The sequence below is a fragment of the Thermus albus genome (assembly GCF_022760855.1).
Lineage (GTDB): Bacteria > Deinococcota > Deinococci > Deinococcales > Thermaceae > Thermus > Thermus albus.
This window is the reverse complement of sequence record NZ_JAKTNR010000005.1, coordinates 1-54099: the sequence shown is the minus strand read 5'-3', so window position 1 is coordinate 54099 and position 54099 is coordinate 1. Positions and strand designations below refer to the sequence as shown.

56 protein-coding genes, 1 tRNA gene and 3 riboswitches (1 of these 60 only partly in view) are annotated in these 54099 nt (G+C 64.3%); of the genes, 29 read left to right on the top strand and 28 right to left on the bottom strand.

Annotated elements, in window-relative coordinates:
- Positions 1-301, top strand: the final stretch of a protein-coding gene (locus L0D18_RS06900; protein ID WP_243028145.1) for a DUF499 domain-containing protein. The gene continues 2930 nt to the left of window position 1, outside the view; only the last 301 of its 3231 coding nucleotides appear in the window; its start codon lies off the left edge, out of view; its stop codon occupies positions 299-301.
- A 70-nt stretch (positions 302-371) separates the two neighbouring features.
- Here the strand turns inward: L0D18_RS06900 and L0D18_RS06895 are convergent.
- The 3 genes from L0D18_RS06895 to L0D18_RS06885 form a co-directional block, all read right to left on the bottom strand.
- A tRNA-Met gene (locus L0D18_RS06895) sits at positions 372-448 on the bottom strand.
- Between the two features lie 47 nt (positions 449-495).
- Positions 496-945 (bottom strand): YbjN domain-containing protein, encoded by a 450-nt coding sequence (locus tag L0D18_RS06890; RefSeq protein WP_243028144.1) that lies wholly within the window; start codon positions 943-945, stop codon positions 496-498.
- Positions 946-999: 54 nt separating this feature from the next.
- Entirely contained in the window at positions 1000-2112 is a 1113-nt protein-coding gene (locus L0D18_RS06885; RefSeq protein ID WP_243028143.1) for an NAD(P)/FAD-dependent oxidoreductase, read from the bottom strand.
- Between the two features lie 61 nt (positions 2113-2173).
- Here L0D18_RS06885 and icd point away from each other — a divergent pair, with 61 nt between their 5' ends.
- Positions 2174-3451, top strand: a complete 1278-nt coding sequence (gene icd / locus L0D18_RS06880; RefSeq protein WP_243028223.1) for an NADP-dependent isocitrate dehydrogenase — start codon at positions 2174-2176, stop codon at positions 3449-3451.
- A gap of 3 nt (positions 3452-3454) precedes the next feature.
- On the opposite strand, the gene L0D18_RS06875 is transcribed toward icd, so the two are convergent.
- Both L0D18_RS06875 and L0D18_RS06870 read right to left on the bottom strand, forming a co-directional pair.
- Complete coding sequence (locus L0D18_RS06875) at positions 3455-5242, bottom strand: RNB domain-containing ribonuclease (RefSeq protein WP_243028142.1); 1788 nt, start codon at positions 5240-5242, stop codon at positions 3455-3457.
- Between the two features lie 15 nt (positions 5243-5257).
- Entirely contained in the window at positions 5258-5602 is a 345-nt protein-coding gene (locus L0D18_RS06870) for a YbjN domain-containing protein (protein ID WP_243028141.1), read from the bottom strand.
- A gap of 632 nt (positions 5603-6234) precedes the next feature.
- Here L0D18_RS06870 and L0D18_RS06865 point away from each other — a divergent pair.
- From L0D18_RS06865 to truD, 3 genes are all read left to right on the top strand, one after another.
- Complete coding sequence (locus tag L0D18_RS06865; protein ID WP_243028225.1) at positions 6235-6468, top strand: hypothetical protein; 234 nt, start codon at positions 6235-6237, stop codon at positions 6466-6468.
- Between the two features lie 329 nt (positions 6469-6797).
- On the top strand, positions 6798-8510 hold the full coding sequence (locus L0D18_RS06860; protein ID WP_243028140.1) for a M3 family oligoendopeptidase: 1713 nt from the start codon (positions 6798-6800) through the stop codon (positions 8508-8510).
- A gap of 14 nt (positions 8511-8524) precedes the next feature.
- Positions 8525-9583 (top strand): tRNA pseudouridine(13) synthase TruD, encoded by a 1059-nt coding sequence (gene truD, locus L0D18_RS06855; protein ID WP_243028139.1) that lies wholly within the window; start codon positions 8525-8527, stop codon positions 9581-9583.
- A 26-nt stretch (positions 9584-9609) separates the two neighbouring features.
- Here truD and L0D18_RS06850 read toward each other — a convergent pair whose 3' ends face one another.
- The 3 genes from L0D18_RS06850 to L0D18_RS06840 are packed head-to-tail and all read right to left on the bottom strand — an operon-like array spanning position 9610 to position 11067.
- On the bottom strand, positions 9610-10050 hold the full coding sequence (locus tag L0D18_RS06850; RefSeq protein WP_243028138.1) for a hypothetical protein: 441 nt from the start codon (positions 10048-10050) through the stop codon (positions 9610-9612).
- A gap of 22 nt (positions 10051-10072) precedes the next feature.
- Positions 10073-10438, bottom strand: coding sequence for an alpha/beta fold hydrolase (locus tag L0D18_RS06845; protein WP_243028137.1), 366 nt, complete (start codon positions 10436-10438; stop codon positions 10073-10075).
- Positions 10435-11067, bottom strand: a complete 633-nt coding sequence (locus L0D18_RS06840; protein WP_243028136.1) for an alpha/beta hydrolase — start codon at positions 11065-11067, stop codon at positions 10435-10437. Before L0D18_RS06840 ends, L0D18_RS06845 begins: the two co-directional genes overlap by 4 nt.
- Before the next feature lie 22 nt (positions 11068-11089).
- Here L0D18_RS06840 and L0D18_RS06835 point away from each other — a divergent pair, with 22 nt between their 5' ends.
- Complete coding sequence (locus tag L0D18_RS06835) at positions 11090-11494, top strand: PaaI family thioesterase (protein WP_243028135.1); 405 nt, start codon at positions 11090-11092, stop codon at positions 11492-11494.
- Here L0D18_RS06835 and L0D18_RS06830 read toward each other — a convergent pair.
- Positions 11477-12439 carry a dipeptidase gene (locus L0D18_RS06830; protein ID WP_243028134.1) on the bottom strand — a complete coding sequence of 321 codons (963 nt, stop codon included), beginning with the start codon at positions 12437-12439 and terminating at the stop codon, positions 11477-11479. The genes L0D18_RS06835 and L0D18_RS06830 overlap by 18 nt on opposite strands.
- A 14-nt stretch (positions 12440-12453) precedes the next feature.
- On the opposite strand from L0D18_RS06830, the gene uvrC reads away from it, so the two are divergent.
- Positions 12454-14253, top strand: coding sequence for an excinuclease ABC subunit UvrC (gene uvrC, locus L0D18_RS06825; RefSeq protein ID WP_243028133.1), 1800 nt, complete (start codon positions 12454-12456; stop codon positions 14251-14253).
- On the opposite strand, the gene L0D18_RS06820 is transcribed toward uvrC, so the two are convergent.
- Positions 14225-14854 carry an RCC1 domain-containing protein gene (locus tag L0D18_RS06820; protein WP_243028132.1) on the bottom strand — a complete coding sequence of 210 codons (630 nt, stop codon included), beginning with the start codon at positions 14852-14854 and terminating at the stop codon, positions 14225-14227. The two genes, uvrC and L0D18_RS06820, sit on opposite strands and share 29 nt — an antisense overlap.
- A 62-nt stretch (positions 14855-14916) precedes the next feature.
- Here L0D18_RS06820 and L0D18_RS06815 point away from each other — a divergent pair, with 62 nt between their 5' ends.
- Genes L0D18_RS06815 through L0D18_RS06795 form a run of 5 tightly spaced genes read left to right on the top strand, consistent with a single transcriptional unit; the run spans position 14917 to position 20445 of the window.
- Positions 14917-16695: an arginine--tRNA ligase gene (locus L0D18_RS06815; RefSeq protein WP_243028131.1), complete on the top strand. Its 1779-nt coding sequence runs from the start codon at positions 14917-14919 to the stop codon at positions 16693-16695.
- A 4-nt stretch (positions 16696-16699) separates the two neighbouring features.
- Positions 16700-17746 (top strand): S1C family serine protease, encoded by a 1047-nt coding sequence (locus L0D18_RS06810; RefSeq protein WP_243028130.1) that lies wholly within the window; start codon positions 16700-16702, stop codon positions 17744-17746.
- Positions 17747-17766: 20 nt separating this feature from the next.
- Positions 17767-18375 carry a deoxynucleoside kinase gene (locus tag L0D18_RS06805; protein ID WP_243028129.1) on the top strand — a complete coding sequence of 203 codons (609 nt, stop codon included), beginning with the start codon at positions 17767-17769 and terminating at the stop codon, positions 18373-18375.
- 4 nt (positions 18376-18379) lie between these two features.
- Complete coding sequence (locus L0D18_RS06800; protein ID WP_243028128.1) at positions 18380-18988, top strand: deoxynucleoside kinase; 609 nt, start codon at positions 18380-18382, stop codon at positions 18986-18988.
- Positions 18985-20445, top strand: a complete 1461-nt coding sequence (locus tag L0D18_RS06795; RefSeq protein WP_243028127.1) for a Mur ligase family protein — start codon at positions 18985-18987, stop codon at positions 20443-20445. The genes L0D18_RS06800 and L0D18_RS06795 overlap by 4 nt, the downstream gene beginning before the upstream one ends.
- Here L0D18_RS06795 and trmFO read toward each other — a convergent pair.
- Positions 20422-21735 (bottom strand): methylenetetrahydrofolate--tRNA-(uracil(54)-C(5))-methyltransferase (FADH(2)-oxidizing) TrmFO, encoded by a 1314-nt coding sequence (gene trmFO / locus L0D18_RS06790; RefSeq protein ID WP_243028126.1) that lies wholly within the window; start codon positions 21733-21735, stop codon positions 20422-20424. The two genes, L0D18_RS06795 and trmFO, sit on opposite strands and share 24 nt — an antisense overlap.
- Positions 21736-21847: 112 nt before the next feature.
- Here trmFO and hisF point away from each other — a divergent pair, with 112 nt between their 5' ends.
- The 7 genes from hisF (at position 21848) to L0D18_RS06760 (ending at position 27444) form a co-directional block, all read left to right on the top strand.
- Entirely contained in the window at positions 21848-22627 is a 780-nt protein-coding gene (gene hisF, locus L0D18_RS06785) for an imidazole glycerol phosphate synthase subunit HisF (RefSeq protein ID WP_243028125.1), read from the top strand.
- Positions 22602-23240 carry a bifunctional phosphoribosyl-AMP cyclohydrolase/phosphoribosyl-ATP diphosphatase HisIE gene (gene hisIE, locus L0D18_RS06780; RefSeq protein ID WP_243028124.1) on the top strand — a complete coding sequence of 213 codons (639 nt, stop codon included), beginning with the start codon at positions 22602-22604 and terminating at the stop codon, positions 23238-23240. Before hisF ends, hisIE begins: the two co-directional genes overlap by 26 nt.
- A 17-nt stretch (positions 23241-23257) precedes the next feature.
- Positions 23258-24226: a class II fructose-bisphosphatase gene (glpX, locus tag L0D18_RS06775; protein ID WP_279232264.1), complete on the top strand. Its 969-nt coding sequence runs from the start codon at positions 23258-23260 to the stop codon at positions 24224-24226.
- 9 nt (positions 24227-24235) lie between these two features.
- Positions 24236-25996, top strand: a complete 1761-nt coding sequence (locus L0D18_RS06770) for an adenosylcobalamin-dependent ribonucleoside-diphosphate reductase (protein ID WP_243028123.1) — start codon at positions 24236-24238, stop codon at positions 25994-25996.
- The gene (locus L0D18_RS06765) at positions 25993-26667 is read left to right on the top strand and encodes a DUF58 domain-containing protein (RefSeq protein ID WP_243028122.1); all 675 of its coding nucleotides are present in this window, start codon (positions 25993-25995) and stop codon (positions 26665-26667) included. Before L0D18_RS06770 ends, L0D18_RS06765 begins: the two co-directional genes overlap by 4 nt.
- A gap of 230 nt (positions 26668-26897) precedes the next feature.
- A complete protein-coding gene (locus tag L0D18_RS11905) occupies positions 26898-27032 on the top strand; it encodes a hypothetical protein (RefSeq protein WP_279232263.1) in 135 nt (44 codons plus the stop codon).
- A gap of 55 nt (positions 27033-27087) precedes the next feature.
- Positions 27088-27444, top strand: coding sequence for a hypothetical protein (locus L0D18_RS06760; RefSeq protein ID WP_243028121.1), 357 nt, complete (start codon positions 27088-27090; stop codon positions 27442-27444).
- Between the two features lie 32 nt (positions 27445-27476).
- On the opposite strand, the gene L0D18_RS06755 is transcribed toward L0D18_RS06760, so the two are convergent.
- Genes L0D18_RS06755 through L0D18_RS06740 form a run of 4 tightly spaced genes read right to left on the bottom strand, consistent with a single transcriptional unit; the run spans position 27477 to position 33089 of the window.
- Positions 27477-29357, bottom strand: coding sequence for an aldehyde ferredoxin oxidoreductase family protein (locus L0D18_RS06755; protein WP_243028120.1), 1881 nt, complete (start codon positions 29355-29357; stop codon positions 27477-27479).
- A 48-nt stretch (positions 29358-29405) separates the two neighbouring features.
- Positions 29406-30659 (bottom strand): ABC transporter substrate-binding protein, encoded by a 1254-nt coding sequence (locus tag L0D18_RS06750; protein ID WP_243028119.1) that lies wholly within the window; start codon positions 30657-30659, stop codon positions 29406-29408.
- 53 nt (positions 30660-30712) lie between these two features.
- Positions 30713-31906 carry a carbohydrate ABC transporter permease gene (locus L0D18_RS06745; protein WP_243028118.1) on the bottom strand — a complete coding sequence of 398 codons (1194 nt, stop codon included), beginning with the start codon at positions 31904-31906 and terminating at the stop codon, positions 30713-30715.
- Positions 31896-33089, bottom strand: coding sequence for a carbohydrate ABC transporter permease (locus tag L0D18_RS06740; protein WP_243028117.1), 1194 nt, complete (start codon positions 33087-33089; stop codon positions 31896-31898). Before L0D18_RS06740 ends, L0D18_RS06745 begins: the two co-directional genes overlap by 11 nt.
- 28 nt (positions 33090-33117) lie before the next feature.
- Here L0D18_RS06740 and tsaB point away from each other — a divergent pair, with 28 nt between their 5' ends.
- Complete coding sequence (gene tsaB / locus L0D18_RS06735; protein WP_243028116.1) at positions 33118-33657, top strand: tRNA (adenosine(37)-N6)-threonylcarbamoyltransferase complex dimerization subunit type 1 TsaB; 540 nt, start codon at positions 33118-33120, stop codon at positions 33655-33657.
- A 5-nt stretch (positions 33658-33662) separates the two neighbouring features.
- Here the strand turns inward: tsaB and L0D18_RS06730 are convergent, their stop codons facing one another.
- The 7 genes from L0D18_RS06730 to L0D18_RS06700 form a co-directional block, all read right to left on the bottom strand.
- A complete protein-coding gene (locus L0D18_RS06730; RefSeq protein ID WP_243028115.1) occupies positions 33663-36167 on the bottom strand; it encodes a hypothetical protein in 2505 nt (834 codons plus the stop codon).
- Positions 36168-36749 carry a hypothetical protein gene (locus L0D18_RS06725; protein WP_243028114.1) on the bottom strand — a complete coding sequence of 194 codons (582 nt, stop codon included), beginning with the start codon at positions 36747-36749 and terminating at the stop codon, positions 36168-36170.
- Positions 36734-37483, bottom strand: a complete 750-nt coding sequence (locus L0D18_RS06720) for a COG1470 family protein (RefSeq protein WP_243028113.1) — start codon at positions 37481-37483, stop codon at positions 36734-36736. The genes L0D18_RS06725 and L0D18_RS06720 overlap by 16 nt, the downstream gene beginning before the upstream one ends.
- A 64-nt stretch (positions 37484-37547) precedes the next feature.
- Positions 37548-38141, bottom strand: a complete 594-nt coding sequence (locus tag L0D18_RS06715) for a hypothetical protein (protein WP_243028112.1) — start codon at positions 38139-38141, stop codon at positions 37548-37550.
- 7 nt (positions 38142-38148) lie between these two features.
- Positions 38149-38235, bottom strand: a riboswitch (cyclic di-GMP riboswitch).
- 42 nt (positions 38236-38277) lie between these two features.
- The gene (locus tag L0D18_RS06710) at positions 38278-38517 is read right to left on the bottom strand and encodes a hypothetical protein (protein WP_243028111.1); all 240 of its coding nucleotides are present in this window, start codon (positions 38515-38517) and stop codon (positions 38278-38280) included.
- A gap of 188 nt (positions 38518-38705) precedes the next feature.
- A riboswitch (cyclic di-GMP riboswitch) is annotated at positions 38706-38791 on the bottom strand.
- Between the two features lie 69 nt (positions 38792-38860).
- Positions 38861-38944: riboswitch (cyclic di-GMP riboswitch) on the bottom strand.
- A gap of 52 nt (positions 38945-38996) precedes the next feature.
- Positions 38997-39650 (bottom strand): flavodoxin family protein, encoded by a 654-nt coding sequence (locus L0D18_RS06705; RefSeq protein ID WP_243028110.1) that lies wholly within the window; start codon positions 39648-39650, stop codon positions 38997-38999.
- 46 nt (positions 39651-39696) lie between these two features.
- Positions 39697-40683: a lipocalin family protein gene (locus tag L0D18_RS06700; protein ID WP_243028109.1), complete on the bottom strand. Its 987-nt coding sequence runs from the start codon at positions 40681-40683 to the stop codon at positions 39697-39699.
- A 105-nt stretch (positions 40684-40788) separates the two neighbouring features.
- On the opposite strand from L0D18_RS06700, the gene L0D18_RS06695 reads away from it, so the two are divergent.
- The 4 genes from L0D18_RS06695 (at position 40789) to aspS (ending at position 44576) form a co-directional block, all read left to right on the top strand.
- A complete protein-coding gene (locus L0D18_RS06695) occupies positions 40789-41562 on the top strand; it encodes a TatD family hydrolase (protein ID WP_243028108.1) in 774 nt (257 codons plus the stop codon).
- Positions 41563-41607: 45 nt separating this feature from the next.
- Positions 41608-42906: a phospholipase D-like domain-containing protein gene (locus L0D18_RS06690; protein WP_243028107.1), complete on the top strand. Its 1299-nt coding sequence runs from the start codon at positions 41608-41610 to the stop codon at positions 42904-42906.
- Positions 42893-43192, top strand: coding sequence for a hypothetical protein (locus tag L0D18_RS06685; protein ID WP_243028106.1), 300 nt, complete (start codon positions 42893-42895; stop codon positions 43190-43192). Before L0D18_RS06690 ends, L0D18_RS06685 begins: the two co-directional genes overlap by 14 nt.
- 115 nt (positions 43193-43307) lie before the next feature.
- Positions 43308-44576, top strand: a complete 1269-nt coding sequence (gene aspS, locus L0D18_RS06680; protein ID WP_243028105.1) for an aspartate--tRNA(Asn) ligase — start codon at positions 43308-43310, stop codon at positions 44574-44576.
- Positions 44577-44750: 174 nt separating this feature from the next.
- On the opposite strand, the gene L0D18_RS06675 is transcribed toward aspS, so the two are convergent.
- From L0D18_RS06675 to sdhC, 4 genes are read right to left on the bottom strand one after another with little or no spacing between them, the layout of a single operon-like run.
- Entirely contained in the window at positions 44751-45449 is a 699-nt protein-coding gene (locus tag L0D18_RS06675) for a succinate dehydrogenase iron-sulfur subunit (RefSeq protein ID WP_243028104.1), read from the bottom strand.
- An 8-nt stretch (positions 45450-45457) separates the two neighbouring features.
- Positions 45458-47191 (bottom strand): succinate dehydrogenase flavoprotein subunit, encoded by a 1734-nt coding sequence (sdhA, locus tag L0D18_RS06670; RefSeq protein WP_243028103.1) that lies wholly within the window; start codon positions 47189-47191, stop codon positions 45458-45460.
- A gap of 1 nt (position 47192) precedes the next feature.
- Complete coding sequence (locus L0D18_RS06665; protein ID WP_243028102.1) at positions 47193-47588, bottom strand: succinate dehydrogenase hydrophobic membrane anchor subunit; 396 nt, start codon at positions 47586-47588, stop codon at positions 47193-47195.
- Positions 47578-47943: a succinate dehydrogenase, cytochrome b556 subunit gene (gene sdhC / locus L0D18_RS06660; RefSeq protein ID WP_243028101.1), complete on the bottom strand. Its 366-nt coding sequence runs from the start codon at positions 47941-47943 to the stop codon at positions 47578-47580. The genes L0D18_RS06665 and sdhC overlap by 11 nt, the downstream gene beginning before the upstream one ends.
- Positions 47944-48223: 280 nt before the next feature.
- On the opposite strand from sdhC, the gene speD reads away from it, so the two are divergent.
- From speD to L0D18_RS06640, 4 genes are all read left to right on the top strand, one after another.
- On the top strand, positions 48224-48658 hold the full coding sequence (speD, locus tag L0D18_RS06655) for an adenosylmethionine decarboxylase (RefSeq protein ID WP_038057714.1): 435 nt from the start codon (positions 48224-48226) through the stop codon (positions 48656-48658).
- 81 nt (positions 48659-48739) lie between these two features.
- Positions 48740-49885 (top strand): NEW3 domain-containing protein, encoded by a 1146-nt coding sequence (locus L0D18_RS06650; protein WP_243028100.1) that lies wholly within the window; start codon positions 48740-48742, stop codon positions 49883-49885.
- Between the two features lies 1 nt (position 49886).
- Positions 49887-50810, top strand: coding sequence for an ABC transporter ATP-binding protein (locus L0D18_RS06645; protein ID WP_243028099.1), 924 nt, complete (start codon positions 49887-49889; stop codon positions 50808-50810).
- Positions 50800-51756 (top strand): ABC transporter permease, encoded by a 957-nt coding sequence (locus tag L0D18_RS06640; RefSeq protein WP_243028098.1) that lies wholly within the window; start codon positions 50800-50802, stop codon positions 51754-51756. Before L0D18_RS06645 ends, L0D18_RS06640 begins: the two co-directional genes overlap by 11 nt.
- 45 nt (positions 51757-51801) lie before the next feature.
- Here L0D18_RS06640 and L0D18_RS06635 read toward each other — a convergent pair whose 3' ends face one another.
- Both L0D18_RS06635 and L0D18_RS06630 read right to left on the bottom strand, forming a co-directional pair.
- Entirely contained in the window at positions 51802-52173 is a 372-nt protein-coding gene (locus L0D18_RS06635) for a cupin domain-containing protein (protein ID WP_423247899.1), read from the bottom strand.
- Entirely contained in the window at positions 52170-52796 is a 627-nt protein-coding gene (locus tag L0D18_RS06630) for a phosphoribosyltransferase (protein ID WP_243028096.1), read from the bottom strand. The genes L0D18_RS06635 and L0D18_RS06630 overlap by 4 nt, the downstream gene beginning before the upstream one ends.
- A gap of 89 nt (positions 52797-52885) precedes the next feature.
- Between L0D18_RS06630 and L0D18_RS06625 the strand changes: the two genes are divergently transcribed.
- On the top strand, positions 52886-54099 hold a 1214-nt coding region (locus L0D18_RS06625; protein WP_243028095.1), incomplete at its 3' end, for an AMP-binding protein.

Sequence of the window (54099 nt, the reverse complement as noted above, 5' to 3'; positions counted from 1 at the left end):
ACCCAAACCAGCGGGTAGGGACCCGGTGGTCCCCCCGGAGCCCCCGCCCCCCCCACCCACCCCTACCCCCCCTAAACAGCGCCACTTCTACCTGAAAAAGGAGCTTGGCCCTACGGAAATGGTTCGGGAAGCTGAGCTTCTGGCCCAAGAGCTTGTCCGGCACCTGGCCAAGGAACCCCGGGTCAGGGTACGGGTGGTCCTCGAGGTGCAGGCGGAAGCGGAGGAGGGGTTTTCCGAGGACCTCACCCGCGTACTCAGGGAAAACAGCCAGGCCCTCGGGGCCGAGTTCCACCTGGAATAAAAAAACCGGGTTCCCTAGGGGTTGGCCGGCATAGGAGCCGCATCCGTAAGCTAGGGAGCCCGGCACCTGCTGGTGGCGGCGGTGGGACTCGAACCCACGACACCACGATTATGAGTCGTGTGCTCTGACCACCTGAGCTACGCCGCCACGGGCGCACCAGGCAATCCCCATCTTAGGGGAGGGCCCTCAGGCGGTCAAGGCTCAAAGCCGATGTGGTCCATGAAGGTGGGGAGGATTTCCTCGGCAAAAAGGTCCAAGAAGGCCCTCACCGCCCCCAGGCTCACGCCACCCGTTAGGTCCAGGTCCGACTCCACCCACGCCGTCCCCTCCTCATCCAAAAAGGCCCGGCTAAAGCGGCGGTCCCGGTTCCAGGCGTTTAGGACCTCGAGGCCCAGCCCCCCATCCAGGGTAAAGCCGGCGCTTAGGGTCAACACCCCACAGCGCTCCTCCTGGCAGTAGTCCAGGTAAAGCCAGACCTTCTCCAAGCCGGCCATTTGCAAACGGAACTCCCGGGCGTCCACCCTTTCGTAGCTGAGGCCCGCCTGCTTCAAGACCTCCTCCACCTGCACCGGGCTTAAGCCCTTGACCACAGCCTGCCCTAAGGCCAATCCCAAAAACACGAATGCCGCCAGCAATCCCCTCATAAAACCCCTTTCCCCCCAAGGGGCCAAAAGGCCACTTTGAAGGACCCCTTCAGCCTACACAATCCCCCGCTCCCGCAAAAGGGCTCCCTTCTGGAAGCGCTCCAGACGAAAAGGGCTTATATCCAGGCTCCGGGCCTCTCCATGGACCACCTCTTCGGCCATGAGCCTCCCCACCATGGCCGCCTGTTGCACCCCGTGGCCAGAAAAGCCCGCCGCCACCAACAGCCCCTCCTCCACGAAACCCAGGATGGGGTTGGCGTCGGGGGTCATCTCGTAGTAGCCCCACCAGCTGGCCTTCCGGTCCAGGGTGAGCCCCTCCAGGAAGGGGAAGCGGGAAAGGCCCGCCTCGAGGGTCGGCCCCAACCACCCCCAGTCCATGCCCTCCTGAAAACCTGGCGGCTCATCCGGGTTAGAACGGCCCAGGAGCACCCTAGGGCCCTCCGAGCGCAGATAGAAGCCCGTGGCCAGGTCTATGGTGAGGGGAAAGGCGTGGGAAAAGGGCGCTGGGCCCGTGGCAAAGACCATGCGGCGCACGGGCGCTATGGGAATCTCCAGGCCAAGCCTTTTCCCCACCTCCCCCGTCCAGGCCCCGGTGCAGAGGAGGAGAAAGGGGGCCTCCACCTCCCCCTTGGGGGTCCTAACCCGCCAGAGGCCCTTTTCCCTGTGGGCGGAGATCAAGGGTTCGAAAAAGCGCACCTCAGCCCCAAGCCGCCTGGCCTCCCTGAGGTAATAGGCCGTGACCCCGTGGGGGTCTATCACCCCATCCATGGGGCCATAGGTGGCATAGGCCAAGCCCTCCTCCCGAAAAGGAACATGCCCTTGCGCCTCCTTTAGGGAAAGCTTTTCCACGGGCACCCCCAAGGCCCTTTGGGTGGCCAAGGCCTCCTCCTGGGCCTCCCTAAGGCCTTCCGGCACCAGAAAAAGGTACCCCATGGGCCGGTAGCCGGCCTCAGGAATCCCTTGGTACTCCAGGATGGAATGGTAGGAAAGGAGCACGTTCAGGGGCTCGGAGAACTGCACCCGCACCCCGGCAGCGCTTCTCCCCGTGGACCCTTGGGCAAAGGTGGCCTCCTTTTCCAGGAGCCGCACCCTAAGCCCAGCCTCCGCCAGTCGGTAGGCGCAGGCCGCCCCCACGATCCCCGCTCCCACCACCAGGGCATCGGGCATGCCCCCAGTCTAGGACACCCTTCCCCCTCAAAGGGGGTATGCTATGCCCCGGAGGTTAGCCATGGGCTACCAACACATCCGCATCCCCGAAGAAGGCGAGAGGATTGCCATCAAGGACGGGGTTCTCCAGGTTCCCGACCGTCCCATCATCGGCTTCATTGAGGGGGATGGGACCGGCCCCGACATCTGGAGAGCCGCCAAGCCCGTACTGGACGCTGCTGTGGCCAAGGCCTACGGCGGCAAGCGCCAAATCGCCTGGGTGGAGATCTACGCCGGGGAAAAGGCCAATGCCGTCTACGGGGAGCCCATCTGGCTTCCGGAGGAAACCCTGGCCTTCATCCGGGAATACCTGGTGGCCATCAAGGGCCCCCTGACCACCCCGGTGGGCGGGGGAATCCGCTCCATCAACGTGGCCCTCAGGCAGGAGCTGGACCTTTACGCCTGCGTGCGTCCGGTGCGCTGGTTCAAGGGGGTGCCAAGCCCGGTGAAGCACCCGGAGCTGGTCAACATGGTCATCTTCCGGGAAAATACCGAGGACATCTATGCGGGGATTGAGTGGCCTGCGGGCAGCGAGGAGGTCCAAAAGGTCCTGGACTTCCTCAAGCGGGAGTTCCCCAAGGCCTACGCCAAGATCCGCTTCCCCGAAACCTCGGGCATCGGCATCAAGCCGGTTTCCAAGGAGGGCACGGAGCGCCTGGTGGCCGCGGCCATTGACTATGCCATAAAGGAGGACCTCCCCAGCGTTACCCTGGTGCACAAGGGCAACATCATGAAGTTCACGGAAGGGGCCTTCCGGGAATGGGGCTATGCCCTGGCCCGGGAGAAGTATGGGGCCACGCCCCTGGATGGGGGCCCCTGGCATGTGCTGAAAAACCCCAAGACAGGCCGGGACATCGTCATCAAGGACATGATCGCCGACAACTTCCTGCAGCAGATCCTCCTTCGCCCCGACGAGTACTCGGTGATCGCCACCTTGAACCTGAACGGGGACTACATCTCCGACGCCCTGGCCGCCCAGGTGGGCGGCATCGGCATCGCCCCCGGGGCCAACATCAACTACCTCACGGGGCACGCGGTCTTTGAGGCCACCCACGGGACCGCCCCCAAGTATGCAGGCCAGGACAAGGTTAACCCCTCCAGCGTCATCCTTTCCGGGGAGATGATGCTCCGCTACCTGGGCTGGAACGAGGCGGCAGACCTCATCCTAAAGGCCATGGAGCGCACCATCGCCAAGGGCCTGGTCACCTACGATTTCCACCGCCTCCTGCAGGCGGAGGGGAAGCCCGCCACCCTCCTCAAGACCAGCGAGTTCGGCCGGGCCCTGATTGAGCACATGTAGGCCCTAGAGGAGGGCGAAGCGGGCCTCGAGGCGGGGTAGGTCGGCCTCTAGAAAGCGCAAGCGCACCTCCGCATCCAAGGGCAAGGGGTGGGAAAGGGCCACCTGGGCGCTAAGGCCCAGCTCCGGTAGGAGAAAAACCCCCTGCCCTCCCCTTTTTTCCACCAAGACCCCAGGGCCCTGGTAGCCCTTTTCCGCCAGGTGGACCAGGGTCCAGTGGAGCTTGCTCCTCCTCTCCCCTTCCCGCACCAGTTCCGCCATGGCCTCCGCCGCCCCCACCCTCTTTAGAACCTCCTCCTGGGAAAGGGGCTTCTCCCCCTTCAACCAGGCCCTAAGCTGCTGGTGGGCCACCAGGTCCAAGTAGCGCCTCAGGGGGCTGGTCACCTGGGCGTAAAGGGGAAGGCCAAGGCCCTTATGGGGGGCCGGAACCGCCTTGAGCTGGGCCCGCTTCAAGGCCTTCCGCTGTTCCCACATGGCGCTTAGGCCCTCCCCTTCCACCCGCTTAGAGGGGGCCTCCTGGGTGGCGTAGGGGAAGGGCAGGCCTGCCCTATAGGCCAGGTGGGCAGCGGCATAGCCCGCCAGGTGCATGGCCTCCTGCACCCAGATGCGGCTTTCGTAGGCCTCCAGGGGGCGGATGCGGATCTCATCCCCTTCCAGGCGCACCTTGGCCTCGGGCAGGTGGAGCTCGAGGCCCCCCTGGGCCAGGCGCTTTCGCCGAAAGGCCAGGGCCAGCTCCCGCAAGGCCCCCAGCTCCGCCACCTCCATGGCCTCCTGGTAGCTCAGCCTTTTCACCCGCACCCAGCTTAGGAAGATCTCTTCGTCCAGAACCTCCCCTTCCCGGGAAACCGTGAGGGCAAAGGTGAGGGCCGGGGAAACCTCCTGTAGCCCCAGGCCCAGGGCCTCCGTGACCCCAGGAGGGAGCATGGGCACCGTGCCCTCGGGCAGGTATAGGTTGGCTCCCCGGCGCATGGCTTCCTGGTCCAGGGGGCTATGAGGAGCCACTAAGGCGGCCACATCCGCCACATGCACCCATAGCCGGAAGCCTTCCGCCGCCCTTTCGGCATACACGGCATCGTCCGGATCCTGGCTCTCCTCGTCGTCAATGGCATAGGCGGGCAGGTGGGTGAGGTCCACCCGCTTTTCCTGGGGCAGAGGGGGCACAGGGAGGTCGGGGGGCAAGAGGCTTAGGCCAAGCCGCCTGGGATGCGGGTTTTCCCGGCGCCAAACCCCCAGGCGCAAAAGGAGGGCGTGGGCCGCCTCGGGGGTTTCGGGCTGGCCCAAGGCCCTAAGCACCCGGCTTTCCTTCCTCTCCCCCAAGGCTAAGGCCTCCACCTCTTGGACCAGGGGGCGGTCCTCCAAGGCCAGGACCCCCTGGCGCAGCCGCTCAAGCCCCTCGGCCAAGCGGCGCTCCCTTTCCTCCCGCTCCCTTTTGGCCTGCAGGAGGGCCTTTAGCTCCTCTCGGGTCCTGGCCCGCACCCTCTCCCCTTCCAGATAGAACCTTTCTCCCTTTTGTGCTAAAAGGTAGGCCCCGTAGGCCGCCTCGGGTGTAAAGGTTCCAAAGGCCAGCTCGGCGAGCTCCCGTAGGCTCACCGCCTGGCCCTCCAAAAGCTCCCAAGCGGCTTCTTCCTCGCCTTCGGGTACCGTTAGGTCCAAGGAAGCGGGCCCGGGATGAAGCCAAAGGACATCCTTAGGTCGCACCCTGGCCCGCTCCCCTCCAGGTAGGGTGAGCTCCAGCCGGTCCCCCTTTTCCTCGGCCAGGGCGGGCTTGCCCTTGTAGATCACCAGCGCCGCCACAGCCTTAAGGATAACCTAGGGGGAAAATCCGATATGTTCCATGAACTTGGGTAAGGTGGTCTTGGTGAAGAGGCGGAAAAACTCCTTTACCGTTTCCCGGCTCACCCCCTCCGTCAGGTCCAGCTCCCACTCCACCCAAGGGTCCCCATCCCCGTCCAGATAGGCTCGGCTAAAGCGGTGGTCGCGATTCCAACGGTTGATTTGCGCCAAGCTCACACCATCCTTCCTAAACCCGGCGGAAAGGGCTACCAAGCCGCACCGCCCCTCCTCACACCAATCCAACTCCACCCACACCTTGAGGGTCTTCTCCAACTTCAAAAGGAAAAGCCCCTCCCCCCTCTTTTTGTAGGCCAACCCCATCTCCTAGGCTCTATGCGGTAGTAGAGCCCTCCCAGCGCCACAGCAAACTGTTTGCCATCCCCCACCTCCTTACCGTACCTAAGCTGGACAGTCCGGTTAGCGGGCGGAGTAAAAGCCGGCTTGGCCGAGCTCGAGCTTGTTGAGGGAAGCTGCGATGCTCCTGGGGAGGTAGGGGGCTGAGAGGGCAGGCCAGGGCCAGGAGGCACCGGCCCCGGCATCCCCGGAGACGGGTACCCAGGCATGCCCGGCATCCCAGGACCAGGAGGTACCGGCCCCGGCATCCCCGGAGATGGGTATCCGGGCATCCCCGGTATCCCAGGACCAGGGGAGCCTACCCCGGGCATCCCCCCTCCCCCCAGCAGCTGCACTTGCCCTAGAAGCTGCTGGAATAGAGGCTGCACCTGGGAAAAAACCTGGGCTGGTGCCGTGAGCTGCAGGGCGTACGCCCGGCCGCCTTCCACGGTGTAAACACTTAGGTCCAGATAGCTTTGCCCCTGGAAGAGGATCTGGCTCACCACCCCTAAGGCAGGCCGGCCGCCCAAGGTCAAGCCCGAAAGGGGCTGCCGTTGCACCTGGATACCCTGCTGGCGCAACACCTGGTCCTGCTGGGACAGACGTTGGAGGTTGAGCTGATGAAAGCCTTGGAGGTCCAGGGGTTGGCCCAAATCCGTGGAGATGGCGTAAAGTTCTGCCCCCATAGGATGCATGAGGAGCACCGCCAGACCACCGGCAAAAGGCACCTCTTGCGCCAGCTGGAAACCCTGGGGGATGGGAAAGGCCATCCCCAAAGCCGGGTTCTGGTACACCTGCCCGCCAGCCCCGGGCACCCCCGGACCCCCGCCAGGCGCCTGGGGGAACCCTGGTAAGCCCATCTGGGCCCAAGCCCACCCTAGGGCCAGCAAAAACCCTACCGCCCTCCACATGACCCTTTTCATGTCTTCCTCCTCCCTGCACTCCCCTTTGCCTCATCCAAAAGCCCTATAACCTCTCCTCCGGCCGCGCCTTCCTCGTGCCTAGCCTCCGCAAGGGGCAAATCCAGCAAGGCCCTTTGCCATCCTCCCCTCCAAGGCGCGGTCCTAGGCCCTCGGCCCTTGGCAGACCCCCTGCCTCTTTTCCGCAACCTCTCACCCCGATTCCCACCCTAGCCAGCCGGCCTTACATATCCCTTAAACGGGAGGACGGTATAGTGGGCGGGATGGAGTGGGACCTTTCCGACCTCTATGCGGGCCCTGAGGACCCGGCCCTCGAGGCCGACCTCAGCGAAGCCCTCCGCCTGGCCTCAGACCTCAGCCCAAAAGGCCTCCTGGACCCCCAAGAAGCGGAAAGCCTCTTCCGCCGCTATGAAACAGCTTTGGAAAAGGCCTATAAACCGCTAAACTACGCTTCCCTCTACTTCGCCACCCGCACCCAGGACGCCTCGGCCAAGGCCCTTTTGGACCGGGTCAGGAACCGGTACACCGAGGTGCGAAACCGCCTTCTCCCCCTGGAGATAGCCCTGAGGAAGCTTCCCGAAGAGGCTTTTCAAAAGCTCCTAGGCCACGAGGGGCTAAAGGATCTGCATCACTTCCTAAAGAGGCAGCGGGCCTACGCCCCCCATACCCTTTCGGAAAGGGAGGAGGAGCTTTTGAACCTGAAGGGCCTGGTGGGAAGAAGCGCCTGGAGCCAGTTTTATACCGAGTACACGGGCCGCTTCCGCTTCCGGGTGGGGGAAAGGGAGCTTACCGAGATGGAGGTACGGGCCCTTAGGCGGGACCCCGACCCCGGGGTACGGCGGGAGGCCCACCGGGAGCTGTACGGGAAGCTCATGGCCGAGGCCCCCACCCTAGGCGCCGTCTTCAATGCGGTCTACCTGGACTACCTCCAGGACCTGCGCCTTAGGAACTTTTCCCACCCCTTGGAGCCCGTGGCTCTCCGCGACGAGGTGGAGGTGAAGGATATAGAGGCCCTCCTCGAGGCTACCCAGGCCCACTACCACCTGGTGGAAGGCTACTACCGCTGGAAGGCCCGGCGTCTGGGGCAGGAGAAGGTGCCAAGCCCTGACCTCCTGGCCCCCTTGGGGGAAAAGCCCAAGATCCCCTTTGTAGAGGCCAAGGAGCTGGTCCTCACCGCCTTCCGCCGCTTCTCCCCAGAGATGGAGGCCATCGCCAAGGAGTTCTTTGCCAAGCGCTGGATTGACGTGTACCCCAGGCCCGGGAAGCGGGGCGGGGCTTTCTGCTCCGGGGGGCTTCCCTCCACCCACCCCTACGTCCTCCTCAACCACACCGACGACCTGGACGCCGCCCACACCCTGGCCCATGAGCTGGGGCACGGAGTGCACTTCTACCTGGCAAGGGGGCAACGCCTCCTCAACTTCGGGGCCTCCACCCCCTTGGCGGAAACCGCCAGCGTTTTTGCGGAAATCCTCCTGGACGACCTCCTCTTGGAACGGCTTTCCGGGGAGGAACGCACCCTGCTCCTGGCGGAAAGGGTGGAAGACGCCGTGAACACCCTCTTCCGCCAGGTGATGTACATCTTCTTTGAACGACGGAGCCTCGAGGCCCGCCGGGAAACCGCCCTTTCCCCTGAGGCCTTCCAGGGGATCTGGCAAGAGGAGCAGGCGAGGCTTTACGGGGATGCCGTGGCCTGGACAGAACTGGACGGGGCCGCTTGGGCCGGCATCCCCCACTTCGCCCACTACCGCTTCTACACCTATAGCTACGCCCTTGGGTACCTGGTGGTCCTGGCCCTCTACGGCAAGTACCAGGAAGAGGGCCAGGCCTTCGTGCCCAAGTACCTGGGGATCCTCGAGGCGGGGGAAAGCCAAAGCCCGAAGGAGATCCTGGCCCAAGCGGGGGTGGACCTGGCCTCCGAAGCCTTCTTCCGCTATGGCTTTGGCGTCTTGGAGTCTTGGCTTAAGGCCCTTCCCTAGGGCAAAATAGGGGGATGGACCTGGTCTACCGCCCCGGGCGCTACCCCTACCTCACCCAGGACCTTCCCGGTGTGGGTGGGGCGATTCGCCTCCTCCCCCAGGACTTCCAGGTGGAGGAGGTACCCGCCTACCTGCCCAGCGGGGAAGGGGAGCACCTCTACTTCCTCCTGGAAAAGGAGGGCCTCACCACCCGCCAGGTGGTGGAGTTCCTACGGGACGAGGTGGGGGTTCCGGAAAAGGAAATCGGGGTGGCCGGGCTTAAGGACAAGCACGCCAGGACCCGGCAGTGGTTCTCCATCCCCCGCAAGCACGAGGACGCCCTCTGTCTGCTGGAAAACCTTAGGGGAACCCGGCTTTTGGAAGCCAACCTCCACACCAACAAGCTCCGCACGGGCCACCTCAAGGGAAACCGCTTCCGCATCCTCATCCGCGGGGCCCAGGATGGGGAGAAGGCCCGGGCCATCCTGAAGGTCCTCGAGGCCAAGGGCATCCCCAACTACTACGGCCCCCAGCGCTTTGGCCTTGGGGGGCAGAATCCCCTCAAGGGTTATGCCCTGGTGAAAAAGGGCAAGGGGAGGGGAAATCCCTGGCTTAAGCGCTTCCTGATCGGCAGCCTGCAAAGCCTCCTCTTCAACGACTGGGTGGCCTTGCGGATGGAAAGGGGGCTCTACGACCGGGTGATCCCCGGGGACTGGGCCAAGAAGCACGCCACGGGAGGGGAGTTTCTGGTGGAGTGGGAGGAAGAGGCGGAACGGGCCTTAAGGCTGGAGATCAGCGCCACAGGACCCCTGTTCGGCAAGAAGTACCCGGAGGCCCAGGGTGCGGCCAGGGCCCTCGAGGACGAAATCCTGGCCCGCTACGGGCTTATGCGGGAGGAGTTTCGTGCCCGCCGGGGAGCCCGAAGGCCCATCCGGATACCCCTTGGGGAGTGGTCCCTGGAGGAAACCCCGGAAGGGCTTTGGCTTAGCTTTTTCCTACCCAAGGGAAGCTACGCCACCAGCCTCCTGAGGGAGGTGATGAAGGTGGAGGTGGACGCCCCGGAGGAGGGGGAAGAAAACCAGGAGGAGGGCTAAACCCTCCCCCTTCGCCCCGCCTCGGCCTAGAAGCGGTACCCCACCTTCAGCTGTCCCGCCAGCTTGCCTCCGGCCACGCCCAGGTCCCCACCCAGGAAGACCGGCGCCCCCAAGGCGGCCTTAAGGTCATACTCGGCATCGGCCCGGAAGTAGAGGCTGGTGCTGGCAAACTGGAAGCCGGGGATAGCCACCCCAAGCCCAACCCCTGCCCTTAGCTCCTCGGCCAGGGGGTAGAGGTAGCGGAAGAGGAAAGCACCATTCCAGTTGCCGTTCACGTTATAGGCGATGTCCAAAGCCGGCCGCACCTCCCCCACCGGGGGTTGGAAGAGAAGGCAGTGCCAGGAGGCCTCGAGGCCCAAGCCCTGGGTACCTCCCACCACCGCCAAGGAAGGCTTCAAGTTCTCCACGGAAAACTGCGCCAAGCTTAAGCCCAACACCACCGCCAAAGCACCTAGAATCCTTCGCATACCGTCACCTCCTGGAAGCAGGTTACCCCATAGTCATAGCTTCGTGCAAGGTTTCCCCTAGGAAATCTCCAGGGAAAACCCGGTACCCCCTCTCCCTAAGCACCTCTCCCACCCTCTCTCCCATTCCCCGGACCAGGATGGGGGGTGAACCCAGGTTCAGCATGACCACAAAGCCCACCACGTACTCGGCCAGCTCCTCCGGGGCCATCCTGGGCCCACCCGTCCGGCCGTGGCCGGGAAGATCCAGGAGGTAAAAGGTAAAGCCCTCGGGAAGAGGCTCGGGCCAAGCGCCCGCCTCCTCCGCCAAAAGGACCACCGCCGGTCCCCTCCCCCTCCGATCAAAGACCAGGTTCAGGCCGTAGAGGTGGAGGTACCCCGTCCGCCTCATAGGGCAAGACCCCCGGGCAAGGGACGAAAAGCCTCCCCCAGAAGGAAATCCCCCACAAGGTCCAAAACCTCTTCCCAGGCCTCCCAAGGGACCAGGTGGCCGGCTTCCTCCAGGGTGAAGCGCACCGCCTCCCCCTTGGCGAAATCCGCCACCTCCTTGCCGTAAAAAGGAGGGGTAAAGGCATCCCAGGCTCCCTGGACCACCAGGACCCGGGCCTCCGTGCCCCTAAGCCAACGGCGCTCGTCGGAAAGCCCTTCCACAAGGTGGAGCCACCGCCGCACCTTCCCCTCCGACAACCCTTCCTTCCACACCCCAAGGACCTCCTCACTCTCCACGGCCCGGGGGCCAAAGAAAAGGGCCCGGCCCACCCGGGCGAATCCCTCCAACCCGCCCGTTTCCAAGCCAAAGCGGAGGGCCGAGAGCTTAGCGGAAAGGAGGGGATCCTTGCGCAGGATGGGGGAAAGGAGGACCAGGCTTCTCACCTCCTCTTTGAAAGCCACCTTCAAAGCAGCCAAAGCCCCTTCCCCGAAGGCAATGAGGTGGAGGCCCTCCTCCGAGGGCAGGTCTCGGAGAAAATCCAACCCCGCTGGAGGAGAAAGAAGCCCAGGAAAAAGGCGTATCTCGCCCACGTTCCCCTTTATACTCCAAGCCATGGAAGGAAAAAGCATCCCCACGGGGGAAACCCTGGACGCCACCTTGGGCGTTCGCTACCTGAAACTGGAAAAGGACGAGGTGGTGGCCGAGCTGGACGTCACGCCCAAGGTGCACCAGCCCTTTGGGTTCCTCCATGGCGGGGCCACGGTGGCCCTGGCGGAAAGCGTGGCCAGCGTGGGGGGGTTCCTCAACTGCCCCCCGGGGCATGCCGCCTTCGGCCTGGAGATCAACTGCAACCACGTCCGCAGGAAAAGCCAAGGCACCATCCGGGCCGTGGGAAGGCCCCTCCACCTGGGCCGCACCACCCAGGTGTGGGAGGTGAAGGTTTACGACGAGGAAAACAGGCTGGTGGCGGCAAGCCGGTGCACCCTGGCGGTGGTGCCCCTAGAACCAGGCGCGTAACCAGCGAAGCCAGTTTCCCCCTAAAAATCCCTCGTCCCCCAGGACCCAGAGGTCCCGGTGCCGGTCCAGGCCCAAGGGTACCGCCTCGAGGCCAAACCCCCCGTCCCAGTCCGTGCCCAAGGCCACCCTTTCCGGGCCTAAGAGGGTTTCCGCATGGGCCTTGTGGCGGAACAAGGCCTCGAGGGGAAGCCGGGGATCCCCCCGCCTCCAGTTGGGGTCCAAGAAGGCGTTGAAGGGCACCAGGCCCAAAACCCCATCCCGCTCCCTTAGGGCCTCCATAAGCCGGTCGGAGAGATGGCGGGGGGAGGGCACCAGGGCCCGGGCATTGGCATGGGTGGCGCAAACCGGGCCCGAAAAGGCCTCCAGGGCCTCTAGGGCCGCCTCCTCCGCCAGGTGGGAAAGGTCCAGGGCCACGCCCAAAGCCTCCATCTTCCGCAAAAGGGCCTTTCCCGCCTCGGTAAGGGGGGCTTCCTCGGCGTTGCCCCCAGCGTAGGCATTCCGGGTGGCCCAGGTGAGGGAAAGGAGCCTAAGGCCCCTTTGGCGCAAGGGGATTAGGTCTTTAGGCTGAGCCAGGGCATGGGCCCCCTCCAGGAGGAGCACGAGCCCGAGGGTCAGGTCCTGGGGAAAACGGGATAGGTGCGCCTCTAGGTCCTCGCTCTCCCGCAGGATCCGCACCCAGCCCTTGGCCTCCCAAGCTTCATATAGGGCCAGCTGGGCGTACACCTCCTCCTGCCAGTCCGCCTGCCCCCCCTCCCGGGGGTCCACGAACAAGGTGGCGAAGGCCACGGCCACCCTGGCCTCCCGAAGGCTGGGGAGGCTTACGAGGGGAGTTTCCGGATGGGGGTCCACTTCCCTGAGGCGGTCTAAGGGAAGGGAAAGGTCCCGGCCCAGGGCCCGGGCGTTATGGGCCAGGTCCAGGTGACCATCCACCATGACGGGCTCCATAGGGGCACTCTACAATGGGAAACGTGCGGCTTTCCGAGCTTCCTCCCCTTCCCGAGGCCCCCGGGGTCTACCTCTGGAAACAGGGGGAAGAGGTCCTCTACGTGGGCAAGGCCAAGAGCCTAAGGGCCCGGGTGCGGAGCTACTTCCACGCGGAGGGCAAAGCGGCCCGCATCGCCCAGGAGGCCACGGGCCTGGACTTCATCGCCACCCGGGACGAGGTGGAGGCCCTCCTCCTCGAGGCCAACCTCATCAAGGCCCACCGCCCGCCCTATAACGTCCTCCTCAAGGACGACAAGCACTACCCCTTCCTGAAGCTCACCCAAGAACCCTTCCCCACCCTTTTGGTGGTGCGGCGGGTGGAGGAGGACGGGGCCAAGTACTATGGTCCCTTCCCCGAGGCCGGCGCCCTAAGGCGCATCAAGACCCTCATAGACCGGGTTTTCCCCTTGCGCAAGAACTCCGGCTACCCCATGAAAAGGCGGCGCTACCCCTGCCTCAACTACAGCATGGGCCGCTGCCTGGCCCCTTGCGTGGGCCTGGCCGACCCCCAGGCCTACGGGGAGGCGGTGCGCCAGGTGGAGGCGGTGCTGGAAGGCAAGGTGGACGACCTCCTGAAGGAGCTGGAAGCCAAGATGCGGGAGGCCGCCCAAAGGCTGGAGTTTGAGCGGGCGGCGGAGATCCGGGATCAAAGGGAGGCCCTAAAGGCCTTCTTCTCCACAGCCCAGCAGGCCGTTGACCCAAAGATGGGGGACCTGGACTTCCTGGGCCTGGCCCAGGCGGGACCCTTGGCGGTGGTGCAGCTTTACCAGGTGCGCTCGGGGCGCATCCTGGGAAGGATCAGCCGGGTGGTGGAGAAGGAGGAGGCCAGCCCAGAAGAAATCCTATGGGCCTTCCTCAGGGACTACTACCTGCAGGCCTCGCCCCTGCCGCCCTTGGTCTTGCTTCCTTTCCCCCTGGAGGACCTGGAAAGCCTGGAAACCCTCCTCCGCCGCCGGGCCAGGCGGAAGGTGGAGCTGAGGGTGCCCAAGAAGGGGGAAAAGCTAAGGCTTCTGGAGCTGGCGGAAAAAAATGCCCGCCTGGCCTTGGAAACCGAGCTCAAGCAACGGGAGAAGCGGGGGGACCACCCGGCCCTAAAGGCCCTCCAGGAGGTCCTGGGGCTTGCCCAAAGGCCTTTCCGCATAGAGGGCTACGACGTAAGCCACCTCCAAGGCCAAGCCCGGGTCTTCTCCCTGGCGGTCTTTGAGGGGGGAAGGCCCAAGCGGGCGGAGTACCGCAGGATGCGCCTGAAGTCAGGGAACGACGACTACGCCGCCATGGAGGAAGGGGTCTTTCGCCGCTTTACGGGAAGCCTTAAAGACCTACCCCTCCCTGACCTCCTCCTGATTGACGGCGGCCTGGGCCAGGTGCGGGCCGCGGCCCGAGCCCTGGAAAGGGCGGGCCTTCGCATCCCCCTGGTGGGCCTGGCAAAGAAGGAGGAGGTCCTTACCACCCCAGAGGGCCGGGAGATTCGCCTGCCCCTGACCCATCCGGCTTTACAGCTCCTCATCCACCTGCGGGACGAGGCCCACCAAAACGGTCTCCGCTACCACCAGAAGCAAAGAAGCCAGGAGCTATTCCAGGTGCTAAAGGGCATCCCGGGAATCGGGGAGGCTAGGAAGCGCCTTCTTTTGGAGCGGTACGGGGGGCTTAACGCCTTGAAGGAAGCCCCCTTGGAGGAGCTGGCCCGCCTGCCTGGGATGAACCGCAAGGCCGCCGAGGCCCTTAAGGCCGCCTTGGAGGCTCCCTTTAAGGAAACCTCACCACCACCGGCCTGAGGCGGTTTTGCCGGGTGCCATCGCCCAGCTGCCCGTACTCGTTCCTTCCCCAAGCGTAAAGGATCCCCTCCCCGGTTAGGGCCAGGCTATGGGCATCCCCGGCGGCGAGGGCCACAACCCCCCTTAGGCCTTCCACTGGGCGGGCCTCGAGGCGGGATTCCTGGGTTCCATCCCCCAACTGGCCGGCCTCGTTGGCCCCCAAGGCCCACACCTCCCCCTCCTTGGTCAGGCAAAGGAGATGTTCCCGGCCCGCCGCCAAGGCCACCGTTGGCGGCAGGCCTTCAAGCCGCCTCGGCGTGGCGGAATCCAAGCCCCAAACGTACACCGAGCCCTCCGCCAAAAGGGCCGCGCTGAAGTTACCCCCGCCCACGGCCTGGACCACCCGGGATAGACCCTCCACCGGCAAGGGCTTGGAGCGAGACTCCACCGTACCGTCCCCCAGCTGGCCCTGGTAGTTCCAACCCCATCCCCATAGGGCACCCAGCTTGACGAAACCTTGCTTAAGGAAGAGGCTGTGCCCAGAACCCGCCGCCAACATACCCTGGGAAAGGGCCATCCCCAAGAGCCAAAGCCCTAACCCACACCACCGGTGCCATCCCATAATCCCAGGTCAAGGGCGGCCGCCTAAAACCCCCTTAAACCCTGGGGTAAGATAACCCCCTGATGGTGCGCCGCGCCCTGGAAGAAGCCATCCACCAGGCCCTCAAGGAACTGGGCCTGGACCTCCGCCTAAAGGTGGCCAAGGCCCCCAAGGACAAGCCCGGGGACTACGGGGTTCCCCTCTTCGCCCTGGCCAAGGAACTCAGAAAACCCCCCCAGGCCATCGCCGAGGAGCTTAAGGCCCGGCTGGACCTTCCCCCCTTTGTGGAGGAGGCCATCCCGGTGGGGGGGTATTTGAACTTCCGCATCCGCACGGAAGATCTGCTCCAGGAAGCCTTAAGACCCAAGGGTCCCCTTCCCAAAAAGCCCGGCCTGGTCCTCATTGAGCACACCTCGGTGAACCCCAACAAGGAGCTCCACGTGGGCCACCTCAGGAACATCGCCCTCGGGGACAGCCTGGCCCGCATCCTGGACTATGCCGGGCGGGAGATTCTGGTCCTCAACTACATTGACGACACGGGCCGCCAGGCAGCGGAAACCCTTTTCGCCCTAAGGCACTACGGCCTTTCCTGGGATGGAAAGGAAAAGTACGACCACTTCGCCGGTAGGGCCTACGTGCGCCTCCACCAGGACCCCGAGTACCCCAACCTACAAGGGGGCATAGAGGAGGTCCTCCACGCCTTGGAAAGGGGGGAGCTTCGGGAAGACGTCAACCGCATCCTCCTGGCCCAGATGGCCACCATGAAGGCCCTAAACGCCCATTACCACCTTCTGGTGTGGGAATCGGACATCGTCCGGGCGGGGCTGCTGGAAAAGGCCCTGCGCATTTTGGAACAAAGCCCGCATGTGTTCCGCCCCCAAGAGGGCAAGTACGCAGGGGCCCTAGTCATGGACGCAAGCCCCTTCATCCCCGGGCTGGAAGACCCCTACTTCGTCCTGGTGCGCTCGGGTGGCGCCGCCACCTACTACGCCAAGGACATCGCCTTCCAGTTTTGGAAGATGGGCCTTCTGGAAGGGCTCCGCTTCCAGCCTTACGAGAACCCCTACTACCCCCAGCTTAGGAGCAGCGCCCCTGAGGGGGAGGCCTATACCCCCAGGGCCCGGGAGACGGTAAACGTGATCGACGTGCGCCAAAGCCACCCCCAGGCCCTGGTGCGGGCGGCCTTGGCCCTGGCCGGCTACCCCGAGCTTGCGGAAGGCGCCTTCCACCTGGCCTATGAAACCGTGCTCCTGGAGGGCAGGCAGATGTCGGGGCGGAAGGGCCTGGCGGTGAGCGTGGACGAGGTCTTGGAAGAGGCGCAAAGGCGGGCCTTGGCCATCATAGAGGAGAAAAACCCCGAGCACCCTAGCAAAGAGGAAGCCGCCAGGATGGTGGCCTTGGGGGCCATCCGCTTCGCCATGGTAAAGACCGAGCCCAAAAAGCAAATAGATTTCCGCTACGCCGAGGCCCTCTCCTTTGAAGGGGACACGGGGCCCTACGTGCAGTACGCCCACGCCCGGGCCCACAGCATCCTGCGCAAGGCCGGGGAGTGGGGGGAGGCGGACCTCGCCCAGGCCACCCCCTACGAGCGGGAACTGGCCTTAGCCCTCCTGGACTTTGAGGAGGCGGTGCTGGAGGCCGCCGAGGAGAAAACCCCCCATGTCTTGGCCCAGTACCTCCTGGACCTCGCAGCCAGCTGGAACGCCTACTACAACGCCAAGGAGGAGGGGCGGCCCGCCACCCCAGTGCTGACGGCGCCTTCGGGCTTAAAGGAGCTTCGCCTGGGCTTGGTGAAAAGCCTGCAAGAAACCCTGAAGACCGGGCTTTCCCTCCTGGGCATCCCCGCCCCTGAGGTAATGTAAGGGCATGCGCCTTGCCCTCGCCGTCCTCCTCCTCTCTTTGGCCTTGGGCCAGCGCCTGGTCTCCCCCGAGGAAGTGGCGCGAAGCCAGGTGATCCGCAAGGCCCTGCCCGCAGTGGTCCGCGTCCAGGGTTCCCCCACGGCCCCTGGGGAAAACCAGGTGGTGGGCACCGGCTTCTTCGTAAGCCCCTTTCGCGTGGTTACCAACTACCACGTGGTCCAGGACCTCACCGACCTTACCGTCCGCCTAAGCGACGGGCGCACCTTCCCCGCGGAGCGCTTCGCCGTGGACCCAGGGATTGACATCGCCCTCCTCACGGTGCGGGGACTCCAAGCCCCGGGCACGTTGGGCTTTAGCAAAACCCCTGCCACGAGCCTTCCTTTGGGGATGGGGGTGGTGCTGGTGGGGTTTCCCTTCGGCCAAGGCCCCTTGGCCTCCTACGGCATCCTATCCGGGATAGGCCCCTTGGAAGTCCCTACCCCTGACCCCAGCGTGGGGGCCGAGGTGGGGGAGTATCTCTTCACCGATGCCCCCCTCACCGTGGGCAACTCGGGGAGCCCTCTTCTGAACCTGCAAGGGGAGGTGATCGGGGTGGTGGCGGACGTGGTGGGGGGGCCCTCGGGGGTGGGAGGCATCGGGGTGGCCATCCCGGCGGAGTTGGTGGCGCAAAGCGTCCAGGACCTGGAGCGCTTTGGCATCCCCCAACGGGGCTGGCTGGGGGCCAGCCTAGTGAGCCTGGACGAGCTGCCGCCCGTGCTCCTTAGGGCGGTGGGCCTCACCACCACCCAGGGGGCCATGGTGGACCGGGTGGAACCGGGTAGCCCCGCAGCCCGGGCCGGTCTAAGGGGAGCCCAGCGGGACGCCCAGGGAAGGCTTCTCGCCTTAGGGGATGTGATCCTGGCGGTGAACGGGAAGGCGGTCAAGGACAAGGCGGAGGTGGTCCGCCTCATCGCCCGTTACCGCCCCGGGGACCGGGTGCGGCTAACGCTTTGGCGGGATGGGCGGAGGCTCGAGGTCACCCTCACCATGGTGGCCCGGCCCACCAGCCGTTAGGCTACCTTGCGGAGGTAAGCGTGTACATCGCCATAGAAGGCCCTATCGGCGCAGGCAAAACCACCCTGGCCCGGCTTCTTGCGGAAAGGCTTGGGGCCGAGCCCCTCCTGGAGGTGGTGGAGGAAAACCCTTTCCTGCCCCTTTTCTACCAGGACCCCAAGGGCTACGCCTTCAAGACCCAGGTCTTCTTCCTCCTCTCCCGCTACCGGCAGCTTTCCCGCCTGCGGGAAAGGCCCCTTTTCGGCGGGGTGGTGGCCGATTACCTGTTTGACAAGGACGCCATCTTTGCCAGCCTCAACCTGGAGGGCTCGGAGTGGGAGCTTTACCTGGACCTTTACCGAGAGCTATCCCCGAGGCTCCCTCCCCCCGACCTTACAATCTACCTCAGGGCCCCAGTTCCCGTATTACTGGAAAGAATACAGAAACGTGGCCGGCCCTTTGAAGAGGGCATGGACCCCGCCTACCTCGAGGCCCTCTCCCAGGCCTACGAGCGCCACTTCGCCCGCTATCCCCATCCCCTATTGGTCCTCGAGGCGGAGAAGCTCGACTACAGCCGGCCCGGCCCCGACCAGGAGCGGGTGGTGGCCCTGGTAAAAGCCCATCGCCTTCAAGGGGAAGCCCAACCCTAACGCCATGTACCTGGCCATCGCCGGCAACATCGGTAGCGGCAAGAGCACCCTCACCGCCCTTCTGGCCGAGGCTTTCGGGCTAAAGCCCGTCTACGAGGCGGTAAGCGAAAACCCCTACCTGGAGGATTTCTATCGGGAGATGGGGACCTACGCCTTTCACTCCCAGATCTTCTTCCTCTCAAGGAGGGTGCGCCAACACCTTTTGGAGATCAACGGGGCCAAGGCGGTGGTCCAGGACCGCACCGTCTACGAGGACGCTTTGGTCTTCGCCAAGAATCTCCACCGGGAAGGCTATTTGGAGGAGCGGGACTGGCGGACCTATATGGATCTTTTCCATAGCGTAGCCCCTGCCCTCCGCAAGCCCGACCTTCTCATCTACCTCCGGGCCAGCCTCCCCACCCTGAGAAGGCGGATAAGAAAGCGGGGCAGGCCCTTTGAGCAAGGCCTTCCTGACAGCTACCTCCTGCGGCTTAACGAGCTTTACGAGGAGCTCATCGCCTCTTGGGACCTCTCCCCCATCTACGTGGTGGAGGCGGACCGGATAGACTTTGTGGAAAAGGAGGAGGACCGCGCCGCTTTGCTCGCCGCCTTACGCCCCCGGATCCAACCATGACCCTGGAGGAACTCTTCGCCCCCTATGGCCTGAAGGCCCCGCCCCTGAAGGCCCTGGGCCTGACCCAGGATTCCAGGCGGGTAGCCCCGGGCTTCGTCTTCGTGGCCATCCCCGGGGTGCCCCTTCCCCACCGCAAGCCCTTGGACGGGCACGACTTCATCCCTGAGGCCCTGGAAAGGGGGGCCATCGCCGTGGTGGGGGAAAGGGAGCTCAGCCTTCCCGTCCCCTACCTGAGGGTGAAGGACGCCCGCAAGCTCCTGGCCGAACTGTCCCGCCGCTTTTATGGGGAACCCGACCGAAGGCTAGACCTCCTAGGGGTCACGGGTTCCAAGGGCAAGAGCACCACGGCAAGCCTCCTCCACCACCTCCTGCAGACCGGGGGGAAAAGGGCCGCCCTCCTCTCCACGGTGGGGCTCAGGCTGGGGGAGGAAACGCGTGCCCCCATCGGCCACTTCACCACCCCCGAGGCCCCGGAGGTCTACGCCTTCCTCCGGGAGGCCGCGGACCGTGGGCTAGAGGCCGCCATCCTGGAGGTTTCCAGCCACGCCCTGGCCCTGAAACGGGTGGAGGGGCTTTCCTACCGGGTCGGGGTCTTCGTGAACTTCTACCCCGACGACCACCTGGACCTGCACGGCACGGCGGAAGCCTACTTCGCCGCCAAGGCACTCCTGGTGGAGCGCTCAGAGCTGGCCATCCTCAATAGCCGCCTGCCCCACCTAGACCGCCTCCCCCTTCGGTCCCGCCTGCTTTTCGGCCCCGGCGGGGAGGTGTGGGGGGAGGGTCTAAAGGAGGGGGAAGAGGGCCTGCGCTTCACCCTTCGCACCCCCTGGGGCTCTGGGGAGGCCTACGTCCCCCTACTGGGCGCCTACAACCTGGATAACGCCCTGGCGGCAAGCGCCGCCGCCTTGGCCTACGGGCTTCCCCTGGAAGGGGTGCTTCAGGGCCTCGCCACCTTCCCCGGGGTTCCGGGACGCATGGAGGTGGTGCAACGGGAACCCTTCCGGGTGGTCATAGACTTCGCCCACACCGGGAAGAGCCTGGAAGAGGCCCTAAAGACCTTACGCCGGACCACCCGGGGGAGGCTTCTTCTGGTGGTGGGGGCCGCCGGGGAGCGGGACCCCAAGCGGCGGGAGGACATCGGCCGGGTGGCGGCGAGGCTCGCCGACAAAACCCTCTTCACCGAGGAGGACCACCGCACGGAGGACCTCATGGCCATCCTCGAGGCCCTGGCCCAGGCCGCCAAGGAGGAAGGGGGCCTTTTTGAGGTGATACCCGACCGCAAGGAGGCCATTTTCCGCGCCCTCTCCGAGGCCCAAGAAGGGGATACCGTCCTCCTGGCCGGCAAGGGGCACGAGGCCACCTTAGAGCGGGGCACCTTGGCCCTCCCGTGGAACGAGAAGGAGGTGGTCCTGGAAGGGCTTAGGGCCTTGGGCCTAGGTGGAGGCGACCACCCCTAGGGAGGCCAGCCATTCCGCAAACGCCCTAAGGCCCCGATGGTACATGGCCTCCCGCTTCTCCCTCTTCCCCATCCTCCCCTCCACAGGGGGCACCAGGCCCCAGTTGGCGTACATGGGCTGGAAGCCCTGGGGGTTGGCGGTGGCCAGGAAACGGACCAGCCCTCCCAGCATGCTCTCCTCCGGGGGAACCACGGGCCTCAGCCCCAGCGCCCGCCTGGCAGCGTTCAGCCCCGCCAGAAACCCCGTGGCGGCGCTTTCCAGGTAACCCTCCACCCCCGCCAGCACCCCGGCAGCGAAGAGGCCTTCCTCCTCCTTGAACTCCAGGGTCTCCCGCAAGAGAAGAGGGGCGTTTAGATAGGTGTTGCGGTGCATCACCCCGTAGCGCACGATCTCGGCCCCTTCCAGGCCCGGGATCATCTGAATAAGCCGCTTCTGCTCGGGCCACTTGAGCCCGGTTTGGAAGCCCACCAGGCTCCACATCCGCCCCGCCTTGTCCTCTTGGCGAAGCTGCACCACGGCAAAGGGCTCCTTACCCGTCCTGGGGTCTTTAAGGCCCACCGGCTTCATGGGGCCAAAGAGGAGGGTCTGGTAGCCCCGGCGGGCCAGTTCCTCCACCGGCACGCAGGCTTCAAAAAATTCCCGTTTCTCCCACTCGTGGGGGACGTGCTCCTCCGCCTGCAAGAGGGCCTCATGGAAGCGCCGGTACTCCTCCTCGGTCATGGGGCAGTTCAGGTAGTCCGCCTCCTGAGCGTAGCGCCCGGCGCGGAAGCACTTCTCCAGGTCTATGCTCTCGTAAAGGACGATGGGGCTTGCCGCATCAAAGTAGCTGAGGAAATGGTCGCCAAAGCGGCGCCGGATGGCCTCGGAAAGGGCATCGGAGGTAAGGGGTCCCGTGGCCAGAATGGCCGGGCTTTCGGGGATCTCCGCCACCTCCTCCCGCACCACCTCCACCAGGGGGTGCCGGGAAAGCTTTTCCGTAATGTACTGGCTGAACTCCTCCCGGTCCACGGCCAAGGCCCCACCTGCCGGCACCCGGGCCCTATAGGCCGCCTCCATCACAAGGCTCCCCGCCTGGCGCATCTCCGCCTGGAGGAATCCCTTGGCGTTGGCAGGCCCCTCGCCCCCCAAGGAGTTGGAGCAGACGATTTCCGCCAAGTACCCCGTGGCGTGGGCCGGGGTCATCCTTTGGGGGCGCATCTCATAGAGGCGTACCGGCACCCCAAGCCGCGCCAGGGTCCAGGCGGCCTCGCTTCCCGCCAGGCCCCCACCCACCACCGTTACCCGATCCATCTTTTAGATGCTACCATCCGCAGGCCCTTGGGAAAAGATGGCCTAGTGGGTAGAATGGCCCTATGACGGCGTGGTACCGGTTTGCCGCGGAAATCCATAGGACATTTCCCCTATGAGCCTAGCCAAGCGCATCATCCCCTGCCTGGACGTCCACGCGGGACGCGTGGTAAAGGGGGTAAACTTCGTCAACCTCCGCGACGCCGGGGACCCCATAGAAGCCGCCCAGGCCTACGACCAGGCGGGGGCCGACGAGCTGGTCTTCCTGGACATCTCCGCCACCCATGAGGAGCGGGCCATCCTCCTGGAGGTGGTGGCCCAGGTGGCGGAACGGGTCTTCATCCCCCTGGCCGTGGGGGGTGGGGTACGTTCCTTGGAGGACGCCAGGAGGCTCCTTCTGGCCGGGGCTGACAAGGTGAGCGTGAACTCGGCTGCCGTGAAACGGCCCGAGCTCATCCAAGAGCTGGCGGAGCATTTCGGTTCCCAGGCGGTGGTCTTGGCCATTGATGCCCGCTGGAGGGGGGATTTCCCCGAGGTCCATATCGCCGGGGGACGCATCCCCACCGGGCTTCACGCGGTGGAATGGGCGGTGCGGGGAGCTGAGCTTGGCGCTGGGGAGATCCTCCTCACCAGCATGGACCGCGACGGCACCAAGGCGGGCTACGACCTAACCCTTACCCGCCTGGTGGCCGAAGCGGTGAACGTGCCGGTGATCGCCAGCGGCGGGGCGGGAAACATGGAGCATTTCCTGGAAGCTTTCCTGGCCGGGGCTGATGCCGCCTTGGCGGCCAGCGTCTTCCACTTCGGGGAAATCCCCATCCCAAAACTCAAGGAGTTTTTGGCCCAAAAGGGCCTGGAGGTACGCCTAGATGGACCTATCCCAGGTGAAGTTTAGCCCAGAGGGCCTGGTGCCCGTGGTGGTCCAGGACGCCAAGACGGGTGAGGTCCTGACCCTGGCCTACGCCAACCGGGAAGCCCTGGAGGAAACCCTAAGGACCAGGCGGAGCACCTTCTATAGCCGAAGCCGAAAGGCCCTTTGGCGCAAGGGGGAGACCTCGGGGAACATCCAGGAGGTGGTGGAGGTCCTCTTAGACTGCGACGGGGATGCGGTGGTCTACAGGGTCTTGCCCCATGGCCCCGCGTGCCACACCGGGGAAAGGAGTTGCTTCCACCGCCCCCTCCTTCCGGGAAAGCCCAGCCTGGGCTTTGTCCTGGCCCAGGTCTACGCCACCATCCAGGAGCGCCTAAAGACCCTCCCCGAGGGAAGCTACGTGGCCAAGCTCCACCAAGCGGGCCTAGACCGCATCCTGAAGAAGATCGGGGAGGAGGCCGGTGAAGTGATCCTCGCCGCCAAAAACCAAAACCCTGAGGAGGTGCGCTGGGAGGCCGCGGATCTCCTCTTCCACCTCCTCTTGGTGCTGGCGGAAACTGGGGTCAGCCTCGAGGACCTGGCCCAAACCCTATGGCAACGGCACCGCCCTAAGCCAGAACCCGGTGCCGCCTCCTAGGCCTATATGATGGAAGCATGGAAATAGAACGCCGGCTGGTCCTCGAGGTGGTGCGGGTTACCGAGCAAGCCGCCCTTGCCGCAAGCCGCCTGGCGGGCAAGGGGGATAAGGACGCCGTGGACGAGGCGGGAACCCAGGCCATGCGCCGGGTCCTGAACGAGCTTCCCATCAAGGGCACGGTGGTGATCGGCGAGGGGGAGATGGACGAGGCCCCCATGCTCTACATCGGGGAGGTGCTGGGCCAAGGCGGGGTGGAGGTGGATATCGCCGTGGACCCCGTGGAGGGCACCACCACCGCGGCCAAGGGCCTACCCAACGCCGTAACCGTCATCGCCATCAGCGAGAGGGGCGGTCTCTTCCACGCTCCCGACATGTATATGGAAAAGCTAATCGTGCCTCCCCCCGCCGCCGGGCTGGTGGATCTTTCCTGGCCCGCCTCCGCCAACCTCAAGGCCTTGGCCTTGGCGCTTGGGCGTGCGGTGGAGGACCTGGTCATCGTGGTCCTGGACCGCCCACGCCACGAGCGCCTCATCCGGGAAATCCGCGAGGCCGGAGCCCGGGTCAAGCTCATCTCCGATGGCGACGTGATCGCCGCCCTGGCCGCCGCCATCCGGGGCACTGGAGTCCATGCGGTGATGGGGATCGGTGGGGCCCCAGAGGGAGTCTTGGCCGCCGCCGCCCTCAAGTGCCTGGGTGGGGAGATCCAGGCCCGCTTCACCCCGCAAAACGAGGAGGAGCGGGCCCGGCTAAAGGCCATGGGAGGGGACGAAAACCGCATCTACCGCACCGAGGACCTGGCCCCGGGCAAGGAGATCGTCTTCGCCGCCACCGGCATCACCGATGGGGACATCCTCCAGGGGGTGCGCTTCTTCGGGGGCGGGGCCCGCACCCACTCCATCGTTCTAGGGCACACCACCCGCACCGTGCGCTTCATAGACTCCATCCACCTCTTTGAAACCGGAGCCCGGGTCACCATCCGCGTGTAGACTAAGGGCGTGCCCCGGAGGTACACCCAAGAGGAGGCCCTCAGGCTTGCCCTGGATTTCTTCCAGGAAGATGAGCTAAGGGCCTCTGTTTTCCTGAACCGCTATGCCCTAAGGGACCCGGAGGGTAGCCTCCTGGAGGCCACCCCGGAGGAGATGTGGCAGCGGCTGGTCCAGGGGGCTACCCGGGTGGAAAAGGGAGCCAAGCGGGAGTTTTTCTGGCTCTTCTCCGATTTTCGCTTCGTCCCCGGAGGCCGTATCCTCTTCGGCCTAGGCAACTGGCGCCGCTCCACCCTCTTCAACTGCTACTACATTCCCATCCGGGAGGACTCGGTAAAAGGGATCACCCGCTTCCTGGACGAGGCCGCCCGCACCTTTGCCTACGGGGGTGGGGTGGGCACCAACGCCGATGTCCTAAGGCCTAAAGGGGCCAAGGTGGGCAACGCCGGGGTGGAAAGCTCGGGGGCGGTGAGCTTCATGGAGCTCTTTTCCACCCTGGCGGGGGTTATGGGGGCTAGCGGAGGCCGGCGAGGGGCTCTGATGCTCACCTTTTCCGACCGTCACCCAGATCTCCTGGAGTTCCTCCAGGCCAAAACCGATCCCGAGCGCAGCCGGGTGCGCCACGCCAACATCTCCCTAAGGGCCACGGACGCCTTCTTGCAGGCCGCCTTAGCCGATGAACCCTGGCCCCTTTCCTTCACCACACCCCGGGAGCACGTGGCCCGTACCATCCGGGCCAAGGAAGCCTGGGACACCCTGGTGGAGGCCGCCTGGCAAAGCGCCGAGCCCGGCCTCCTCTTCTGGGACCGGGTGCGCACCTGGGCCACGGCCCAGTACGGGGGGATGGAGGTGGAGGGGGTCAACGTCTGCGGGGAGGTGCCCATGGAGCCCTACGGGGCCTGCAACCTGGGAAGCCTGAACCTGGCCGCCTTCGTGCAGGAACCCTTTGGGGAAAGGGCCCGCCTGGACTGGGCTGGCCTCGAGGAGGCCACCCGCTTGGCGGTGCGCTTTTTGGATGCCGTGGTGGACCTGGGAAAAAACCGCCACCCCCTAAGGGCCCAAAGGGAAGCCTCCCTGAGAAGCCGGAGGATCGGCCTTGGGGTGATGGGCCTAGCGGACATGCTGGCCATGTTGGGGCTTCCCTACGGCTCCCAGGAAAGCCTAAGGCTTTCCGAAGAGGTCATACGGCGCATCAAGGAAGCCGCCTATTGGGAAAGCACCCGCTTGGCCCGGAAAAGGGGTCCCTTCCCAGCCTTTGACCCCAAGGAGCACGTGCAAAGCCCCTTCATCCAGGCGTTGCCCGAAGCCCTGGTGCGGGAGATAGAAAAGGGCCTTAGGAACGCAGCCCTCATCTCCATCGCCCCCACGGGCTCCATCTCCATCCTGGCGGGGGTGACGAGCGGCATTGAGCCCATCTTCGCCCTCACCTACCTGCGGCATGCTGGAGGGCAGGCGTTTTTGGCGGAGCATCCCCTTCTTGTACGGTACCGCCGGGAAAAGAAGGGGGCGATACCGGACTGGCCCACGGCCCATACCGTGGATCCTTTCCAAAGGGTGCGCCTCCAAGCCCTTTTGCAGCGCCATGTGGACCAGAGCATCTCTTCCACGGTGAACCTCCCCCAGGAAACCCCCAAGGAGGTGGTGGAAGGGCTTTTCCTCACCGCCTGGAAGGAAGGGTGCAAGGGGATCACCGTCTTCCGGGAGGGAAGCCGGGAGGAGGTGGTGGAACCCTTACCCCCGGTGGGGGTCTGCACCTTCTGCCAAACGGCATGACCCGCTACCGCATCGCCACCAAGCCCTATCTTCCCTATCCCGGGGAGCGCCTGGCCCGAAGGAAGGGCCTAGGGGGTGAGTTTTACGAGCTTCGCCCCTACGCTCCCGGGGACGAGGTGCGCAAGGTCCATTGGCGGGCCTATGCCAAGACCGGCAGGCTCTATACCCGCCTAGAAACCGCCCCCGAGCGGGTCCGTTTCCGCATCCACCTGGACGAAAGCGAAAGCATGCGCCTCTTTGGCAAGCTGGCCTATGGGGAAGAGGTAGCCAGGCTCCTTCTAAAGCTCGCCCGTCAGGAGGACGCCTTCGCCCGGCTGGAACGGGGAAGGCCAGAGGCCTTCCGCCGGGGCCCTGGGGTCTTGGTCCTCATCACCGACGGCCTGGACCCCCTCCCCTGGCCCAAGATCCTCCCCCGGCGGGTGGTCTTGGTCCAGGTCCTGGCACCTGGAGAAGTATCCCCACCCCTCGAGGAGGCCCTTCTAAGGGACGTGGAAACCGGGGAAACCCTTCCCGTGGGGCCAGAGGAGGCCTGGGCCTACCGGGAAGCCCTGGAGGCCCACCTGAAGGCCCTTCGCCTCCTGGCCCTCCTCAGGGGCCGGTACGCCCTCCTTAAGGTAGGCGAACCCCCCTTGCCCGCCCTCCTGCGGCAAGGGGTGGTGGAGCCCCTTTAGGGCCCTTTTTCCCTTCGCCAGGTCCTGATGAACCCCAGGGAAGGGCCTCTCCGGAGGGCTTTGCGCCAAGGTGGGGTGGGATGGGGACGGGGGCCACCCTACCGGGGAAGATCCCCGGTACGACCCTGGGCATCCCAGGCCACCATCCCGTTTAAGGAATCTGTAAGGCCCCCTGAAGAGGATGGAGGCAGGCAGGGGCACCGAAGACCCCTGGCCTTACGGAGGTAGGTATGGGAAAAATCCGCAACCTGGCCTTTTTAGCCCTAGCCCTAGCCGCCTGCAGCATCCCTTTTAGCTACCCGGTGGACGCCCTGCCCTACCTGGAGAGGGAAGGCACCTTCCAGGTGGGGCAAGGGGGGGATTAACCCCAACCCCAAGACCCTGGGGCCGGCGGAGATAACCTGGAACCCCGACCCCCGGGTGAACCTCACGGGGGCCAGCCTGGCCTACACGGTCTGCTTTGCCTCCCAAACCCCAGGGGCCACCTTCGCCGGCACCTTGAGCTACACCGCCTATCTGGGCGGCAGTGCCAGCGACCTCTTCAACGAGGCCAACCGCCTGGCGCAAGGGAGTAAGGATGTGTCCCTGCTCAACCAAGGCGAAGTGTGCCTAGAAGAACAGGGCAACCTGACGCCCGGTCAGCTCACCGCCATCCAAAGCGGTACCTTCTACGCGGGAGCCCAGATCTCGGGGGATGCCACCAGCAGCCAAGAGGCCACAATCGGCTATAGGTTGGTGCTTTTCCGGATAAACCTCTCGGGCTCCGTTCGTCCCTAGGCGAAATGGGTAAGGGCTAAGCCGAACCCCCTTCAAGCCCTATGGGGGCCTTGGGAGGGGGGGATGAACTCCGTAAGGCCCAAGGCCCTTAACCTTTCCGGGTCCACGCCCCCCTCCCCCCACCCTGCAAGCCGCCAGTAGGCGCGCACCCCTTCCCGGAAGGCCTCGGGGTCCAGATGGGCCTCGAGGTTGCCCTTCCGAAAGGGCTGGAAGAAGCGCTCGGGCAGGCGGTCCTCCTCCGGCTTTATGCCCTCCCGAAGGTTAAAGAGCCGGGTGAGCTGCAAGGTCCTCTCCCCCACCTCCAGCATCTCCATAGGGGTAAGGCGCCAGCCCGTGGCCGCGTAAAGGGCTTCCTGCCACTCCTCCGGGGTCCAGGGGACGAAATCGCACATCACCAGGCTGTTCACAAACCCCCGTTCCCGGGTCTTGGTCCAGAGCATGCGGATCTTGGCCTCGGAAAGGTCTTCTATGGGAAGCGGCGCAAAATCCTCCCCGTAGAAGCGAAGCTCCTTCAGGGCCTTCCCCTCCTTGGCGAAGGCGGTGTCGTGCAGGTTGTGGTTATGGTCGGCCCCCGTGGGGCTCACCGCATACCCCACCCCTAGGGCCCGCTTGTACCGGGGGTCGTGCATGGGCACCTCCTGGCCCTTCACCTGCATGGCCAGCTCGGGATGGCCGATGGCCTCCGCCAGGCGCCTCGAGCCCAGGGCCAAAAGCTCCCCAAGCCGCCCCTCCTTGCGGGCCAGCTTCTCTATGGCGGCGATCAAGGCACCCCCGTTGCCGAAGCGTAGCCCCAGGCCCTCGTCGTCCAGATACCCCTTCTCCACCGCCTCCATGGCACAGGCGATGGTGACGCCCACCCCGATCACGTCCAGACCGTACTGGTTGCACAGGGTGTTGGCCTTGGTCACGGCATAGGGGTCCGTGACCCCACAGGTGGAACCCAAGGCTCCAAGTCCTTCGTACTCCGGCCCCCCGTACTCCGGGCGCACATCGTACTTGCCCGTGCCCTCAATCCTCACCACCTGCTTGCAACGGATGGCGCAAGCGTAGCAGGTATCCCGGCCTATGCGGATGCCTAAGGTATCCAGGCTGGTGCCATCCAGGGCCTCGGCCCCTTCCAGGTAGCCGTCTATAAAGTTGTGGCTAGGGAGCACTCCCCTCAGGTTAAAGGGCTTCACCGTGCCCACGGTACCCATGGTGACCAGACCCGCCGCCCTTTCCATGCGCTCACCCGCCATGCGCCGGGCCAAGGCAGTAAGGAGGGCGGGGTCGTGGTAGGAAGGCCGGGTATCCTTCCTGGCCCGGGCGGAAACCGCCTTGAGGCGTTTAGCCCCCATCACCGCCCCCAGGCCCCCCCGCCCGGCAAAGTGGGCCAGGTCGTGGATGATGTTGGCGGTGAGCACCCGGTTTTCCCCGGCGATCCCGATCTGGGCGATGCGGGTAGAAGGCCCGTGGGCTTCCTTAAGGAGGCCTTCTACCTCCAGGGGGTCCTTACCCCAAAGGTGGGATGCGGAATGGATGGCCACCTGGCCCCCTTCCACATGCACGTACACGGGCTCTTCCGCCTGGCCCAGGACCACCAAGGCGTCCAGGCCAGCGTTTTTCATCTCCGCGCCGAAGAACCCACCCGCCTCCGCATCCCCGTATCCCCCCGTCAGGGGACTCTTGGCGGCCACGGTGTTGCGGCCCGAGCCGGAGATGGGGGTACCGGTGAGGATACCGGGGGCGAAGACCAAGGCGTTTTTCGGGCCCAAGGGGTCTGCCCCTTTGGGCACGTGCTTTAGGAGGAGGTAGGCGGCAAGGGCCCTGCCCCCCAGGAACCGCTGCCAGAAGGCCTCGCCATAGCGCTCATACCAGATCCGCCCCGTGGAGAGGTCCACGAAGGCCACGCGGTCGTGGTAGCCCTTAGACATAGCCAAAGTTTACCCCCTGAGGCCTGAGCCTCAGGGGGAGGGGAATCCTTAGCGGGTCTTTCCCGCCAAGAGGTCTTCGGCCAGCTTCTGGGCCTTGTCCAGAGCCACCTTGGGATCCGCCTTGTTGAGGATGGCCTCCTTGATGGCCTGGCCTAGGATATCAAAGCGGATCTGCTCCCACTCGGCCAAAGCCGGCTCAAACTTGGCGTAGCGGCTTTGGCGCACGATGGTACCAAAATCAGGGTTATCGGCCACATGGGTCTGGTACACGGGTTCCTTCAAGGCCGCCTCGGTCACCGGCACGTACCCGGTGGCGGTGGCGAACACCGCCTGGGTCCTGGGGGAAAGGACAAACTGCAGGAAGTCCTTGGCCACCGCCTGCTCCTCCTTACCCGCCTGGCGGAAGACCACCAGATTGGTACCCTGGACCAAGCCGAAGCCCGGCTGGCTGGAGGTGCGGCCTGGCAAGGTGGCCACCCCCAGGTCAAACTTGGCCCCCTGGCGGTAGTAGGTGTAGCCGGCAGAGGTATCCACGCTGAAGGCGTAAGGACCCGAGCCCAGGTTCTGGTTGATGTACCCCGAGGTGATGGCCTTGGCCCACCCCTCCTTCACCCCGCTTTGCAACAGGGTAAGGGCCTCCACCGCCTCCTTGGAGTTCAGGATCAGCTTGCCGTTTTTGAGGTAGTTTCCTCCCAGGTTAAAGAAGAAGTAGGCGAAGGTGGAGGCATCGGGCTGGAACCAGTACACAGGACCCCCTTCCGCCTGGGAAAGCTTCTTGCTGGTGGTCACGAACTCGTCCAGGGTGGTGGGGACCTTCGCTCCATGCTTCTTTAACAAGTCCTTGTTGTAGTAGAGGACCTGGATGCTCTTGTTGAAGGGGACCCCATAGACCACCCCCCCGAAGCGCACGGCGTTCAGGAAGGGTAGGTTGACGCCCTGGAGCCTCACCCCCAAGGACTCAATGGGCAAAAGGGCCTTGGCCTCGAGGTACAAGGCAATGTTGTTCTCATAGGCCTGGGCCATGGCCGGCACCTTTCCCGCGGCGAAGGCCGCCTTGATCTTGGTGGAAAGGTCCCGGTACCCCCCTTGGGGCACGGGGCGCACGCACCGGCCCTGCTGGGTCCTGTTGAACTCCACCACCAGGTTCTCCAAGGCGGCCTTGGGGGCTCCGCCGGTGAAGCCATGCCACAGCTCCGCCACCACCTTGGCCTTGGCGCACTGTTCCTTGATAACCTCCTCGGGCTTGGCCTGCTGGGCTAGGGCAACACCCAAAACCGCCAATAGCAAGAGCGCTTTTCGCATACGCAAACCTCCAAGGAAGAGTATATGCCCTCCCTGGTCAAGCCTCGGTCAGGCTACTTAAGGCCCGACCGGGCGATACCCTGGATGAACTGGCGCTGGGCGAAGAAGTACCCCAGGATCACGGGGAGGATCACCAAGGTGCTGGCCGCCATCAAGGCCCCGTAGTCCGACCCGGCCTCGGAAACAAAGGCCTGCAGGCCCAGCTGTACCGTGCGCATCTCCGGGCTTTGGGTGACGATGAGGGGCCAAAGGAGGGCGTTGTAGGCCCCCAGAAAGGTGAAGATGCCGTAGGACACCAATCCCGGAAGGCTCAAGGGCAAGGCAATGCGGAAGAGTTGGGTCAAGTAGCCCGCTCCATCTATCCGGGCGGCATCAAAAAGGTCCTGGGGTAAAGAAAGGTAAAACTGCCGGAGGAGAAAGATGCCAAACACCGAGGCCAGCCAGGGCACGATGAGGGCGTAGTAGGTGTCCAACCAGCCCAGCCTGGCCAGAAGCACGTAGTTGGGAATGAGGAGCACCTCCCCCGGCACCATCATGGTGGCCAGAATGAGAACAAACACCGCATCTTTGCCCGGGAAAGGGATCCGGGCCAAGGCAAAGGCCGCTAGGGCCGCCAAGAAAAGGCCCACCGCCACTTGGGTGAGGGCGGTGAAGAAGCTATTGAAGAAATACCGGCCCCACGGAGCCGCATACCAGGCCTCGAGGTAGTTGTGGAAAAGGTAGCCCAAGGCCCCAGGCACCGCATTCACCCACTCCAGCCGCCAGTCCTCCCCCTGGGAGCGGAGGGCATCGGGAGGGAGGGGAGGGTTCAGGGGTGCCTCTTTAGGCCAAAGCACCACCAGGGGCAAAAAGCGAAAGGCCTCCCCTGTGGTGTTGGTGAGCCGCACCCGCCAGGCCCCCTCCCGATAGACCACCTCCACCCGGGTGCCATCCGCCCGGGGGTCAAAGAAGGCCCCAGGGGTGCGGGGTATGAAGGCCTTGGGCGGCCGCCCCTTTTCTCCCGGGAAAACCAGTTCCACACTTCGGCCAGGCGCCAGCCCTCCCCCAAGCGGGCTATCCCCGAGCCTAGCCGCCTTAAGCCAGTTTCCCGGCTTCATGCGCTCGGGAACCCAGATGGGCTTGGCCTGAAGGGCCTCTTGCGGGCTTTTTAGGCTGGTGGCCAGCATCCAGTAGAAGGGAAAGGCCATGATAAGCCCTCCCCCCAGGAGGACCAGGTGCACCAACAGGGAGGTGGGTCTAAATCTCATAGTTCACCCGCCTTTCCAAAATCCGCCTCTGGATCAAGGTGAGCCCCAGGATCAGAAGGAAGGTTACCATGGCGATGGCGCTGGCGTAGGAGAAGTCCGAGTCGCGGAAACCTTTGTTGTAGAGGTAAAAGGCCAAGGTCAAGGTATCCTGCAACACCCCACCCGTGGGCGTGAGCACATAGACCTGGGTGAAAACCTGAAAGGCCCCGATGAGCCCCAGGGTAAAGAGAAAAAAGGTGGTGGGGGAAAGAAGCGGCCAGGTGATGAGCCGGTGCTTCTGCCAGAAGCTCGCCCCATCCAGCTCCGCCGCCTCGTAGTACTCCTTGGGGATGGCCTGGAGCCCAGCCAAAAGGATCACCACCTGGTAACCCAGAAAGTGCCAGACGCTCATGACCATGATGGCCACAAAGGCCAGGCTGGGTCCCGCCCAAAAGCCCTGGACCTGGACCCCAAGGGGCTCGAGGAGAAGGGCGAAAACCCCCTTCGGGGTGTTCAACCAATCCAGGCCCGGGGTGCGGAGAAGCCAGTTAAGAAAACCAAACTCCGGGTGGTAGATCCAACGCCACACCGCCGCCGCCGCCGTGAGGGCCGTGATGTAGGGAAGAAAGTACAGGGTGCGATACAGGCCCAAAAAGGCCACCTGGGTATTCAGGAGAATGGCCACCACGGTGGCCAGGAGAAGACCCACCGGCACGGTAAACACCACGTACCAGAAGGTGTTTCCCAAAGCCCTCCAGAAAAGCGGGTCCTGGAGAAGGATACGGTAGTTTTCCAGCCCGGAAAACGCAGCGGGGCGCAGGAAGTTGACCCGCTCAAAAAGGCTTAGGTAGAAGGCGTAAAAGGTGGGAAAGACATGCCAGATGAGAAGAAGGGCTAAGGCGGGCCACACCAAGGCCCAGCCATACAAGGCGCCCTGCTCCTTCTCGCTCAAACCCCGGCCAAAGATAAGGGCGAAGAACAAGGGCACCAAGAAGGCCGCCGGTGGGAACCAGTAGGCCATCAGGCCAAGGGCCAAGAGGGCGTGGCGCCAGCCAAAGCGAACCCCCCAAAGGACCAAAAGGGCATACAGCCCAAGCCCCACCACCACCCAAGCCTGGGGGAGAAACCCCAGCCGGGCCGCATAGACCCCTAGACTCAAAAGCGCTCCCCAGGACAAGACCGCATGTAGGGGAAAGGTCCGCATCCCGTGCCGGAGTATATAAGATGGAGGCGTGTGGACCCTCACCCTGGACACCGCCACCCCTTACCTCTCCCTAGGCCTTTTCCGGGGCGACGAGGGCATTGGCCGGATCGTGCGCCTAGGCAGGAAGCATGAGGAAGCGCTTTTTCCCATCTTGGACGGGCTTCTCGGCAAGGTGGGGGCGAGGAAGGAGGAGATAGGCGCCGTGGTCCTGGGAGAGGGTCCCGGGTCGTACACAGGCCTTCGCATCGCCTTAGCAGCGGGCTTAGGTATCGCCATGGCCCACGGGGCCCAGGTGTACGGGGTGAGTTCCCTCCTCGCCGCCTGCTGGCCCTTCTTGGAGGAAGGCGGCCCTCCCCTCACCGCCCTTTTCACCGCGAGAAATGGGCTCTACTATGGGGCCACCTACGCCAAGAAGGAAGGCAAACCCTACCTGATCCAGCCTCCCAGGAAGTTCAAGGCCCAGGACCTACCCCAGGGCAGGCTCCTTCTGGACACTCCCCCTGACCCCAGGGCCCTCTACGAGCTTTTACCCTTTGCCCAAAAAGGGGTGGAGCCGGCATACCTGTAAGGGGCTCAGCGCAAGAAAAGCCTTAGTCCCTTCCTGACCTCCCGGTCTCCCTGCCTTGCCACCACCTCGAGCCTCAGCCCTTTTGCCAAAGAGGGGCCTAAGGGCTCCGCCAGGCGCACCAGGGCATCGTCCAGGACGAACTCCCCCTCATACACCCTATCCCCTATAGGGGCTAGGGCCAAGGCATCACCCGTGGGTAGAGGGTTCATTTGGGGCGTAGGGGCCCCGAAGCGGAGGAAGACACCCTCTGCGGGAAAGCGAACCCTCGCCGTAACCTTCACCTCCTCTCCGGGGGAAGCCCTGGGAGGAGTCAAGGTCACTTCCAAAAGCTCCCGTCCCTCATCCAAAGGAAGAAGGAGTTCCCGGGAAAAACCCAGTTCTCCCCGTAGCCTTAAGGACAGCGTCCCTTTGGCTTCCCAAGGAACCTGAAAGGTAAAGGTATGGGTTCCGTCCCCCTTGGGGTCCCCTGAAAGCACCTCTTCCCCCGTGGAAAGCCACAGCCTACCCTTTGCCCCGCTAACCTCCAAGCGGACCTCCTCTCCCGGAGCGGGTCTATTTGGGAAGAAGCGCACCGCTATGGGGAAGGCTACATCTCCTATAACCTCTCTTGGCTTGAGGCGGAAAGAAAGGGTCAGGGGGGTTCCCTCTAGGGGGAGGAGAGCCACCTCCTTAGGGGAAAGCCCCGCCACCTCCCCCTCTGGCGAGGCCTCAGGGAAAAGCCGGTAGCTCCCCGGGGGAAGGACCGCCTGGCCCCCGCAGGCCACATAGGCGGTAACCTGCCCCACCACATAGGCCCCCTTTCCGCCTTCTCCCGTGCAGGCGAGATGGATGCGGGAAGCGGGCGGAAGGGAAACCGCCAAGGGAACCCAGGGAGGGGGGCCCACTTCCACCTCCAAGGGGAAGGCCAAGGCATCCGGAGGAGGTAGGATGCGCACCCTCCCTCCCCCTCGGGGGAGAAAGATGCGGAAGCGCCCCTCGCTATCCGTAAGGACGGAAGCGCCTTCTGCCCTTACCTCCGCGGAGGCCAGGGGCTTCCCCAAGAGGTGCACCTCGCCCTCTAGAGGTAGCCGATCGTAACCCCCAAGGGCCCAGGTGACCTCGGGTGGAACGGCGAGGCTAAAGGCATACCGGCCCTCCAGGCCCAGGCGGCTGCCCTCAGGCGCCCAACGGGCTTCTAGACGAAGGCCATAGGGGCCCTCCTCCCACCTGAGGGTACCTCCTAGCTCCAGGCGGGAGGAAAGCCTACCCTCAAGCCAAAGGTCCATCCTCTCCATTCGCCCGTTAAGTCCCACCCCTAGGGCGTTTTCCCCACCCAGGCTTGCCGTAAGGCTAAAGCGGGTGCCGGATGTCAGAGGGAGGGAGAGGTTACCCGAAAGCCTCCCCCCTCGAGGGTCCAGAAGGGCTTCCACCCGGTAGCCCACTTCCCCGAGGCTTCCCCAGTGGGCCCCCCTCAGCCAAGGGACAGGGTAGGGGCTTGCCTCTAGGCTATACCCCGGCAGGCTCCCTCCCAAACGCAACCCCCCTTCCCAGGCCAGGAAATAGGCGGGCTCTCCCCCCCTCTCTAAGCGGAAGGAGGGGGCATGGCAGAGGGGGTTAAACCCGCACCCCCCCTGGACGGAGAGGCCCAAGGCCGCATAGCCAAACCGGAAACGTTCCGGAGTCACCTCCAGGCGAAAGGCCTCCATACCGGGGCTAACCCACTCCCCCTCTAGGCGCATGGGGTAACCCATGGCCAGGCGCCAGGGGCCCTCAGCGTAGGAGACCCCAAAGGTGGGACCGCTTCCTGCCGACAAACCCCAGGGTCCCAAGCCTAGCCTGAGGTTTCCCCTGAGGCCCATTCCTCCCCCTTCTACCTTGAGGGCCAGGCTCGCATCCCGGGCCAAGGGCCCCTCCAAGGACAAGGTGCCGCTAAGCCCTGGGTAGCCCAAGGCGAGGCTCCCGAGAAGCCGGTAAGGGGGCGGGCTTCCCCCCGGGCCTTCCACCTGGACCAGGTACCTCTCCTTGCGGTCCCCATAGGCGATAAGGAGAAGAAGGGTGCCGCTTTCCCGCAAGGGGAAAGTCACGGCCTTTTCCTCACCAGGCTCTAGCTCCACAGCCTGAGAGGGGAAGTAAACCTGGCTCTCGGGGGCCGAAGCCAGGGAAACCCTTAAGGGTACATTCCCCCTGTTGGCCAGAAAGACCGAAAGGGTCCCCTGGGCCCGCGGGGGTATGTTAAGGAGAAGGCGTTCTATCCTTTTCACCTCCACGGGCTGGCACAGGGTGGTCTCTTTTACCCACGCGCAGACGGGGTAAACGCCTGGGGGAAGGGTGGGGGGGGCTTCCAGGACCACTAGTGCCAGGCCTTCCCCCACCTCGGGCAAGAGCAGGGGGCGGAAAGGCCCCGTTTCCCAGGATAGAGCTCCCTCTACCCCGGAAAAGGCCAAGGTAAAAGCCTCCCCCGGCGCCACGGAGCGCCCAAGGGCAGAGGAGAGGAGGAGGACGGCCAACGCTAGCCCCGAAAGGGTTTTCATCTAGTCCCTGTCTAGCCTATAGGTTACGGTAATCCACCCCGAGGTGGGCAAAGTGGCAAAGGTATCCTCCGGGGAGAGGTATAGGAAAAGGTAGATGTCAAGGATTGCGGTGGTGTTCCGAGGGACGCTGGCAAGCCCCATCCTGTCAGGAATGCTGGCCAAGGGGGTGGGGCTTGGCACATGAACCGTGACCCCCGCCCCCGAAACCGTCTGGACCATGGCATAGAGGCGGGTATAGGGGTCCAGGGGGAAGGAGGGAGCTTGGCTCAGGCTTTCGATGCGGAAGCAATAGGTCTGATCTGCCCCACACGCGGTACCCTTACCCCCCTTTTTTCCCGTGGTTACGGTGCATTGCACCCGGTAACCCACGCCTCCCACCACCCGGGTGGGCAAAAATAGTGAAGGCCCCGTATCAAAAATGTGGAGGTAACCCGCAAGGTTGGCTACCGGATACCCACCTTGCACCGTGAGGGGACCGGGACTGGAGAAGTCAAACACCACCTCCTGGGCGTCGCAACTCACCTGGGCAAAGGCCAAAGAGGCCAGGAGGGGGAAAAGCGCTAACGCTAAGGCACGCGCCATCTTCCCTCCGCGGCATAGCGCCCATAGGGGCTCTCCAGGAGGAGGACCACCCGGTACTCCCCGGAAGGAAGGGGAGTAGGAGGCTCCAAGAGGACTCGCCTACTCCCCGAAGGCCAAACGGGGAGGTCCTCGAAGGAGAGGGTGGCCACCTCCTGCCCAAGGGGGGTATAGACCTGGGCTCTTCCCGTCAACCGCTGGAGCACATTGCCCGGGTTTTCCAGGAGGAGGGGCAGGGCCGCTCCTTCCCCTCCCACCTTAGCCCTAAGAAGGGGCTTTTCCGTGCCCCTTAAGGTCACGTAAAGGGCCAGGCCCAGCTCGGGCCTTACCTGGAGCTGGACCCCACCCCTCTCCATGGGGCGCACCCCCCCGCTGAAGACCACCAAACAGCTTAAGGTCCCCTCCCCCTCGGGGGCTTTTCCCTCCACCCGTACCTCCTTCTCCCCCAAAGGGGGCAGGGTAAAGGCGGTGGGGACCACCCGCAAGGAGGCGCAAAGGGGTCCCCCTGTGGGCGCTACCTCCACGAGGGAACCGTCCTCCAGGAGGCGGAAGGGGCTAAGGCGCACGGAGAGGGCCTCCTCCTTAGGAAGCCCGTTTTTCAAGGTTACAGAAAAGGAAAAAGCCTCCCCAGGGAGGAGGAAGAGCTCCATCCGGGCAGGGGAAAGGGTAAGGGACACCTGGGCCAAGGCCAGGCCCGAGAACAGGATGGGCAAAAGGATTTTGCAGGCATCTCTCATGGCTTTAGAGTTTAAGTCCCCCGGGATTTGGAGAATCCCAGGGGCGGGAGACACCGCCACCTCCTTAGGGAGAGGTGAGGGTGTAGGTGATGGTGATGTATTCGTTCAGGCCAGAGGTGGGGATCTCGTCGTTGATGTCCATGGTGAAGAGGTAGTAAAGCTTGTAAACCGATTTACCCGAACCTCCGGAGCCCGCGCCGATGAGGGTGGAAACAGCCGTGATGGGCGTAGGAACGGTAGTCTGGGACCCGCCTTTGCCGCTCACCTTTTCGGCGAAGACCTTAACCCTGTTATTGCCCAGGCTGAGGGAGCCCGACACCGATGGGGTCACGGTCCACACCGCCTGGTTGGAGAGGATGGTCATGGTGCCGTAATCGTTCCCCCCAGCCCCCGTAAGCTTGGTGGGGGCAAAGTCCTGGGTACCGCTACCGGTGTCCAGGAAGGCCTCGTAGTTGCTCCAGCTAGCCTTAGGATAAGCCGTGCCCCCCACGCTTACGGTCCCCGAGGCCGCGGTGTCCCCGAAGTCGAACAGGTAGTCGGTGGCGTCCAGGGTCAGCTTCAGGAATTTGGGGATGAAGACCGTAACCGTGTGGTTGTCTGTGTCCTGGGCCAGGGCCAGACCTGCCAAAAGAGCCATAAGGGCTGCCAGCCTGCGCATATGCACCTCCTCTAGGGGCCGGTTGCGCCACTGGCTCCCCCCAGTCCCTTGGCGCCCATCTTGGGAAACTGGGGCTCCTAGCCTCCCCAGCGACTACGTTTAAACAGGTGTGTGAAAGCCGTGTGAAAACCCCTCGCTACTGCCCCGTTGCCCGCAGCTGCACCTGCCACTGGGCCCCTGGGGGAACCTTTAGGGGAATCTCCCCGCGACCCTTTCCCTGGAAAAGCTGACCGGCCTCTAAGCCATTTCCCCAAGGGATCAGCCAGAGCTCCCAGCGGGTGTTAGAAAGCACCCGGAGGGTATAGGTGCCAGGTCCTAGCGTAAGCTCCCCTTGGGGCATGGCCTCTATGCGGAAACTAACCGTGCTGAGTTCCACCACCTCCAACCTTAGGATAGGGGGAATCCGAATCCCCACCCCGTGGCTATCCCCCGAAGAAAAGCCCCCTGCAAGGCCAGGATGAGAAGCCCATAATGCCACCATCAGCACCCACAAAACCGCAAATCTACGCATACCCACCTCCCACTAGGGGAGAGGTGGCGCAAAAAGCCGTAAGAAAAGGAAAGCGAACGTTCGGCCGGTTGCGCCACTGGCTCCCCGTGTCCCTTGGCGCCCATCTTGGGTCCCACGGTTCATCGCCTCCGAACGCCCTAAAAACCTTAGGGCCAGGCTTGGGCACCTGGCCGGCAAGGGCAATAATCTAAAGTTGGAGACAGATTCTTATGCCCTCGGCCGGTTGCGCCACTGGCTCCACCTGCCCCAGGCGCCCAACTGCAGGACAGGCTTCTTCGCCTCCGAGGTGCCTATTGGGGAGCGGCTGCTCCCTAACAACCAGTATAGCACAAGAAGGCCTCTTTTTAGTCAGCAGCTACCCTTGGCCCTCGAGGCCCGCGGTACATGTAGCCAGGGAGAGGTTCCCGGAAGGAGGTGTCCTTGAGCTTTCTAGCCATGAGCACCAGGTTTTCCCCCGCGATGCGGGCGTCCTCCAGGACCTCCGTGTTCTCCCTAAGGCTAAGGCCTCCCCGGTGATGGGCATAGACCAAGCCCAAGGGGGCCAGGACAAACCCCATGTAGGAAAGGGGCAGCAACATCTGGGAAAGGGCCTGGCTGGCCCCTTCCTCCTCGGCCACCGCCAAGAGGGCCATGGGCTTGCCCAGGTTCAAAAGGCCCTGGTTCTCCATGGAGGTCATGCGCTCCAAAAGGGCCTTCATGCGGGCAGAAACGCTGAACCAATACACGGGGGTGGCGAAGACCACGGCGTCGGCAGCCAAAATCCTCTCCGCCACCTTGCCAAACCCGTCCCAGGGCCCCTGTACGCAGCTATCCGGGCCACAGGAGGCGGGGTCCAGGGAGTAGTTTCCCGCGCAAAAGGGAAAGGGGTACTTCACCAGGTCCAGGCGCTCGGTGGTGGCCCCTTGGAGCCTGGCCGCCTCGAGGACCTCATCCAATAGCTCCGCCGTAAACCCATCCGTGCGTGCCGATGCGTTAACGCCGAGCACGTGTAAACCCATAAATATCACCCACGCACTAAACCAGGTTTAGTATAGCATGCGCATATCAAGGCCGCCAAGGCCCAGCCACGAACTCCCCCATGCCCCGGGCCCGGACGGGGTAGCCCCTCAGGACTCCTTCCCCCACCACCGGCCCTTCCCAGTAGCCCACCCGGGTGGTGCGGGAAAGGATCTCCCCCTCCGGGAAGGGGGGGCGCACCTCCAGGTCCAGCCCCGGCCCCACCAGGCGCCAGGCCAGGGTATAGGTATGGCCTGAGGGGCTCTTCCAAGCCTCTAAGGGGAGGAAGTGGAGCTCCACCCCCTCCACCCTTCCCAAGGGGTCCACCCGGCTACCCAGGACCTGGACCACCTCACCCTGGCTGTTTTTCACCTGGTAGGCCATGAGCTCCGAGCCATCGGAAAGGTGAAGGCTAAGCCAGTCCCAAGTGGCGCTTAGGCCGGAAAACTGCTCCCCCCACTGGTGGTCGGCCCAGGCCTCCCCCCGGGCCTCTTCCCCTCGGATCCGGCCCCAGGCCTCGAGGCGGGTATAGGACTGGTAGTAAAGCCGCCCCGTCTCCTCCGTGCCCGAATACCCGGGGGGCTGGACCACCGGGGGCTTAAGGGGGCGCAGGCGGAGGTCCACCGGCCCAGCCAGGAGGCGGAAACCCCCATTCTCCCAATAGAACCGCCAGCCGGAAACCTCCAGGTAGGGTCCCGGCTCCGCCCGGCCCCGGGGAGCGAAGAGGTCCTGGTCGGAAACCTCTAGGAAAACCCTTTCCCCAGTGCGCAAATCGGTTAGGGCCAGGTGGGCGGCGTGAAAGGGGCCAAAGAGGCTTCCCGGAAGGCCCAGGATGCGGAAGGCGGGCGGGGCGTAGGCCTTGAAGAAGGCAAAGTGAAAAGCATAGGGCTCCACCCAGCCCGAGGCGTACCACCACTCCAGCTGGGCCGGCTTGGGGTCCCAGTCCTGGGGGTCGGGAAGCCGCTTTGGGTCCACCCCCACCAGAACAGGAGCGCAGGCCACCAACACCAAGGCCAAGGGCCACAACCGCCACATGGCCTTAATCTACCCTTAAGGGCCCCAGGCCCAATGTGGGCCATTTCCCATGTTAGATTTGGAACATGGCCCTTGGGCCCGTGCAGGCAGGAAGGCAGTGACGGCATGACCGACACCCACGCCCATCTAGACTTCCTGGAAGAGGCCGAGCTGGAGGAGGCCAAGGCCCACTTCCCGGAGCTTAGGGCCATCCTCACCTTAGGGGTGGACCCAAGCCGCTGGGAGAGAACCATAGCCCTAGCCCAAGGCAACGTCTACGCCGCGGTGGGCCTCCACCCCACCTCGGCCCATCTGCTTTCCCCCGAGGTAGAGGAAGCCCTTAGGCACTACGCCCGCCACCCCCGGGTGCGGGCTATAGGGGAAAGCGGCCTGGACTACCACTGGACCCCCGAGACCAAACCCGCCCAGCTTAAGGCCCTGGACTTCCAGGCCAGCCTGGCCCAGGAGCTTGGGCTTCCTTTGGTCCTCCACGTGAGAGGCAAGGACGGGAAGGCGGAAGAGGACCTGGCCGCTTGGCTTTTGGCCCACCGGCCCCCGCAGGTGGTCCTCCACGCCTTCGGGGGGCATCCGGTCCTCGAGGCCGCCGGCCTCCAGGTAGGCGCCTACTTCAGCTTTGCCGGCCCCCTCACCTACAGGAAAAACCAGGCCCTGCGGGAAGCGGCCCAAAGGCTTCCCTTAGACCACCTCCTGGTGGAAACCGACACCCCCTTCCTCCCCCCAGAGCCCCACCGGGGCAAGCGCAACCTTCCCCACCGCGTGCGCCATACCTTGGAAAAGCTGGCCGAGGTGCGGGGGCTCCCCTTTGGGGAGATGGAAGCCATTACCGACGCCAACGCCGAAAGGTGCTTCCGCTTTGCTGGCCGGGTGGGAAGCCCCTAGCCCACGTCCCCACCTTTTCCGGGGGCATGGGGCAGAATGCTAGACATGAAACGGCTTCTTCTCTTTTTCCTTCTCCTCCTGCCGGCCCTGGCCGCTCCCAGGCTGGTGGTGGAGCCGGAGGATGGCCTCAAGCCGCTACTGGACCTCATCGCCTCGGCCCAGGAGGAGATCTTGGTGAAGATGTATCTCTGGACCCCAAGCCGCCTGGACGTGGTGGAGGCCTTGGGGCAGGCCGTGGCCCGGGGGGTCAGGGTCAGGGTCCTCTTGGAGCGGGAACCCTCTGGGGGACGCGTGGACCTCACGGTATTCCAAGCCCTAAAGGACCAGGGGGTGGAGGTCAGGCTCACCACCCCCTTCCGCTTCGTTTTCGTTCACGAAAAAAGCCTGGTGGTGGACCGGAAGCGGGCCTGGGTGGGCACCATGAACCTCACGGGAAGCTCCTTCACCGCCAACCGGGAGTACGCCCTCATCCTGGATGACCCCAAGCAGGTGGCCGAAGCGGTGAGGGTTTTTGAAGCCGATTGGGAGGGGAAACGGCTGGACCTTTCCCAGGGCCTTCTCGTCTGGGCGCCAAGCCGTACCCTGGGCGGGGTAAAGGAGGGCAACGCCCGGGAAACCCTCCTGTCCCTGATCCGGGGGGCACAGAAGGAGATCCTCCTCGAGCACCAGGCCATGGCCGATCCCCAGGTGGTGGCCGCCCTCAAGGAGGCCTTAAGCAGAGGGGTCCGGGTCCGCCTGGTGGGAAGCCCAAGGGAACCTGGGGACACCTACTTCTTGGCGGGTGCGGAGGAGTTAAGGCAGGCTGGAGCGGAGGTGCGGTTCCTTCCCGACCCCTACGTGCACGCCAAGGCCCTGGTAGTGGACGGGGAGGTAGCCCTAGTGGGTAGCATGAACCTGAGCGCCAACTCCCTAAACGCCAACCGCGAGCTTTCCGTGCGCTTCACCCGCAAGGAAGCCCCTGAGGCCTTTGCCCGTCTGCTTTCCACCATGGAAAGGGATTACCAAGCGGGCCTTCCGGAAAACCCCTTTGCCCTGCCCCCTCTGGAAGGCGTCATCCCTTGGCAGGAAGCCCCCAAGCACTTTGGCCGCATCGCCACCGTGGAAGGGGTGATCCAACAGGTGGAGGACCGGGGCACCGTGGCCTTCCTCCGGTTTGGCCCGGGGGAAAGCGACCTGAGGCTGGTGGTCTTCCCCAGGAGCTATGGCCTCTTCCAACAACCCTTCCCCCAAAGCTACCTGGGAAAGAAGGTGCGGGCCAGGGGGCGCATCGTCCTTTACGCTGGGTACTACGAGATCGTGCTGGAGGATCCCTTGGTCCTCGAGGTGCTGGATGGAAGCCCTTAAGGCCCTGGGCTACGAGGTGAGCCCCATAGAGGGGGGCCTCTACGGGGAGAAGCGCCTCGGGGGCGTGGTCTACCAGGTCTTTTACTCACAGGAGGGCGACCTGCGCCTAAGGCGCCTCCGCTTTCTGAAGGAAGAGGCCCAGCCCCTAGACCTGGCCGGCGTAAGGGGAGAATGGGCGGCCAGATATCAGGTGGAGGAAAACTTTTTCGCGGTGGCGCCTGCCGAAGACCTCCCTTCCCTGGTCCTGGCCTTTGAGCGCCTTGACCTAGGGGGGGAAACCCCCTAAACTCAAGAGCAATATGCGCCCGTCTCGTCTTAATGATGCCTAGGCGGGGGGCATGACCATCCGGCCCCCCCGGTCCCCCATGGCCGGGGGGGCCAAAGCTTAAAGAGGAGGAAAGATGCGGGTTTTGGTTAGGGACTTGAAGGAGCAAATAGGCCAGGAGGTGGAGCTTTGGGGTTTTCTCCACTGGAGGCGGGACCTGGGCAAGATCCAGTTCCTTCTCCTTAGGGACCGAAGCGGCATCGTCCAGGTAGTAACCGGGGGGCAAAGGCTTCCCTTGCCCGAGTCCAGCCTAAGGGTAAGGGGCCAGGTGGTGGCAAACCCCAAGGCCCCGGGGGGCCTCGAGGTGCACGCCCAGGAGCTGGAGGTCCTATCCCCGGCCTTGGAGCCCACCCCCGTGGAGATCCCCAAGGAGGAGTGGCGGGCAAGCCCCGACACCCTTTTGGAATACCGCTACGTCACCTTAAGGGGGGAGAAGGCCCGGGCCCCTCTTAAGGTCCAAGCGGCCTTGGTGCGGGGCTTTAGGCGGTACCTGGACCGGCAGGGCTTCACGGAGATCTTCACCCCCAAGGTGGTGCGGGCCGGGGCCGAGGGAGGCTCGGGGCTTTTCGGGGTGGACTACTTTGAGTACCGGGCCTACCTGGCCCAGTCCCCCCAGCTCTACAAGCAGATCCTGGTGGGGGTATTTGAGAGGGTCTACGAGGTGGCCCCGGTCTGGCGCATGGAGGAGCACAACACCAGCCGCCACCTGAACGAGTACCTTTCCCTGGACGTGGAGATGGGGTTCATCAGGGGAGAGGAAGACCTCATGCAGCTTGAGGAAGGCCTCCTCCAGGAAATGCTGGAAGAGGCCCTTTCCAGCGCTGGGAACGAGATCCGGCTCCTGGGAGCCGAGTGGCCCTCCTTCCCCAAGGATGTGCCCCGCCTCACCCACGCGGAGGCCCGGAGGATCCTCAAGGAAGAGCTGGGCTACCCCGTGGGCCAGGACCTCTCCGAGGAGGCGGAGCGGCTTCTGGGCCAGTACGCCAGGGAGCGCTGGGGCTCGGACTGGCTTTTCATCACCCACTACCCCCGCGCCCTTCGCCCCTTCTACACCTACCCTGAACCCGACGGCACCACCCGGAGCTTTGACCTCCTCTTCCGGGGCCTGGAGATCACCTCCGGGGGGCAGAGGATCCACCGCTACCAGGACCTGGTGGAAAGCCTAAAGGCCAAGGGCATGGACCTGGAAGGCTTCCAGGGCTACCTGGAGGTCTTCAAGTACGGCATGCCCCCCCACGGGGGTTTCGCCATCGGGGCGGAGAGGCTTACCCAAAAGCTCCTGGGCCTTCCCAACGTGCGCTACGCCCGGGCTTTCCCCCGGGACCGGCACCGGCTTACCCCTTAGAGCCCCCCTCCCTGCCCGGCGGTAGGCACGGGACTCCTCTGTACCCTTTCCTTCGGCGCCTTAGCGAGATGACGCCTATCCAAGGTCCTTTCCGGGACCCCCACCCTGGCAGGGTGGGATGGTACTAAACGGCCCCACCCGGCAAAAGCCGGGGCGGGGCCGTATAAAAACCCTTTAGAAGCGATCAAAGAGGATGGCCCGCTTGACCTCCTCTATGAGTTGGGTCACGGGAATCTCCCGGGGGCAGGCCTCGGTGCAGTTGTAGGCGGTGCGGCAACGCCACACCCCGCTCCCCGAGCCCAAGGCCTTGAAGCGCTCCCTTTTTCCCCGGTCCCGGGAGTCAAAGATGAAGCGGTGGGCCTGGACGATGGCCGCAGGACCCAGATAGGTACCGTTCACCCAGAACACCGGGCAGCTGGTGGTGCAGCTGGCGCAGAGGATGCACTTGGTGCCGTGGTCAAACCGCTCCCTTTCCTCCGGGCTTTGCAGGCGCTCCCGGGCCGGGGGAGGCTCATCGTTGATGAGGTAAGGCTTCACCGCCCGGTAGGCAACGAAGAAGGGCTCCATGTCCACGACCAGGTCCTTCTCCACGGGCAAGCCCCTTATGGGCTCCACGGTGATGAGGCTTCCCAGGTCCTTCACCAGGGTCTTGCAGGCCAGGCGGTTCCTGCCGTTGATGAGCATGGCGTCGGAGCCGCAGATCCCGTGGCCACAGCTCCTGCGGAAGGCCAGGGTACCGTCCTGGTCTGCCTTTACCTTATGGAGAAGGTCCAGAACCCTATCCCAGGGCTCAGCCTCCACCTGGTAGGTTTGCCAGGTGGGCTTCTCGTGCTTGGCGGGGTCAAAGCGGAGGATCTTAAGGGTCACCTGCATGGCGCCTCCTAGTAGGTACGGGCCTTGGGCTCAAAACGGCCTAGGACCACGGGCTTGTAGCGGAAGGCCACCTTGCCGTCGGCCACCTTGTAGGCCAGGGTGTGCTTGAGCCAGTTTTGGTCGTCCCGCTCGGGGTAGTCCTCCCGGGCATGGGCCCCGCGGGACTCGGTGCGGTTTAAGGCGGAGTGCACCAGGGCCTCGGCCACCTCCAGGAGATACCCCAGTTCCAAAGCCTCCACCAGCTCGGTGTTGTAGACCTCCCCCTTGTCCTCTATGGAGATGTGGCGGTAGCGGTCCATGAGCTCCTTGAGGATCTCCACCTGCTTGGCCAATAGCTCCCCGGTGCGGAAAACCGAGGCGTTATCCATCATGGTCTGCTGGAGCTCCGCCCGGAGGACGGCCACCTTCTCCTTGCCTGTGGAGGCCTTAATCCGCTCAATCCGCTCGCGGCTTTCCCCCAGGTGCGCCTCGGTGAGTTCATGGTAGTCGGCATCCCTGGCAAAGCGGGCCGCGTGGATCCCAGCGCGCCGGCCAAAGACCACCAGATCCCCCAAGGAGTTGGTCCCCAGGCGGTTGGCCCCGTGCAGGCTCACGCAAGCCGCCTCCCCGGCGGCATAGAGCCCGGGCACCGCGGTGTTCTTCTCATCCTTAATGACCTGGCCCCACAAGGTGGTGGGAATCCCCCCCATGGCGTAGTGGGCGGTGGGCATCACCGGCACCGGCTCCTTCAAGGGGTCCACCCCCAGGTAGATGCGGCTGAACTCGGTGATGTCGGGAAGCTTTTTCTCAATGACCTCCGGAGGCAGGTGGGTGAGGTCCAAAAGCACGTGGTCCTTTTTGGGGCCCACCCCCCGGCCCTCCCGCACCTCCAGGTACATGGCCCGGGAGACCATATCCCTGGGGGCCAGGTCCTTGATGGTGGGGGCATAGCGCTCCATGAAGCGCTCCCCCAGGGCGTTCCTCAGGATGCCCCCTTCCCCCCTAGCCCCCTCGGTGAGGAGGATGCCCAAGGGGTAAAGCCCCGTGGGGTGGAACTGGTAGAACTCCATGTCCTCGAGGGGAAGCCCCTTGCGGTAGAGGATGGCCTGCAGGTCCCCGGTGAGGGTATAGGCGTTGGAGGTGACCTTGTAGATGCGGCCAAACCCTCCAGAAGCGATGACGATGGCCTTGGCCTGGAAGAGGTGCAGCTCCCCCGTGGCCAGCTCGTAGGCCACCAGCCCCTTGGCCACGCCGTCCTCCACGATCACGTCGGTAACGTGGAACTCGTTGTAGAAGGTGATGTTATGCTTCACGCACTGCTGGTAGAGGGTCTGGAGGATCATGTGCCCGGTGCGGTCGGCGGCGTGGGCCGCCCGGTGCACCGGGGCCTTGCCCCAGTCCTTGGTGTGGCCGCCAAAGCGGCGCTGGGCAATCCTGCCATTGGGCAAACGGTCAAAGGGAAGGCCCATGTGCTCCAGCTCCAAGACCGCCTCAATGACCTCCTTGGCGAAGACCTCGGCGGCATCCTGGTCCGTGAGGTAGTCCCCCCCTTTGATGGTGTCAAACATGTGCCATTCCCAGTGGTCCTCCTCCACGTTGCCCAAGGCCGCGCCTATCCCCCCCTGGGCCGCCCCTGTGTGGCTCCGGGTGGGGTAAAGCTTGCTGACCACCGCCACGTCGGCACCTTCCCGGGCCGCATAAAGGGCCGTAGCCAGGCCCGCCCCGCCTGCACCCACCACGATGACCTCGTGTCTGTGCGCCATACTAGTTCACCCCGAAATCATGGTTGAAAAGGGAAAGGCTTCCCAAGACGAAAAGAAAAGCGATGAGACCATAGAGCACCACCTTGGTCCAAAACCGCCTGGAAGGGTTGCGAATCCAGTCGTCCAGAACATACCGAAGCCCATTGGCCCCGTGCAGCAAGCCCAAGGCCAGGATCAAGAGATCGTAGATCTTCCAGGTGGTCTGGGAGAGTCTCTTGGCCACGTAGTCGTAATCAATCTTGTTGAGGTCGGCGATAATGGCGTTCATCCACATGTGGCCGATGAGCAAGAAGACCAACACCACCCCGGAGATGCGCATGAAGACCCACCAGTAGAGTTCCAGATTGGTGCTGGCCTCGAGCCTGGCCTCCTCGTAGCGTTTGGACTTAATCGCCATGGCCACCTCCTAGAATGCCGCCCCCGATCTTCACCAGGAAGGGCAGGTAGAAAAGGACGAAAAGAACCCAGACCCCATACCAAAGCTGCCGCTGGTACCGCACCCCCCAGGGGGTGAAGTCCATGAGGATGATCCTGAGCCCATTGAACCCGTGGTAAAGCACCCCGGCGATGAGGAGAAGTAGCCCCAGCTGGAAAACCGGCTGGTGGTAGAACTTCATGAGGGCGTTGGACACCTCCGGACCCCACATGGCGCTGGAGATGTTGGCCACGTGAAGCATCAGGAAGACCAGGATGCCCAGACCTGAGAGCCGGTGCAGGTAAAAGGCCCACTGCCCTTCTCTTCCCCTGTACATGGCACCTCCTTACCGGCCGCCATCATACCACTTTCCTTAAGGAGAGTGTGGGGCAGGGCTTATCTTACCCGCCGTATACCCCCACCCCCTATCTTCTTGGCTAGGGCAAGGGCCTTTTGCCCTTACCCCCACCAGACGGGCCGAGGGCCAATCCCCCTGGGGGGAACGAAGGGGTTTTCCCGCCCGGGAACGAGGTATTGACAGGGGGGGGAGGGGGGGGCATAATGGGGGGCGTGCCGCGGGGGGATACCCCGGGGGGCACGGGAAGGAGGTGGTCAGGATGGAACTCTTTGGATTCGGACCGCATCTGATGGTGGACGGCTACGACGCCAATCCCGAAAAGCTCCGGGACGCTGAGCTGGTGCGCCGTGTCCTGGACGAGCTCCCCGAGGAGATGGAGATGACCAAGGTGCTTCCCCCCTTCGTCTACAGCTACGGGCCCCAAGGGGAGGACGGGGTGACCGGGGTGGTGATCATCGCCGAAAGCCACATCGCCATCCACACCTTCCCCAAGAAGCGCTTCCTCTCCATAGACATCTTCTCCTGCAAGGCCTTTGACATGGCCCAGGTGCTCCGAAAGCTCACCGCGGTCTTTGAGATCGGCCGCTACGAAACCTACATGATCAACCGGGGCAAGGAGTTCCCCAAGGACCCCGAGCTGGCCCGGAAGATCGTTCTGGGGGAACGGGAGTACCTGGAAGCCCGGGTGGGCTAAGCCTATCCCTTCCCTCCCCCGGACCGGGGGTTTCATTTCGCCCTCATCCTTGCCCCCTAGCCTTGTAGTGGAGGCTTGGGTATGGTGCGTAAACTGTTGACGCTGGGCCTACTGGCGCTAAGTGCGGTTTTGGCGCAAGGTTATCGCGGCCTATCCCTGGGTACCCCCTATCCGGAGATCGGGGTTCAGCCCGGGGAAAGCGTGAACCTCACCCTAACCCTCAAAAACCATGGCCTTCCCCCCGGGGTGGTCCGGGTTCAGGTGGCCGAGGCCCCGCAGGGCTGGCAGGCCAGCCTCATCGGTGGGGGCCGCCTGGTGCGGGCGGTTTACCTGGCCCCCGATGGCGAGGCCACCCTTACCCTTCGCCTCCAGCCCCCCAAGGAGGTGAAGCCCGGCACCTACCGCTTCCTGGTGCGGGCCGAGGGGCTGGGCCAGGTGGCCACCCTCCCCATCGGCCTCGTGGTGGGCGAGGGCCTGCCGCAGCGGCTTAGCCTCGAGGCGGAGCTCCCCATCCTTAAAGGCCCCCCCACCAGCTCCTTCCGCTACCGGGTGACCCTGAAAAACGAATCCGACCGCGACCTCCTGGTCTCCTTGGAGTACGAGGCCCCCAAGGGTTGGCAGGTGACCTTCACCCCCGCCTTCTCCGGCCAGCAGGTGACCAGCCTCCCCATCAAGGCGGGGGAGAGCAAGGACCTGGACGTGGAGGTGTCCCTGCCCAAGGACACCAAGGCCGACACCTATGGCCTCACCCTGAGGGCCGTGGCCGGGGAGGCCAAGGCGGAGCTGGGGCTGACCCTGGAGGTCACGGGCCGGCCCCAGGTGCGCTTCAACACCAAGGAGGGGCGGCTTTCCGGCCAGGTGGTGGCGGGGCGGGAAAACCCGGTGAAGCTCCTCTTGAAAAACGAGGGGAGCGCCCCCGCCAAGGACCTTTCCTTCAGCGCCTTTGAGCCTTCGGGCTGGGAGGTGAAGTTTGAGCCCGACAAGCTGGACGCCCTAGAGCCCGGCCAGGAGCAGGAGGTGACCGCCCGCATCAAGCCCTCCCCCAAGGCGGTGACCGGGGACTACATGGTCACCCTAAGGCTTTCCGGAGCCGACGGCCTTTCCGAAAGCCTGGACTACCGGGCCACGGTGGTGCGCTCCAGCCTCTGGGGCCTGGTGGGGGTGGGCATCATGGCCGTGGCCCTTTTGGTCCTGGCCTTTGCCGTGAACCGTTTCGGCCGGAGGTAGCATGGCGGTCATAGAAACCCATGGCCTCACCAAGCACTACGGCCGGGTGGTGGCCGTGGAGGACCTGAACCTGGAGGTGAAGGAGGGGGAGGTCTTTGGCCTCCTGGGCCCCAACGGCTCGGGGAAGACCACCACCATCCTCATGCTCCTCGGCCTCACCGAGCCCACCAAGGGCGAGGCCCGGGTCCTGGGCCTGGACCCCATGCGGGAGCCCTTAAAGGTGAAAAGCCGGGTGGGCTATCTACCCGACCAGGTGGGGTTTTACGGGGAGCTCACCGCCTGGGAGAACCTGCGCTACACCACCAGGCTCCTTGGCCTGCCTGAAGAGGAAGCTAAGGCCCGCATTGAGGAGGTCCTAAAGCGCATGGGGCTATGGGAGGTGCGGGACCGGCGGGTTTCGGCGTTTAGCCGAGGAATGCGGCAGCGGCTCGGCCTCGCCGAGGTCCTCCTCAAACGCCCCAAGGTGGCCATCCTGGACGAGCCTACCCTAGGCTTGGACCCCGAGGCTGCCCGGGAGTTTTTGGAGCTCATCAAGGGCTTGAAGGCCGAGGGGATCACCACCCTCCTCTCCAGCCACCTCCTGCACCAGGTGCAGGAGGTCTGCGACCGGGTGGGGCTTTTCCACAAGGGCCGCCTGGCCCTCCTTGGGACCGTGGAGGAACTGGCGCAAAGGGTTTTGGGGGGTGGGTACGAAATCCTGGTGGAGGCCAGCCCCGGCCTCGAGGAATCCCTGCGAACCTTAGAGGGCGTGGGCCGAGTGGAAGCGGAAGGAGGGCGGTACCGCATCCTGGCGAGCCGTGACCTGCGTCCCGAACTGGCCCGCATGGCCGTGGAGCACGGTCAGCTCCTGGGCTTGGCCCTTCGCCGTCCCAGCCTGGACGAAGTCTACGCCCACTACTTCAAGGAGGTGGCCCATGCGGCGTGAAGGTTCCCCCTGGACCGGGCTTTGGGCGGTCTTCTTCAAGGAGATGGCCGACCACCTCACGGGGATCCGCATGCGCATTCTGGAAGGGCTGATCCTTCTCTCAGCCCTGGCGGCGGTTTACACGGGTACCCAAACCCTGCGCCAGACCGTGGGGGAAGACCCTTACCTGTACCTCAAACTCCTCACCACCGCCCAAGACCCCTTGCCCTCCTTCGTGGGCTTCCTCTCCTTCTTCGTGCCCTTAGCCGCCATCGCCCTGGCCTTTGATGCGGTGAACGGGGAGTACGCCAGGGGGACGCTTTCCCGCATCCTTTCCCAGCCCATCTACCGGGATGCCCTTCTTTTCGGCAAGTTCTTGGCTGGGCTTGGCACCTTAGCCGTGCTCCTTCTCGCCCTTTTCCTCCTGGTGGTGGGCCTGGGCCTCTTCACCCTAGGGGTGCCTCCTGGAGGCGAGGAGATGGGGCGGGCCTTTCTCTTCCTCCTGGCCACCTTGGCCTATGCGGGCTTCTGGTTAGCCCTAGGCCTTCTCTTCTCCGTGCTGTTCCGCCAGCCGGCCACCGCCGCCTTAGCGGCCATTGGCGTCTGGCTCTTCTTCGCGGTCTTCTTCCCCATCCTCACGGACCTGGCAGCGGGTGCCCTTCTCCTCCAAGCCGACCCCTTTGACCCGGAAAGCCAGCTGAAGCAGGCCAACCTGGCCCTTTGGATCTCCCGGCTTTCCCCCAACACCCTGTATGCGGAAACCCTAACCGCCGTGCTCAATCCCGCGGTGCGTTCCCTGGGCCCCATCCTCATCACCCAGCTGGAGGGAGCGGTGTTAGGAACCCCCCTTCCCCTCTCCCAAAGCCTCCTCCTCGTCTGGCCCCAGCTCACCGGCCTCGTGTCCTTGGTCATCCTCCTTTTCACCCTGGCCTACGTGAGCTTCCAGCGCCAGGAGGTCCGGGCCTAACCAACCCCGCTGGGGCTAAACGCCTCAGCGGGGACCCCATAAACCCTAGTCCTCCAGCCACTCGGTGGCGTAGGCGTTGGTCTTGGGGATGACGCAGAGGAACTCCACCGGCTCATCCCCCTCGTTCACATAGGCATGGGGCGTATCCGGGGGGATGTAGACCGCCTGCCCGGCCCCCACCTCCCTCACCTCGTCCCCCAAAAGCACCTTCATGCGCCCAGAGAGCACGTACTGCTCGTGCTCAATGCTGGGGTGCTTGTGCTTGGGAATCCTTCCTCCCGGCAGAATGGTGAACTTGCGGGTGATGAAGTGGGGCGCCCCGTCCTCAGGGCCGATGAGCACCTGGATAAAGGCCTTCTGCCCCCTTTCCACCGGCCGTGCCTCCACGCTGGCCGCCTGCTTCACCACAGGCCTCATGCGGACCATTGTAGCAAAAGCGCCTCCACTTCCTCATCGGTAACCTCGCCAAAATCCATGTAGTAAGCCCCCACGGCGGCAAAGTCCGCTGGGGTAGAGAGCGCCACCACCTCGGCCTGATCCTTCAACCTCTCCACCGCATCGGGGCTGGCCACCGGCACCGCCACCACCACCCGGCGGGGCTTCTCCGAGAGGACCACGGCTAAAGCCGCCTCCATGGTGGAGCCGGTGGCGATGCCGTCATCCACCAGCACCACATCCCGGCCCGCAAGAGGTACTTTAGCCCGCACCTTCCGGTAGCGCTCGGACCGCTTGCGAATCACGTCCCTCTGCCGGGCCGCCTCCCGCTCCAGGTAGCTTTGGTCGGCGTACTGCGAGGCATAGGATTTCAAGACCAAGCCTCCCTTCTCCCCCACCGCCCCCAAGGCGAACTCCGGATTCCCCGGAGCCCCCACTTTGCGCACCAAGACCACATCCAGCTCCCCACCCAAGCCCCGGGCCACCTCATCGGCCACCACCACCCCGCCTCGAGGGATGCCCAGCACCACAGGGCGTTCCAATCCCAAGGGCCTTAGGGCCTCCGAAAGGAGCGCACCGGCATGCCTGCGGTCGCGGAAGCGCATAGGAAAACCTCCTTACTCATGCTACACCCCACCACCGTCTTGAACGCGGTATAAGGTTCTTGGTAAGCTCGGGGTGAAGGAGGTAAGGTATGGACCAAACCCGCTCCAAACCTTGGCTTGCCCACTATGACCCCGGTGTACCCCCCGAGGTGGAGGTACCGCCCATACCCCTTTGGCGCTTTCTGGAAGAAAGCGCCCATCGCTACCCACAAAACACCGCCTTAGAGTTTTTGGGGAAAACCCTTACCTACGCCGAGCTATGGGATAAGTCCCGACGTTTTGCCGCAGGGCTAACGGCCTTAGGGGTTAAGCCCGGGGACCGGGTGGCCATCATGCTGCCCAACTCCCCCCAGTTCGTCATCGCCTTCTACGGCACCCTTTTGGCCGGGGGGGTGGGCGTCAACGTAAACCCCCTCTATACCCCCAGGGAGCTGAGGCACCAGCTAAAGGACTCGGGTGCGGAAACCCTCATCATCCTAGACCATCTCCTGCCCCGCTTCCTGGAGGTGGAGGGGGAAACCCCGGTGAAGCGCACTGTGGTTACGGGTATCAAGGACTTCCTCCCCTTCCCCAAAAACCTCCTCTACCCCCTAAAGGCCAAGAAGGACAAGCTTCCCCTAGGCTACCCCAAGCGCCAAGGCTTCCACGCCTTTACCCATCTGCTCAAGCACCCTCCCGCCACCCCCCACCCGGCGGATCCCGAGGAGCTGGCCCTCTTGCAGTACACCGGGGGCACCACGGGCATCTCCAAGGGGGCCATGCTCACCCACAAGAACCTGGTGGCCAACGTCTTGCAGATAGACGCTTGGGACCCCACCTCTAAGGACCTTCGTGGCCAAGGGGTAATGCTGGGGGCCCTGCCCTTCTTCCACGTCTACGGCATGACCGTGGCCATGAACTACGGCATCTACTCCGGATACAAGATCGTCCTCCTCCCAAGGCCAGAGATCCACGCCATCGTGGAGGCCATAGAGAAGCATGGGGTTACCCATTTCCCTGGGGTACCTACCCTGTACGTGGCCTTCAACAACTTCCCGGGGATTGAGAAGAGAAACGTGAAGAGCATCCGCATCTGCCTCTCCGGGGCTGCCCCCTTACCCGTGGAGGTGGCCAAGCGCTTTGAGGAGATCACCGGGGCCCGGCTCATAGAGGGGTATGGCCTATCCGAAGCCAGCCCCGTGACCCACTCCAATCCCGTCCTGGGGGAGATCAAAAAGGGCTCCATCGGCATGCCCTTCCCCAGCGTGGACGCCAAGGTGGTGGACGAGGAAGGGCACGAACTCCCCCTGGGGGAGGTGGGCGA

Excerpts from the sequence above, each read along its gene's own strand:
- L0D18_RS06755 (WP_243028120.1), bottom strand. The coding sequence starts at position 29,357 with ATGTCTAAGGGCTACCACGACCGCGTGGCCTTCGTGGACCTCTCCACG.
- icd (WP_243028223.1), top strand. The coding sequence starts at position 2,174 with ATGGGCTACCAACACATCCGCATCCCCGAAGAAGGCGAGAGGATTGCC.
- L0D18_RS06815 (WP_243028131.1), top strand. The coding sequence starts at position 14,917 with ATGGTGCGCCGCGCCCTGGAAGAAGCCATCCACCAGGCCCTCAAGGAA.
- L0D18_RS06835 (WP_243028135.1), top strand. The coding sequence starts at position 11,090 with ATGGAAGGAAAAAGCATCCCCACGGGGGAAACCCTGGACGCCACCTTG.
- L0D18_RS06705 (WP_243028110.1), bottom strand. The coding sequence starts at position 39,650 with ATGGGTTTACACGTGCTCGGCGTTAACGCATCGGCACGCACGGATGGG.
- L0D18_RS06830 (WP_243028134.1), bottom strand. The coding sequence starts at position 12,439 with ATGGAGCCCGTCATGGTGGATGGTCACCTGGACCTGGCCCATAACGCC.
- L0D18_RS06870 (WP_243028141.1), bottom strand. The coding sequence starts at position 5,602 with ATGGGGTTGGCCTACAAAAAGAGGGGGGAGGGGCTTTTCCTTTTGAAG.
- L0D18_RS06720 (WP_243028113.1), bottom strand. The coding sequence starts at position 37,483 with ATGAGAGATGCCTGCAAAATCCTTTTGCCCATCCTGTTCTCGGGCCTG.
- L0D18_RS06820 (WP_243028132.1), bottom strand. The coding sequence starts at position 14,854 with ATGGGATGGCACCGGTGGTGTGGGTTAGGGCTTTGGCTCTTGGGGATG.
- L0D18_RS06635 (WP_423247899.1), bottom strand. The coding sequence starts at position 52,173 with ATGAGGCCTGTGGTGAAGCAGGCGGCCAGCGTGGAGGCACGGCCGGTG.
- L0D18_RS06645 (WP_243028099.1), top strand. The coding sequence starts at position 49,887 with ATGGCGGTCATAGAAACCCATGGCCTCACCAAGCACTACGGCCGGGTG.
- L0D18_RS06640 (WP_243028098.1), top strand. The coding sequence starts at position 50,800 with ATGCGGCGTGAAGGTTCCCCCTGGACCGGGCTTTGGGCGGTCTTCTTC.
- L0D18_RS06685 (WP_243028106.1), top strand. The coding sequence starts at position 42,893 with ATGGAAGCCCTTAAGGCCCTGGGCTACGAGGTGAGCCCCATAGAGGGG.
- L0D18_RS06765 (WP_243028122.1), top strand. The coding sequence starts at position 25,993 with ATGACCCGCTACCGCATCGCCACCAAGCCCTATCTTCCCTATCCCGGG.
- hisF (WP_243028125.1), top strand. The coding sequence starts at position 21,848 with ATGAGCCTAGCCAAGCGCATCATCCCCTGCCTGGACGTCCACGCGGGA.
- L0D18_RS06730 (WP_243028115.1), bottom strand. The coding sequence starts at position 36,167 with ATGAAAACCCTTTCGGGGCTAGCGTTGGCCGTCCTCCTCCTCTCCTCT.
- hisIE (WP_243028124.1), top strand. The coding sequence starts at position 22,602 with ATGGACCTATCCCAGGTGAAGTTTAGCCCAGAGGGCCTGGTGCCCGTG.
- L0D18_RS06665 (WP_243028102.1), bottom strand. The coding sequence starts at position 47,588 with ATGGCGATTAAGTCCAAACGCTACGAGGAGGCCAGGCTCGAGGCCAGC.
- L0D18_RS06690 (WP_243028107.1), top strand. The coding sequence starts at position 41,608 with ATGAAACGGCTTCTTCTCTTTTTCCTTCTCCTCCTGCCGGCCCTGGCC.
- aspS (WP_243028105.1), top strand. The coding sequence starts at position 43,308 with ATGCGGGTTTTGGTTAGGGACTTGAAGGAGCAAATAGGCCAGGAGGTG.
- L0D18_RS06675 (WP_243028104.1), bottom strand. The coding sequence starts at position 45,449 with ATGCAGGTGACCCTTAAGATCCTCCGCTTTGACCCCGCCAAGCACGAG.
- L0D18_RS06860 (WP_243028140.1), top strand. The coding sequence starts at position 6,798 with ATGGAGTGGGACCTTTCCGACCTCTATGCGGGCCCTGAGGACCCGGCC.
- L0D18_RS06800 (WP_243028128.1), top strand. The coding sequence starts at position 18,380 with ATGTACCTGGCCATCGCCGGCAACATCGGTAGCGGCAAGAGCACCCTC.
- glpX (WP_279232264.1), top strand. The coding sequence starts at position 23,258 with ATGGAAATAGAACGCCGGCTGGTCCTCGAGGTGGTGCGGGTTACCGAG.
- L0D18_RS06750 (WP_243028119.1), bottom strand. The coding sequence starts at position 30,659 with ATGCGAAAAGCGCTCTTGCTATTGGCGGTTTTGGGTGTTGCCCTAGCC.
- L0D18_RS06850 (WP_243028138.1), bottom strand. The coding sequence starts at position 10,050 with ATGCGAAGGATTCTAGGTGCTTTGGCGGTGGTGTTGGGCTTAAGCTTG.
- speD (WP_038057714.1), top strand. The coding sequence starts at position 48,224 with ATGGAACTCTTTGGATTCGGACCGCATCTGATGGTGGACGGCTACGAC.
- L0D18_RS06810 (WP_243028130.1), top strand. The coding sequence starts at position 16,700 with ATGCGCCTTGCCCTCGCCGTCCTCCTCCTCTCTTTGGCCTTGGGCCAG.
- trmFO (WP_243028126.1), bottom strand. The coding sequence starts at position 21,735 with ATGGATCGGGTAACGGTGGTGGGTGGGGGCCTGGCGGGAAGCGAGGCC.
- L0D18_RS06715 (WP_243028112.1), bottom strand. The coding sequence starts at position 38,141 with ATGCGCAGGCTGGCAGCCCTTATGGCTCTTTTGGCAGGTCTGGCCCTG.
- L0D18_RS06845 (WP_243028137.1), bottom strand. The coding sequence starts at position 10,438 with ATGAGGCGGACGGGGTACCTCCACCTCTACGGCCTGAACCTGGTCTTT.
- L0D18_RS11905 (WP_279232263.1), top strand. The coding sequence starts at position 26,898 with ATGGGAAAAATCCGCAACCTGGCCTTTTTAGCCCTAGCCCTAGCCGCC.
- L0D18_RS06865 (WP_243028225.1), top strand. The coding sequence starts at position 6,235 with ATGAAAGCCTTGGAGGTCCAGGGGTTGGCCCAAATCCGTGGAGATGGC.
- L0D18_RS06885 (WP_243028143.1), bottom strand. The coding sequence starts at position 2,112 with ATGCCCGATGCCCTGGTGGTGGGAGCGGGGATCGTGGGGGCGGCCTGC.
- L0D18_RS06700 (WP_243028109.1), bottom strand. The coding sequence starts at position 40,683 with ATGTGGCGGTTGTGGCCCTTGGCCTTGGTGTTGGTGGCCTGCGCTCCT.
- L0D18_RS06650 (WP_243028100.1), top strand. The coding sequence starts at position 48,740 with ATGGTGCGTAAACTGTTGACGCTGGGCCTACTGGCGCTAAGTGCGGTT.
- L0D18_RS06745 (WP_243028118.1), bottom strand. The coding sequence starts at position 31,906 with ATGAGATTTAGACCCACCTCCCTGTTGGTGCACCTGGTCCTCCTGGGG.
- L0D18_RS06890 (WP_243028144.1), bottom strand. The coding sequence starts at position 945 with ATGAGGGGATTGCTGGCGGCATTCGTGTTTTTGGGATTGGCCTTAGGG.
- sdhA (WP_243028103.1), bottom strand. The coding sequence starts at position 47,191 with ATGGCGCACAGACACGAGGTCATCGTGGTGGGTGCAGGCGGGGCGGGC.
- sdhC (WP_243028101.1), bottom strand. The coding sequence starts at position 47,943 with ATGTACAGGGGAAGAGAAGGGCAGTGGGCCTTTTACCTGCACCGGCTC.
- L0D18_RS06725 (WP_243028114.1), bottom strand. The coding sequence starts at position 36,749 with ATGGCGCGTGCCTTAGCGTTAGCGCTTTTCCCCCTCCTGGCCTCTTTG.
- L0D18_RS06740 (WP_243028117.1), bottom strand. The coding sequence starts at position 33,089 with ATGCGGACCTTTCCCCTACATGCGGTCTTGTCCTGGGGAGCGCTTTTG.
- uvrC (WP_243028133.1), top strand. The coding sequence starts at position 12,454 with ATGGGAAACGTGCGGCTTTCCGAGCTTCCTCCCCTTCCCGAGGCCCCC.
- L0D18_RS06695 (WP_243028108.1), top strand. The coding sequence starts at position 40,789 with ATGACCGACACCCACGCCCATCTAGACTTCCTGGAAGAGGCCGAGCTG.
- L0D18_RS06630 (WP_243028096.1), bottom strand. The coding sequence starts at position 52,796 with ATGCGCTTCCGCGACCGCAGGCATGCCGGTGCGCTCCTTTCGGAGGCC.
- truD (WP_243028139.1), top strand. The coding sequence starts at position 8,525 with ATGGACCTGGTCTACCGCCCCGGGCGCTACCCCTACCTCACCCAGGAC.
- L0D18_RS06795 (WP_243028127.1), top strand. The coding sequence starts at position 18,985 with ATGACCCTGGAGGAACTCTTCGCCCCCTATGGCCTGAAGGCCCCGCCC.